This window comes from Phocaeicola sp. (assembly GCF_057861905.1).
In genome coordinates this window covers 1-55506 of record NZ_DBMACV010000008.1, presented here as the reverse complement: position 1 = coordinate 55506, position 55506 = coordinate 1, and the positions used below count along the sequence as shown (strand labels likewise).

The 55506-nt window shown below is 44.9% G+C and carries 69 protein-coding genes and 1 pseudogene (1 of these 70 only partly in view); 17 read left to right on the top strand and 53 right to left on the bottom strand.

Going from position 1 to position 55506, the window contains the following annotated elements; all coding sequences use genetic code 11:
- The 8 genes in view from ACZM60_RS02895 to ACZM60_RS02860 are tightly spaced (at most 27 nt apart) and all read right to left on the bottom strand, a layout consistent with a single transcriptional unit that may run on beyond the window.
- Positions 1-303, bottom strand: partial view of a hypothetical protein gene (locus tag ACZM60_RS02895; RefSeq protein WP_489520768.1) — the 5' portion only. 177 nt of this gene lie to the left of the window's left edge; only the first 303 of its 480 coding nucleotides appear in the window; it begins with the start codon at positions 301-303; its stop codon lies off the left edge, out of view.
- Between the two features lie 2 nt (positions 304-305).
- Positions 306-851, bottom strand: a complete 546-nt coding sequence (locus ACZM60_RS02890; RefSeq protein ID WP_489520767.1) for a hypothetical protein — start codon at positions 849-851, stop codon at positions 306-308.
- Between the two features lie 13 nt (positions 852-864).
- The gene (locus ACZM60_RS02885; RefSeq protein WP_489520766.1) at positions 865-1182 is read right to left on the bottom strand and encodes a hypothetical protein; all 318 of its coding nucleotides are present in this window, start codon (positions 1180-1182) and stop codon (positions 865-867) included.
- Positions 1151-1576: a hypothetical protein gene (locus tag ACZM60_RS02880; protein WP_484247061.1), complete on the bottom strand. Its 426-nt coding sequence runs from the start codon at positions 1574-1576 to the stop codon at positions 1151-1153. The genes ACZM60_RS02885 and ACZM60_RS02880 overlap by 32 nt, the downstream gene beginning before the upstream one ends.
- A gap of 6 nt (positions 1577-1582) precedes the next feature.
- Entirely contained in the window at positions 1583-1966 is a 384-nt protein-coding gene (locus ACZM60_RS02875) for a hypothetical protein (protein WP_489520765.1), read from the bottom strand.
- Positions 1967-1977: 11 nt separating this feature from the next.
- Positions 1978-2376 carry a D-Ala-D-Ala carboxypeptidase family metallohydrolase gene (locus ACZM60_RS02870; protein WP_484247059.1) on the bottom strand — a complete coding sequence of 133 codons (399 nt, stop codon included), beginning with the start codon at positions 2374-2376 and terminating at the stop codon, positions 1978-1980.
- A 13-nt stretch (positions 2377-2389) separates the two neighbouring features.
- Positions 2390-3616, bottom strand: coding sequence for a hypothetical protein (locus ACZM60_RS02865; RefSeq protein WP_489520764.1), 1227 nt, complete (start codon positions 3614-3616; stop codon positions 2390-2392).
- A gap of 27 nt (positions 3617-3643) precedes the next feature.
- Positions 3644-4615 (bottom strand): hypothetical protein, encoded by a 972-nt coding sequence (locus ACZM60_RS02860; protein ID WP_489520763.1) that lies wholly within the window; start codon positions 4613-4615, stop codon positions 3644-3646.
- 180 nt (positions 4616-4795) lie between these two features.
- Between ACZM60_RS02860 and ACZM60_RS02855 the strand changes: the two genes are divergently transcribed.
- From ACZM60_RS02855 to ACZM60_RS02835, 5 genes are all read left to right on the top strand, one after another.
- Positions 4796-5260: a DUF1804 family protein gene (locus ACZM60_RS02855; RefSeq protein ID WP_304212764.1), complete on the top strand. Its 465-nt coding sequence runs from the start codon at positions 4796-4798 to the stop codon at positions 5258-5260.
- A 2-nt stretch (positions 5261-5262) separates the two neighbouring features.
- Positions 5263-6795: a hypothetical protein gene (locus ACZM60_RS02850; RefSeq protein WP_489520762.1), complete on the top strand. Its 1533-nt coding sequence runs from the start codon at positions 5263-5265 to the stop codon at positions 6793-6795.
- Positions 6789-7220, top strand: a complete 432-nt coding sequence (locus tag ACZM60_RS02845) for a phage protein Gp36 family protein (protein ID WP_489520761.1) — start codon at positions 6789-6791, stop codon at positions 7218-7220. Before ACZM60_RS02850 ends, ACZM60_RS02845 begins: the two co-directional genes overlap by 7 nt.
- Positions 7221-7225: 5 nt before the next feature.
- Positions 7226-8512: a phage portal protein family protein gene (locus ACZM60_RS02840; protein WP_489520760.1), complete on the top strand. Its 1287-nt coding sequence runs from the start codon at positions 7226-7228 to the stop codon at positions 8510-8512.
- A gap of 80 nt (positions 8513-8592) precedes the next feature.
- Positions 8593-9876: a phage minor head protein gene (locus ACZM60_RS02835; protein ID WP_489520759.1), complete on the top strand. Its 1284-nt coding sequence runs from the start codon at positions 8593-8595 to the stop codon at positions 9874-9876.
- A 100-nt stretch (positions 9877-9976) separates the two neighbouring features.
- On the opposite strand, the gene ACZM60_RS02830 is transcribed toward ACZM60_RS02835, so the two are convergent.
- Positions 9977-10189, bottom strand: coding sequence for a hypothetical protein (locus ACZM60_RS02830; RefSeq protein ID WP_303913112.1), 213 nt, complete (start codon positions 10187-10189; stop codon positions 9977-9979).
- 3 nt (positions 10190-10192) lie between these two features.
- A complete protein-coding gene (locus ACZM60_RS02825; protein ID WP_489520758.1) occupies positions 10193-10912 on the bottom strand; it encodes a KilA-N domain-containing protein in 720 nt (239 codons plus the stop codon).
- 207 nt (positions 10913-11119) lie between these two features.
- Here ACZM60_RS02825 and ACZM60_RS02820 point away from each other — a divergent pair, with 207 nt between their 5' ends.
- Both ACZM60_RS02820 and ACZM60_RS02815 read left to right on the top strand, forming a co-directional pair.
- Entirely contained in the window at positions 11120-11716 is a 597-nt protein-coding gene (locus tag ACZM60_RS02820) for a phage virion morphogenesis family protein (protein WP_489520757.1), read from the top strand.
- Positions 11713-12171, top strand: coding sequence for a hypothetical protein (locus ACZM60_RS02815; RefSeq protein ID WP_481375447.1), 459 nt, complete (start codon positions 11713-11715; stop codon positions 12169-12171). The genes ACZM60_RS02820 and ACZM60_RS02815 overlap by 4 nt, the downstream gene beginning before the upstream one ends.
- Here ACZM60_RS02815 and ACZM60_RS02810 read toward each other — a convergent pair.
- The gene (locus tag ACZM60_RS02810; RefSeq protein ID WP_481375448.1) at positions 12168-12410 is read right to left on the bottom strand and encodes a hypothetical protein; all 243 of its coding nucleotides are present in this window, start codon (positions 12408-12410) and stop codon (positions 12168-12170) included. The two genes, ACZM60_RS02815 and ACZM60_RS02810, sit on opposite strands and share 4 nt — an antisense overlap.
- 164 nt (positions 12411-12574) lie before the next feature.
- Here ACZM60_RS02810 and ACZM60_RS02805 point away from each other — a divergent pair, with 164 nt between their 5' ends.
- Together ACZM60_RS02805 and ACZM60_RS02800 are read left to right on the top strand one after the other, a co-directional pair.
- Positions 12575-12988 (top strand): HU family DNA-binding protein, encoded by a 414-nt coding sequence (locus tag ACZM60_RS02805; RefSeq protein WP_489520756.1) that lies wholly within the window; start codon positions 12575-12577, stop codon positions 12986-12988.
- A 98-nt stretch (positions 12989-13086) separates the two neighbouring features.
- A complete protein-coding gene (locus tag ACZM60_RS02800; protein WP_489520755.1) occupies positions 13087-13296 on the top strand; it encodes a DUF4248 domain-containing protein in 210 nt (69 codons plus the stop codon).
- A gap of 49 nt (positions 13297-13345) precedes the next feature.
- On the opposite strand, the gene ACZM60_RS02795 is transcribed toward ACZM60_RS02800, so the two are convergent.
- From ACZM60_RS02795 to ACZM60_RS02695, 21 genes are all read right to left on the bottom strand, one after another.
- On the bottom strand, positions 13346-13555 hold the full coding sequence (locus tag ACZM60_RS02795; protein WP_489520754.1) for a hypothetical protein: 210 nt from the start codon (positions 13553-13555) through the stop codon (positions 13346-13348).
- Between the two features lie 3 nt (positions 13556-13558).
- Positions 13559-14245 carry a BRO-N domain-containing protein gene (locus tag ACZM60_RS02790; RefSeq protein WP_489520753.1) on the bottom strand — a complete coding sequence of 229 codons (687 nt, stop codon included), beginning with the start codon at positions 14243-14245 and terminating at the stop codon, positions 13559-13561.
- Positions 14246-14588: 343 nt separating this feature from the next.
- Positions 14589-14831 carry a hypothetical protein gene (locus ACZM60_RS02785; protein ID WP_489520752.1) on the bottom strand — a complete coding sequence of 81 codons (243 nt, stop codon included), beginning with the start codon at positions 14829-14831 and terminating at the stop codon, positions 14589-14591.
- Positions 14812-15021, bottom strand: a complete 210-nt coding sequence (locus tag ACZM60_RS02780; RefSeq protein WP_489520751.1) for a molecular chaperone DnaJ — start codon at positions 15019-15021, stop codon at positions 14812-14814. Before ACZM60_RS02780 ends, ACZM60_RS02785 begins: the two co-directional genes overlap by 20 nt.
- Positions 15018-15500 carry a DUF4494 domain-containing protein gene (locus tag ACZM60_RS02775; RefSeq protein WP_489520779.1) on the bottom strand — a complete coding sequence of 161 codons (483 nt, stop codon included), beginning with the start codon at positions 15498-15500 and terminating at the stop codon, positions 15018-15020. Before ACZM60_RS02775 ends, ACZM60_RS02780 begins: the two co-directional genes overlap by 4 nt.
- A complete protein-coding gene (locus tag ACZM60_RS02770) occupies positions 15494-15703 on the bottom strand; it encodes a hypothetical protein (protein WP_489520750.1) in 210 nt (69 codons plus the stop codon). Before ACZM60_RS02770 ends, ACZM60_RS02775 begins: the two co-directional genes overlap by 7 nt.
- The gene (locus ACZM60_RS02765) at positions 15688-15888 is read right to left on the bottom strand and encodes a hypothetical protein (RefSeq protein ID WP_489520749.1); all 201 of its coding nucleotides are present in this window, start codon (positions 15886-15888) and stop codon (positions 15688-15690) included. Before ACZM60_RS02765 ends, ACZM60_RS02770 begins: the two co-directional genes overlap by 16 nt.
- The gene (locus ACZM60_RS02760; protein WP_489520748.1) at positions 15888-16175 is read right to left on the bottom strand and encodes a hypothetical protein; all 288 of its coding nucleotides are present in this window, start codon (positions 16173-16175) and stop codon (positions 15888-15890) included. Before ACZM60_RS02760 ends, ACZM60_RS02765 begins: the two co-directional genes overlap by 1 nt.
- 152 nt (positions 16176-16327) lie before the next feature.
- Complete coding sequence (locus tag ACZM60_RS02755) at positions 16328-16858, bottom strand: host-nuclease inhibitor Gam family protein (RefSeq protein WP_489520747.1); 531 nt, start codon at positions 16856-16858, stop codon at positions 16328-16330.
- A gap of 196 nt (positions 16859-17054) precedes the next feature.
- Positions 17055-17219: a hypothetical protein gene (locus ACZM60_RS02750; protein WP_489520746.1), complete on the bottom strand. Its 165-nt coding sequence runs from the start codon at positions 17217-17219 to the stop codon at positions 17055-17057.
- Positions 17188-17805: a helix-turn-helix domain-containing protein gene (locus tag ACZM60_RS02745; RefSeq protein WP_489520745.1), complete on the bottom strand. Its 618-nt coding sequence runs from the start codon at positions 17803-17805 to the stop codon at positions 17188-17190. The genes ACZM60_RS02750 and ACZM60_RS02745 overlap by 32 nt, the downstream gene beginning before the upstream one ends.
- On the bottom strand, positions 17802-18248 hold the full coding sequence (locus ACZM60_RS02740; RefSeq protein WP_489520744.1) for a hypothetical protein: 447 nt from the start codon (positions 18246-18248) through the stop codon (positions 17802-17804). The genes ACZM60_RS02745 and ACZM60_RS02740 overlap by 4 nt, the downstream gene beginning before the upstream one ends.
- A gap of 16 nt (positions 18249-18264) precedes the next feature.
- Positions 18265-18930: an ATP-binding protein gene (locus ACZM60_RS02735; RefSeq protein ID WP_489520743.1), complete on the bottom strand. Its 666-nt coding sequence runs from the start codon at positions 18928-18930 to the stop codon at positions 18265-18267.
- The gene (locus tag ACZM60_RS02730) at positions 18923-19816 is read right to left on the bottom strand and encodes an AAA family ATPase (protein WP_489520742.1); all 894 of its coding nucleotides are present in this window, start codon (positions 19814-19816) and stop codon (positions 18923-18925) included. The genes ACZM60_RS02735 and ACZM60_RS02730 overlap by 8 nt, the downstream gene beginning before the upstream one ends.
- Before the next feature lie 38 nt (positions 19817-19854).
- The gene (locus ACZM60_RS02725) at positions 19855-21948 is read right to left on the bottom strand and encodes a hypothetical protein (RefSeq protein WP_489520741.1); all 2094 of its coding nucleotides are present in this window, start codon (positions 21946-21948) and stop codon (positions 19855-19857) included.
- A gap of 86 nt (positions 21949-22034) precedes the next feature.
- Complete coding sequence (locus ACZM60_RS02720) at positions 22035-22199, bottom strand: hypothetical protein (RefSeq protein ID WP_489520740.1); 165 nt, start codon at positions 22197-22199, stop codon at positions 22035-22037.
- 66 nt (positions 22200-22265) lie between these two features.
- Positions 22266-22460: a hypothetical protein gene (locus ACZM60_RS02715; RefSeq protein WP_489520739.1), complete on the bottom strand. Its 195-nt coding sequence runs from the start codon at positions 22458-22460 to the stop codon at positions 22266-22268.
- 11 nt (positions 22461-22471) lie between these two features.
- Positions 22472-22903, bottom strand: a complete 432-nt coding sequence (locus ACZM60_RS02710; RefSeq protein WP_489520738.1) for a hypothetical protein — start codon at positions 22901-22903, stop codon at positions 22472-22474.
- A 7-nt stretch (positions 22904-22910) separates the two neighbouring features.
- Entirely contained in the window at positions 22911-23126 is a 216-nt protein-coding gene (locus tag ACZM60_RS02705) for a hypothetical protein (RefSeq protein ID WP_289612122.1), read from the bottom strand.
- A gap of 405 nt (positions 23127-23531) precedes the next feature.
- The gene (locus tag ACZM60_RS02700; RefSeq protein ID WP_139255756.1) at positions 23532-23720 is read right to left on the bottom strand and encodes a hypothetical protein; all 189 of its coding nucleotides are present in this window, start codon (positions 23718-23720) and stop codon (positions 23532-23534) included.
- A gap of 4 nt (positions 23721-23724) precedes the next feature.
- Positions 23725-24390, bottom strand: a complete 666-nt coding sequence (locus tag ACZM60_RS02695) for a BRO-N domain-containing protein (RefSeq protein ID WP_489520737.1) — start codon at positions 24388-24390, stop codon at positions 23725-23727.
- Positions 24391-24528: 138 nt separating this feature from the next.
- On the opposite strand from ACZM60_RS02695, the gene ACZM60_RS02690 reads away from it, so the two are divergent.
- From ACZM60_RS02690 to treF, 4 genes are all read left to right on the top strand, one after another.
- The gene (locus ACZM60_RS02690) at positions 24529-25197 is read left to right on the top strand and encodes an XRE family transcriptional regulator (protein ID WP_489520736.1); all 669 of its coding nucleotides are present in this window, start codon (positions 24529-24531) and stop codon (positions 25195-25197) included.
- A gap of 23 nt (positions 25198-25220) precedes the next feature.
- Entirely contained in the window at positions 25221-25586 is a 366-nt protein-coding gene (locus ACZM60_RS02685) for a hypothetical protein (RefSeq protein ID WP_302559473.1), read from the top strand.
- A 42-nt stretch (positions 25587-25628) separates the two neighbouring features.
- Positions 25629-25964, top strand: coding sequence for a hypothetical protein (locus tag ACZM60_RS02680; RefSeq protein ID WP_289550398.1), 336 nt, complete (start codon positions 25629-25631; stop codon positions 25962-25964).
- 1721 nt (positions 25965-27685) lie between these two features.
- The gene (gene treF / locus ACZM60_RS02675; protein WP_489520735.1) at positions 27686-29251 is read left to right on the top strand and encodes an alpha,alpha-trehalase TreF; all 1566 of its coding nucleotides are present in this window, start codon (positions 27686-27688) and stop codon (positions 29249-29251) included.
- Positions 29252-29487: 236 nt separating this feature from the next.
- On the opposite strand, the gene ACZM60_RS02670 is transcribed toward treF, so the two are convergent.
- From ACZM60_RS02670 to ACZM60_RS02660, 3 genes are all read right to left on the bottom strand, one after another.
- Positions 29488-31356 (bottom strand): RelA/SpoT family protein, encoded by a 1869-nt coding sequence (locus ACZM60_RS02670; RefSeq protein ID WP_021971157.1) that lies wholly within the window; start codon positions 31354-31356, stop codon positions 29488-29490.
- A gap of 192 nt (positions 31357-31548) precedes the next feature.
- Positions 31549-31923 carry a PH domain-containing protein gene (locus ACZM60_RS02665; protein WP_021971156.1) on the bottom strand — a complete coding sequence of 125 codons (375 nt, stop codon included), beginning with the start codon at positions 31921-31923 and terminating at the stop codon, positions 31549-31551.
- A 184-nt stretch (positions 31924-32107) separates the two neighbouring features.
- A complete protein-coding gene (locus tag ACZM60_RS02660; RefSeq protein ID WP_489520734.1) occupies positions 32108-33379 on the bottom strand; it encodes an A1S_2505 family phage non-structural protein in 1272 nt (423 codons plus the stop codon).
- A gap of 264 nt (positions 33380-33643) precedes the next feature.
- Here ACZM60_RS02660 and thiD point away from each other — a divergent pair, with 264 nt between their 5' ends.
- Entirely contained in the window at positions 33644-34510 is an 867-nt protein-coding gene (thiD, locus tag ACZM60_RS02655) for a bifunctional hydroxymethylpyrimidine kinase/phosphomethylpyrimidine kinase (RefSeq protein ID WP_021971154.1), read from the top strand.
- A gap of 37 nt (positions 34511-34547) precedes the next feature.
- Positions 34548-35096 carry an HD domain-containing protein gene (locus tag ACZM60_RS02650; protein ID WP_489520733.1) on the top strand — a complete coding sequence of 183 codons (549 nt, stop codon included), beginning with the start codon at positions 34548-34550 and terminating at the stop codon, positions 35094-35096.
- A gap of 129 nt (positions 35097-35225) precedes the next feature.
- Here ACZM60_RS02650 and trxA (ACZM60_RS02645) read toward each other — a convergent pair whose 3' ends face one another.
- Both trxA (ACZM60_RS02645) and trxA (ACZM60_RS02640) read right to left on the bottom strand, forming a co-directional pair.
- Positions 35226-35651, bottom strand: a complete 426-nt coding sequence (trxA, locus tag ACZM60_RS02645) for a thioredoxin (protein ID WP_445323106.1) — start codon at positions 35649-35651, stop codon at positions 35226-35228.
- 25 nt (positions 35652-35676) lie between these two features.
- On the bottom strand, positions 35677-36039 hold the full coding sequence (gene trxA, locus ACZM60_RS02640; protein WP_021971151.1) for a thioredoxin: 363 nt from the start codon (positions 36037-36039) through the stop codon (positions 35677-35679).
- Between the two features lie 156 nt (positions 36040-36195).
- Here trxA (ACZM60_RS02640) and ACZM60_RS02635 point away from each other — a divergent pair, with 156 nt between their 5' ends.
- Complete coding sequence (locus ACZM60_RS02635; RefSeq protein ID WP_489520732.1) at positions 36196-37125, top strand: LysR substrate-binding domain-containing protein; 930 nt, start codon at positions 36196-36198, stop codon at positions 37123-37125.
- A gap of 651 nt (positions 37126-37776) precedes the next feature.
- Here the strand turns inward: ACZM60_RS02635 and ACZM60_RS02630 are convergent.
- Positions 37777-38166: a GtrA family protein gene (locus ACZM60_RS02630; RefSeq protein WP_021971149.1), complete on the bottom strand. Its 390-nt coding sequence runs from the start codon at positions 38164-38166 to the stop codon at positions 37777-37779.
- Between the two features lie 116 nt (positions 38167-38282).
- Complete coding sequence (gene aspS, locus ACZM60_RS02625; RefSeq protein ID WP_340318455.1) at positions 38283-40040, bottom strand: aspartate--tRNA ligase; 1758 nt, start codon at positions 40038-40040, stop codon at positions 38283-38285.
- 124 nt (positions 40041-40164) lie between these two features.
- On the opposite strand from aspS, the gene ACZM60_RS02620 reads away from it, so the two are divergent.
- A complete protein-coding gene (locus ACZM60_RS02620; RefSeq protein ID WP_489520731.1) occupies positions 40165-41553 on the top strand; it encodes an MATE family efflux transporter in 1389 nt (462 codons plus the stop codon).
- On the opposite strand, the gene ACZM60_RS02615 is transcribed toward ACZM60_RS02620, so the two are convergent.
- The 14 genes and pseudogenes from ACZM60_RS02615 to ACZM60_RS02550 form a co-directional block, all read right to left on the bottom strand.
- The gene (locus ACZM60_RS02615; protein WP_489520778.1) at positions 41498-42205 is read right to left on the bottom strand and encodes a murein L,D-transpeptidase catalytic domain family protein; all 708 of its coding nucleotides are present in this window, start codon (positions 42203-42205) and stop codon (positions 41498-41500) included. The genes ACZM60_RS02620 and ACZM60_RS02615 overlap by 56 nt on opposite strands.
- 93 nt (positions 42206-42298) lie before the next feature.
- Complete coding sequence (locus ACZM60_RS02610; RefSeq protein ID WP_021971145.1) at positions 42299-43327, bottom strand: L,D-transpeptidase; 1029 nt, start codon at positions 43325-43327, stop codon at positions 42299-42301.
- Between the two features lie 191 nt (positions 43328-43518).
- On the bottom strand, positions 43519-44289 hold the full coding sequence (gene pstB / locus ACZM60_RS02605; RefSeq protein ID WP_021971144.1) for a phosphate ABC transporter ATP-binding protein PstB: 771 nt from the start codon (positions 44287-44289) through the stop codon (positions 43519-43521).
- Positions 44277-45146 (bottom strand): phosphate ABC transporter permease PstA, encoded by an 870-nt coding sequence (pstA, locus tag ACZM60_RS02600; protein ID WP_418586956.1) that lies wholly within the window; start codon positions 45144-45146, stop codon positions 44277-44279. Before pstA ends, pstB begins: the two co-directional genes overlap by 13 nt.
- A 22-nt stretch (positions 45147-45168) precedes the next feature.
- A complete protein-coding gene (pstC, locus tag ACZM60_RS02595) occupies positions 45169-46026 on the bottom strand; it encodes a phosphate ABC transporter permease subunit PstC (RefSeq protein WP_340318452.1) in 858 nt (285 codons plus the stop codon).
- Positions 46027-46054: 28 nt separating this feature from the next.
- Positions 46055-47107: a phosphate ABC transporter substrate-binding protein PstS gene (gene pstS / locus ACZM60_RS02590; RefSeq protein WP_021970968.1), complete on the bottom strand. Its 1053-nt coding sequence runs from the start codon at positions 47105-47107 to the stop codon at positions 46055-46057.
- A gap of 64 nt (positions 47108-47171) precedes the next feature.
- A complete protein-coding gene (locus ACZM60_RS02585) occupies positions 47172-48173 on the bottom strand; it encodes a hypothetical protein (RefSeq protein WP_489520730.1) in 1002 nt (333 codons plus the stop codon).
- Positions 48174-48240: 67 nt separating this feature from the next.
- Positions 48241-48858, bottom strand: coding sequence for an IMPACT family protein (locus ACZM60_RS02580; protein ID WP_489520729.1), 618 nt, complete (start codon positions 48856-48858; stop codon positions 48241-48243).
- Positions 48859-48887: 29 nt separating this feature from the next.
- Positions 48888-49802 (bottom strand): DMT family transporter, encoded by a 915-nt coding sequence (locus ACZM60_RS02575; protein WP_418586767.1) that lies wholly within the window; start codon positions 49800-49802, stop codon positions 48888-48890.
- 257 nt (positions 49803-50059) lie between these two features.
- Complete coding sequence (locus ACZM60_RS02570; protein ID WP_021970964.1) at positions 50060-51307, bottom strand: DUF1015 domain-containing protein; 1248 nt, start codon at positions 51305-51307, stop codon at positions 50060-50062.
- Between the two features lie 104 nt (positions 51308-51411).
- Positions 51412-52335 (bottom strand): NAD(P)-dependent oxidoreductase, encoded by a 924-nt coding sequence (locus tag ACZM60_RS02565; protein ID WP_489520728.1) that lies wholly within the window; start codon positions 52333-52335, stop codon positions 51412-51414.
- A gap of 92 nt (positions 52336-52427) precedes the next feature.
- Complete coding sequence (serC, locus tag ACZM60_RS02560; RefSeq protein WP_021970962.1) at positions 52428-53498, bottom strand: 3-phosphoserine/phosphohydroxythreonine transaminase; 1071 nt, start codon at positions 53496-53498, stop codon at positions 52428-52430.
- Between the two features lie 252 nt (positions 53499-53750).
- Positions 53751-55067 carry a DEAD/DEAH box helicase gene (locus ACZM60_RS02555; RefSeq protein WP_489520727.1) on the bottom strand — a complete coding sequence of 439 codons (1317 nt, stop codon included), beginning with the start codon at positions 55065-55067 and terminating at the stop codon, positions 53751-53753.
- Between the two features lie 159 nt (positions 55068-55226).
- A pseudogene (locus tag ACZM60_RS02550) lies at positions 55227-55409 on the bottom strand (alpha/beta hydrolase); the annotation flags it as partial.
- Between the last annotated feature and the right edge of the window lie 97 nt (positions 55410-55506).

The following is a 55506-nucleotide window of genomic DNA, read 5'->3' as shown; positions in this document are numbered from 1 at the left end:
CGGACGGTTAAGTAACCTCCCCAGTACCGGGCCTCGAACAATGCCGTATGCCACTATCCTGCTGATATCCTTTCCATGCAGGAAGACAAATCGGATTCGCTGATCCAGGTTGTATTCGTCGTATTCTTCCGGAGTCACGCCGATTCGGAGATAACGTTTACTGATACGTATCAGGCTGCGTGTGGTAGGTGTCTTCATCGTGATGCGGAACGGACGTTTCCGCAGTACCGTATGAAGCGGCAGGCTGATTCCCCCGTCACTGAGGGAGATGCCTGCCAGCAGTTCTATATCCTGTGCCTTCATACTTATCCTGCTGCTGCGTCTGCGGTTGAGTCTGCGGTATCAGGCTCCACTCCGGGAGGATAGATGCGGTATCGTCTTTCCTTGCCGTCTGTCGGTTTCAGAATATCCACACGGATACCCATTGCCAGCACATTTTGCATGTTGATTCCGTTCTGGAAACCGTTACAGCTCAATCGAGCGTTGAAAACACGGAAACTATGTCCGGAATGCATGGAGATGGTCAGTACGCCACTAGCTACCTTTTTTGTAGGTGGTGTATAAGAACCGTCAGCTTCCGCTTTTCCACCGAACACATCGACCATGCTCTGCGCATTCAGTTGAATAAGGTTCATCGTAAATGCGTCACTTCCCGGATTGGTCATGATGCTATCCACCGGTCCGTCTGTTACCTGTGCGGCTATCACATCCATAAAGGTAGGTGCGTTTCCTGCCGGCTGCATCCCGTTTTCATCCAGCCAGCCCAGTGTTTTTTCCTGTCCTTCTGCACCCGCAGCCTTGAACTGGACGGCTGCTACACCATACATCAGTCCGTTGCTTGTATCTGCCATAATCTTATCGTTTTTAATGTTTGCTTAAATAGTATTTAATCAGTTGCCAGATAAGGAAAATCCCCAGCAGGGTCAGGGCTGTTCCTGTCAGCCATTCCTGCACTCCAGGACGTGTTTCCTTCACTTCATTGCTTGCAGTTTCATCGCGTATACGGTGGTCGGTTTCCGTACGCGTTACGGTTACCTGTCTTCCTGTACTGTCGGCTGTCGCCGTGACGTTCACGCCACCTTCTCCGTCTGCCTGTATGTCAATACTCAGACCGTCATTTCTGTAGCTCAGTCCGAATCCGGCAGGAAGTTTACTCAGGTTCAGCCACTGCTCCGCACTCACCGAGCAGGTCGCCGTCCTCTTCGGGACCGGCTCGAAGGTTGTTTGCTCGGTTACGCTCGTTCGGAGGCTGTCCGAGCGGACGGTTTCCAAGCTGGCCTTTCTGCTGCTGGCGCAAGAAGATAATGACAGGACAGCGGTCAGCATACTTGCAAGTATGCAGTTTTCGTAAAGCCGTTTCATGATTGATATTCCGTTCGTTTTGTTTTCGTAGTTGTTTACTTAGTTCCAATACCGTTGCACTCAGATCATCGTATAGTGTCTTGTATGTGCCTTCGGTTTCTTTCACTGCGCGGACTTGATACACCTTCCTGTCACGCCACCAGGCAATGGCTGTTGCCAACCAGCCGGCAGGAAGCAGCCAGTCCCATAGCGACTGTAGCAGGGTCCAATCCATAATGATCTACTCTTTTTTAAACAATCCCCCGATAGCCTTAATCACATCATAGAATCCGCATCCACTGAGTCCCGCTGCCAGTCCATAGATTAACACCTGCCACCAGACATAGCCGGTAAGTAGCGGAGTAAGTTGCAACAGCCAGGCAAGGATACATACCACCATGCCCACGCCGCACGAAATCAAAATCTTGGCCAGCTTGCTTGCGGAGATAGCCGGAACAACTTTCAGAATCTGTGTCACCAAGGTAGAAACCAGGGCTACGATTCCGGTAAAGCTACCCAGGTCGATAAGGAACGATGTTTCAGGTTCAGCAGCCGGAAGTACGGTCTGCGCAAAAGAAGCCAGTGTAATCAGGCACAGGCTGAAAAATAAGATAATCCGTTTCATTTTATTGTGCTTTAAAGTTTCAATGTCTGTTTCCTGTTATTCCCGTCGCGCTTGTAAGACACATGCACCCAGGAATAATTCTTTTCATCGATCAGCTGATCAAAAGGAAGATGGCCTTTAATGTACTCAAAGAGTTTCCGGTTTTCTTCTTTGCTTCCTGCCGTAATATCGGCAGCTTCTCCTTTCAGATGCTGGCTGCTTGATGTTCCTCCTACCAGCCGGTTCAGTTGCGGACAGCGGTACCCTGAATTGACTGTAATCGGTTTTCCGTACCATTCGCGGAGCGGGTCAAGCACGTTGTCGGCCAGGGCTTTCAGATTACCCGCCTCCTGAAGAGGCGGTGTATTCTTGATCCCATGAGCATCAGCGGTTGTGCTGGCACAAAGTTCACCCATTGTAAAGTGTTTCATACCTCATTCCTCCTTATGCTTCAAGTTCTTCACCGGCTGCCGGATCTTCCTGCAACTTTTCTTCCAGACCGTTTACACCTTTTTCTCCTCCTTCAGACATAGCCATAGCCATTTTAGCGGCTTCAGCTTCACGGCGTACAGTAGCCCAGTTCTTGTCTGCTTCCACTTCCTGGTCGGATGTCTGTGCGGTCGCTCCGTCGTAACTGTAGATAGCACCGATAGCCTCCATCTTCTTCGGAAGTACGATGTAGTAGTGGCGGAAGTTTACTTCGTTCTGCTGGTAGTCCGGGTTGGTCTGTGCGTCGCGGTAATACATCTTGGTGCTTCCCTGTGCACGGAACACACGCTTGGTGTAGAAACAGAAGGATGCCTGATGGTCGGTTCCCGAAGGCGAGTTCTTGAACGGAACTTTTGTGCCTTCCTTGGTGAAGTACGGACAGTTCTCGAATTCATACACCTCGAAGCCGTACATGTTGGCAATCTTTCCGGTTGTGTAGTTATAATACTGGTCGCGGAACTTCTGGTCGTCTTCCAGCAGGTCGTTCACGTGATCCGAGCAGAGTACCAACCGGCGGCCTGCTGTGGGAATCTGCAAGGCATCCAGCTTGCGTTTCAGAGCGATGATGTCCTTGCGGGTACATTTCTTACGTCCGTTGTCATCTTCGCCGGAAGTAGGCACTACCGGAGTTTTCGCTGTATTGCTGTTCGGAGCCAGTGCATGAGCCGCTTTCTTGAATTTGGCGATAGTGATGGCATCTCCGTGACGCTCAATCACGCTTCCCATCTTGTCGTAAGAGATAGCAAAGAGCTGGTCGTCCGATACGGCTGTCTTTTTGGTCTGGAACTTGTCAAGGCCTAGTGCGATATCCCCGTCCTCCAGTTCCTGTGCGGCGATGGGATACGTAGTGTTGTTAATCAGCACATCCGGATCTCCGCCCACATCTACCAGATGCACCACTTCGTTGTTCACCGCAGCCGAATAATCCGATACTCCGTCCAGCCAGGAGGCGGTCATTCCTCCGCGGAGTTGCTTCACCAGCTCGCCCGTCCACACTTCGGTATAGACACCTTCCAGGGCGGCACCTTTCGGCAGGAACTTGCCCAGTGCCATCGGAAGCACCACGCCCACAATCAGTCCCCAGAATCCTGCGCCCGGTACTCCAAGCAGAAAGAGGATAACGATACTCATCAGTACATTCACCAGTGTGCCGGTTACGAATTTTACGATTTCTTTTCTCATGTTCGTGTTTTAATTTGTGTTCAACAATCAGTTAAGTTCCGGACAGTCCACACCGTATTCAGCCTTGTACAGCCTGCGGTACTGCTGCGGATCGTTCTTTCGCATCAGTTTCAGTTCCTCTGCCGGAACTTCGCTCAGTTTCTTCCAGTCGCCTGCCGCCTGCGAAGTACTGCGGTTCAGCATCATCGACGGCTTGACCGTGCCGTGCATGGCCTCAAAGGTCAGTTTCAGGCTTTCCTGGCCTACCTTCTTTCCCAGTTCGATAAAGTGCGCTTTCTTCCCTGCTTCAATCTTTCCGGAAGTTACGGCCTCATCCACCAGCTGGGTAATACCAGCCAGACGCAAGGTGTCCAGTTCCTTTTCCAGCTTCTCCTTATCGGTACGCAGCGTCGCGTTGGCCGTCTGGTAGCCGAGCAACACATTAATCTGTTTCTGCACTTCCGGCAGTGTGGCGGTGTCCGCCAGCCCCAGCATCAGGGCGATGGTTTTCAATTGTTCGTTCATTGTCTGTAATGTTTGGTTTTCATTAAAGCTTTCCTTCAACAGCGGCAGGTCGCATCCGCCTCCTGCATCCAGCCTGAGTTCCCGTCCCTCGTAAGAGAGCCGGATGTTGTCATCGTTTCCGCCGATGTCCACCATGCTGTATTCCATCAGCTTGCAACGGGTTACGGTAGGACGGGTTTGTCCGGGTTTCAGCAAGGCAGCGTCTTCGCTTGTTTCCAGTATCTCGAAGTTGGGCGAACCCATACGTAGCGTGCCCTTTTCCCATTGCTGCTTTGCCAGACGCGATTCTTCGCGTACCTCATCAAACCAGGGTTCGCCGGTCACTTCTCCATCCGCTACGCGTATGTCCTTGATCATTCCTATTACCACGCCCCGCTGGTGCATCCAGAGCAGTACGGGATTCCGGTTAAACTGCGTCAGGTCGATGCCTTCGGTACGGATCCACGTGCCGTAGCAGTTCAGCGTTTCGTTCGATATTCTGATTCGTTTTGCCATTTTTCCGTTCGTTTGACGCAAACTTACTCTGCCTTTCCCGTCCGGGCAAAAAAGTGTGTAACGGTTGCAAGGAAGTGCGTAACCTGTACACTGTTCTCTGTAACGCTTGCATCCCTTTTTCCTGAATGCACGAAAATGGATGAACTTTGCCTTAAACGAATATTAAATACAAGGTAAAACATGGCTAAAAACGACACAAAACAGGAACTGGCACGGGTGCTCTACATGAGCGGACTTTCGCAGGAAGAGATTCTTCAGAAAGTAGAAGTGAGCCGTCAGACACTCAGCCGGTGGATCAATACCTTGGGCTGGAAAGAAATGAAGGCGGCACGCAACATTACCCGTCCGGAACTGGTAAACAAACTGCTGTCTTCCATCAATTCCCTGCTCGACAAGGCGAACGAGCCGGGCAACGAGGATATGCTGGCCAGCCTGGGAGACAAGCTGATCAAGACGGCCACGGCCATCGAGAAGCTGGAGAAGAAAGCCAGCGTGGTAGACCGCATCGACACGATGATCGACTTCGAGAACTGGCTGGCGGCCAACCGTGACAAGTATCCCCAGCTGACCAACGAACTGTTCCAGCTCGTGAACCAGCTGCACAACGATTACCTGAATGAACTCTTCGCCCAGAAAGGAGGCTAAGTATGACAGAGCAGGAAAAGAAAGAAGCCCTGAAACGATGGCAGGAACACTGCAAGCGGGTGGAACGGATGACCTCGCAGGAACGGGTGGAAACCGAAGCAGAACGCAAGCGGAACATCGCCCGTGCCCTGAAGGATTACGACTGTTTCTGCCAGCGCTACCTTTCGCACTACTGCCAGTGCCCGAATGCCCGGTTCCACAACGAGGCGGCACGCTACATCGCCGCACATCCGGAACTGCGTCTGGTCTGTAAGTGGCCGCGCGGTCATGCCAAGTCAGTACACCTGGACATCGGCATCCCGCTTTGGCTGAAGTTCCGTAGCGAGCTGCACGTTATGGTGCTGGTCGGCAAGAGTGAAGACAGCGCCGATGGTCTGCTGGGCGACCTTCAGGCAGAACTGCAATACAACCAGTACATCATCCGGGACTTTGGCGAACAGTACAACAGCGGCATGTGGCAGGAAGGCGAATTTGTCACCAAAGACCAGTGCGCCTTTTTCTCCCGAGGCCGTGGCCAGTCGCCCCGTGGTCTGCGTTTCCGGGAGATGCGTCCGGACTACATCGTGGTGGACGACCTCGACGACGATGAGATGTGCCGGAGCGAAGCCCGTGTACGGGAAATGACCAACTGGATAAAGGAAGCCCTGTTCGGCTGCTTCGGAGGCAAGGACGGGCGTTTCATCATGGTGGGTAACCTGATTTCCAAAAACTCCGTATTGCAGAAAATCATTGACACGCCGACCGTAAAGACCATTGAGGTGAACGCCATCGATCGCAACGGGAATCCTGCCTGGCCGGAGTTCTACACCATCGAGAAACTGCGCGACCGCGAACAGTTCATGGGCTACCGCTCGTTTCAGAAGGAATACATGAATAATCCCATCACCGAGGGAGCCGTGTTTCAGGAACGGTGGATACGCTGGCGACCGATGCTGAAACTGAAATACTACGAGCAGATAGTGCTCTACATCGACCCTTCGTGGAAATCATCCGGAAAGAACGACTACAAGGCTGCCGCCATGATAGGTCGTCCCAGGCGTGGATTGAAAACCGCCTCCCACCGGGAACTGCATCTGCTGCGTGCCTTCTGCCGCCAGTGCAGCGTGGGCGAAATGGTGCGCTGGCTCTACGATGTCTACGAGTCACTGCCTGAGGATGCGGCGGTCAGTATCTACATGGAAGCCAACTTCATGCAGGACACCATCCTCGACGAGTTCCAGCGTGAAGGCGACGCACGGGGCTACCAGCTTCCCATCATGCCGGACAAACGGAAGAAGCCCGACAAGTTCGCCCGTGTGGAGGCTATTAGCCCACTATGGGAACGTGGCTACTTCTTTTATAACGAGAAGCTGAAAGAAGACCCCGACATGCGGGCCGGAATCGACCAAACACTGGCTTTCGAACAGGGAAGCCGTGCACACGATGACTTCCCCGATGCCAGTGAGGGAGCAATTTATAAATTACAGAAACAAACCCGTGAGGCTTCGTTCACACCCCGACTGGGCGTGCGGCGACCTCCTAAAAACTCATGGTAATTATGTTTATCACCGAACAAGACTACATACAGGTCAGCACCGACGCGCTGAGAATTATCCAGCAGGCTACGGACGACAATCGTCTGCTGGCCGAACGCCGTGCCATGGACCGGATTGCAAGCTATCTGGACGGACGCTATGACATGCAGACGGCCTTCACCGCCGAAGGCGAAGCAAGGAACCTCGACCTCGTGGGACTGGTGGCCGACCTGGCACTCTATTTCATGGTGCTCAGTCTGCCGCAGAAGATGGGATATGAAATCCGGAAGGAACAGTTTGAAAACGCTGTCGCATATCTGGAGAAGGTACAGGCTGGAAAGGCGGTCATGAACCTTCCCGAACTGCAACCCACGGGCGAAGAAGGAGAACAAACCGGCGCCGGTATACGCTACGGCTCCGACAAACGTAACAACTATATCTGGTAACGATTATGACAAAGAAACCGAAAATAGAATATCTCAACCGGATGAATGCCGCCGAAAGACGGCGCATCAAGGAAATGAGCGTCAAGCTCCAGCTGCTCACGGAAGCATTGACACGGCGTGACCTGGCCGACTGGCGGCGTGCATGGCAGATGGCTATCAACGTAGACAACCCAAACCGTACCCGTCTGCTGAATCTTTATACCGATGTGGATGCCGACCTGCACCTGACCGGATGCGTGCAACAGCGCATGGGATTCGTACTGAACAAGAGTTTCAAGCTCTGCGACGCGAAGGGTGTGGAGAATCCGGAACTGACGGAACTGCTGGAAGCTCCCTGGTTTAAGGAATTCATGCGAATGGCACTGGAAAGCAATTACTACGGTCATTCACTTATTGAACTGGGCGACGTGGTGGAAGTGGACGGACGGATGGCCTACAACCGGGTAAGCCTGATTCCGCGTACCCACGTCATTCCCGAATACGGTGTCATCATCACCCACGAAAACGACACCTGGCAGGTGGGCTACGACTACCGGAACAGCGAGATGAAAGACTGGTGCATCGAAGCCGGAGGCACGCATAATCTGGGTCTGTATCTGAAATGCGCCCAGCAGACTATTCCTAAAAAGAACATGTGTTCGTTCTGGGATATGTTCGGAGAAATATTCGGTATGCCGCTGCGAGTGGCGACTACCACCAGCCGCGACCCGAAGGAATACGACCGTATTGAACGGATGTTGCGTGACATGGGAGCAGCCGCTTACGGCTTGTTCCCCGAAGGAACTACCGTCGACCTGAAGGAAAGCACCCGTGCCGATGCGTTCAATGTGTACGACAAACGCATCGATCGCTGTAACTCGGAAATATCGAAAGGAATCCTTACCGTCACGATGACCATGGAAGACGGGGCCAGCCTTTCGCAGAGCGAGGTGCACCGCAAGATGCTGGAAAACCTGATTCAGAAGGATGCCGACCTCATCCGTGACCTGGTGAACTGGCAGCTCATCCCTCGCATGATCCGTCACGGATTCCCGCTGAAAGGTTTCCGCTTCGCGTGGGATGAGTCGGTAGACTATACCCCCGAACAGCAGGTGGCCTACGAGCGTCTGCTGCTGGAGCATTACGAAGTGGAGCCAAAATACTTTGTAGACAAATACAACATCCCGTTGAAACGGAAGAAGGACACATCCTCCGTAGCGGTTCCGGAAGTGAAGAAAACGGCACAACAGAAGTCCGGAAAGGAAGAGCAGAAGCTGGTATTGCCGGAAGGGGAACACCCTTTTTTCGACTAAGCCCCGAGGATTATAAGGGGCTGCATCAGCGGTACGCCGACATCCTGAAACTGGCGACTGAGGAAGAAACGGAAGACGAAATGGAGTTTCCCACCGTAGAAGCCGGATGGATGCTGCTCATGGGATGGCTTTATCAGCAGGCAGAAGTATCGCCCGAAAGCCTGACTGCCGAAGAGGTGCAGCGTTTCATCCGTACCCATTCCGATGTACTGGACGAAGCGGTAGACACCGCTCTGAAGGAAGTCCCGCTGGACGACATATCGGTGCAACGTCTGAAGGAATCGAACTACGTGTTCAGCGGCATCAAGACCTTCCACGAACTGAACGAGGCTTTCCCCTCCCTGCTGGATGATGAAGGAAACCGCAAGCCGTTTAATCAGTTCTTAAATGAGGTTCAAAAGGTACATGACACCTACAACGTGCAGTACCTGCGTACGGAATACAACTTCGCCCAAACGTCCGCCCTGATGGCTGCGCGGTGGAAGAAATTCGAGCAGGACGGCGACCGATATAACCTCCAGTACCGCACCGTGGGCGACAAGCGGGTACGTCGTACTCACCGGATGCTGCATAACATCACCCTTCCGATAACCAGCCCGTTCTGGGACAAATATTTCCCGCCCAACGGATGGGGATGCCGATGCACCGTGGTGCAGGTACGCAAGGACAAATACCCCGTGAGCAACGAGCAGGAAGCCATGAACCTGGGCAGTCAGGCCACCGCCGGAAAGTATCAGGAAATGTTCATGTTCAACCCCGGCAAGCGGATGACCACCTTCCCGGCATACAACGGCTACACCTTGCGCAAATGCAACCAGTGCGAAGTACGTCCAGACAAGATGAAGCTGGCAGCCGACATTCCGGACAATGAGGTATGCCGGGCGTGCAGGTTGCTTCAGGAAAGCATCAGCCACTATACGGTTGTTCCCACCAAAGCCGGAAAACTCCGCATTCATGACGGACACGGAAAGCATGAGCGTGAAGAGAACATCCGTATCGGAACCTACCTTGCCGAAAAGCACGGCTACGAAATAGACTTGCTGGACAATCCGCAAGGCAGAAAGAGCGCAGACAGCTACAACCGCACCTTGGACATGGAGCAGGAATACAAGATGGCTTCCACCCCGTCCGTGAATGCCATCGACCGCCTGATACGTGACGGACGGAAACAAGCTGACAACATTGTGCTATGGCTGGATACTGATATACCGTTGGGTAATTTACGTGATGCGATTACAAGTAGGATTAGAAGAGCTGATAACGTACAATCATTAACAATTATCCGTAATGGTAAAGATGTAACATATAATCGTGAGGATATATTGAAAAATAATTGGGAAATAAAACAGGCAGATTTCAAATAAAGAAACCTGCCTGAGTCGGGGCGCACGGCCTTTCGGCTTAGCACCAATGCAAATATACGATTAATTATTTAAATATCAAACCGTAATGACAATTATTCCATTATACCTGATGTGTTTCCTGCAATGCCTCAAGCAGTGCGCGTACCATAAGAATGTTGTCGGCATCAGTACTGTCGGGACAGCCGCGGTTCGTAACGTCGGTGTAATACACACAGGAATCGAGCAGGATGGCCTGCAAGGCTGTGGCAAGTTCCTTCGGAGTATTGTCCTGTACAACGCTTTCAAGTGGGGTCATGTCGTATTTCGTTTTCATGGCTTAGTCCTCCTTTCCGTTAAGTTCCACAATGTCCTGCGGCTCGAAGTCGAATACCGTCTGACTGTAGTCGATGCCTTTCTTGCGGATGCGCCAGTCGGGGAAGGTGATGCCCTTGTTCTTGTTTTCCTTGGCCGTGTCGATGATGGACTGGAGTACGGAGTTGCTCACACTGTTTCCGTTCAGCACGTCCTTCACGTGATGGAGCGTAACGTTGTGCCGTTTTGCAATCTCTTTCAGGTTTGCCAGCGAAGTGTATCTGCGCAGGATAGCCTCCAGCTTGCGGAACCCCTCACGGTGTTTCGGGGCAGGAAGAATACGGGTGTTGACCAGCGTGCCAACATTGCGTCCGGTGAGGAACTTGATGAACCCATCTATAACAGCTATCCCGAAATGTGGATTAAGCCACATGGCAAATCTTATTGCCACATGATAATCAGTACACCAAGTACCTTGCTCATTTGCGTGTCCTCCTTGTTTCTTTATGATGAAGCTGTCATCTTCCGTTCGCCATATATGGCGAACGAGGTTCTCTTCTTCAAGAGCTGCCAAAAACTCCTTTGCCTCTGTTGTACGAAGCCATCTGTCCGGAGCTTTGTTCGCTCCATACGGCTTAGCCATCTGGGTGAGGTTTACCATGCAGTTGTTGATACCTTGGCGGGACACCGCCACTTCGTTTCCCTCAATGTTGAGGATTTCAATCAAATTCTTATTAGAGGTCATATTGATAAGAATTGTGATATAAAAGAAAAGCCCCCCGTAGGTGTGACCTCCACATACGCAGGGCGGATGCAGCCGGTTGTTTCCGCACGGCCACCATAGAGGGCTATTCTAAAATATCCTGTTCAAAATAAAGTCTTATAGATTTATTTGCCCAAGAATGGTATGTGAGGTCACCGGCAAAAGTACAACAAATTTTGAAACTACCAAATGAATGAAAGCAAAAAAATAACAAACGACCTCCAGCGACGCATCAACCTACTGGTAAGGGAGACGCTGAAGGATATACGGACGGAAGCATTGGAAGAGTTCGACCGGAACTTTGAGCGCGAAGCCTTCTTCAACCAGAAGTGGGCACGCCGCAAGTTTAACGACGACAAGAGCCGGGGGCTGCTCGTCCGTACCGGGAACCTGCGACGTAGCATCACGGGACGCATCACCAGCCGCGACAGCGTGGTGATTGAAACCACCGAACCGTATGCCCGGATACACAACGAAGGAGGCACCATCACCGTAACACGGAAGATGAAGGCTTATTTCTGGTACCGCTATCAGACCGTGACCGGTGGAAAGGCTGCCGACGGATTCAGCAACAACCTGCAACGAAAGAAAAACGGCGCACCGCGCAATAACAAACGAAACCGTGCCCTTACCGCCGAAGCGGAGTTCTACCGCGCCATGGCCATGAAAAAGGCAGGCAGCAAAATCACCATACCCCGACGGCAGTTCATCGGCAACCATCCCGACCTGGAAAAACTGCTGAAAGAAATCTTTTACAATAACGCTAAAAACTTTGACACACTATGAGAAGAATGCTTTATCTCGGCCTGACCGAAGCTCTGAAAGAACTGAAAGACGACGGCGGACAGCCGCTTATCCGACACATAGACCTGTGGAACGAGCAGGTGGAATTCATCGAGCAGGAAGACCCGTTCGACACCCCGGCGGTGTTTATCGAATTCCGGCCCGTACAGTGGCGCACGCTGGGAGGAACCACCCAGCAGGCAGACGTTCCGTTCCGGCTGCATGTGGTTACGAAATGGAAAGGGAGCGCAAGGAACGGGAGTATGTTTCAGGAGGAATCGCTGGAGCGCTTCGATTTGCTGGACAAGATTGATGCGCACCTGTTCAACTTCTTTCTGTCTGCCCGGAATGAATCTGTCTGCATGACCCGACGCACGGGCAGCAGCACCAACCATAACCACGAGGAGCTGGTGGAAGACATCAGCGATTTCACCTGTCAGGTCACACAGACCTATTAGAAAAGCGTCAGCTGCCGTTCTGCCTGGGCGATGCGTTCCGTCACGCGCGGATCGGCGCTGGCATTGATGATGTTATAGAAAGTTTTTTCGCAGATGCGGTACTTCGGCCAGATGTAACGACGAAGGATTTCCCGGTTCGAAAGCCCGCTCCGTGCATGCTCATCATAAATGCGTACTATTTCCTGCACGCGGAAAGCATAGCTCATTCCCACTATTTTCTGACGGCTGTTCTTTACCATATCATCCTGCTGACTTTATCGCAAAAGTACAAAAAAAAGCGGACATTATCCCATTCACGCACATAATAACTGCTATTACGACAGTATGGCCTTGTACTGCCGTAGATTTGTACTGTCATGACAAGTTAACCACATTTTTACAAACATTTAAAAAAGACAGACACATGGCAATCAATTATTCTATTGCGGCATACAAGAAACCTGGAGATTTGGAAGGCGAAGCTAAATTCTACGCCAAGGCACAAGCAAGCGGAACTGTTGACATCAACGAACTTGCTGACGATATCGCCTATAGTACTACTCTGACGGACGGTGACGTGCTGAACGTGATCCGTGCGCTGATCAAGCAGATTAACCGTCATATCGCCAAAGGGGAAATTGTGAAACTGGAGAATCTGGGTACTTTTCAGGCGCAGATACGCAGTAACGGAGCAGATGTCCCAGACGAATTCAACGAAAGCTACATCCGTCAGGTACACCTTCAGTTCCGACCGGGACTGGGCTTGCAAAGCACGCTGGCGCTGGAGAACCTTCAGTTTAAGAAGGTGAAATCGTACAAGAAGCTGGAAGGCGAATAATTTACCGCCGGAAAAATGATTCATTACCCCGCGGAAACAGGACGTTTACCGCGGGGTAATTTTTGCAGTAAAAAAAATTATTTGTATCTTTACCTATTATGAAAGCGATATACCTTACAGACCTGGCTCAGCAATATTTTCCTAAATCCAGTGCCCGGAGTGCCGTAGCGCAGCTTCGCCGCTGGATAGTGTTGAACGAAGACTTACAGCAACGGCTTTCCGAACTACATTTCCATAAGGGGCAGCGAAGCCTGACTCCCTTGCAGCACGAAGCGATATGTCATTTCCTTGGAGAACCGGGCGAATAATATACAGCAATCCCCGGCATCGGTTTTCGGTGTCGGGGATTGCTGTATATTATCGGCTGATGCACTTGCGAAGGTTTTCCAGAAGGAAACGCACGTTCGACACATCGGTTTGGTCTTGCTGTGCAGGACTTCCATAATCAGTGTCAAGTAATCTCATGACTGCGGTAAACAGTATATTATCCAGCGAATCTACTGTTTCTTCAAAATCTGCTATCTTCAGATACTGTTCCCATTGTTCATAATTGAATTTCGTTGCCATAGGTCAGTCCTCCTTGAATTCTAACTCCAGTTGTTTTACGTTGTTCATTTTACGGCTGGCACTAAGCAGAAGCATTGCTCCGCGTGTCATTACAAACCATCCGGGATTGTTTGCCCCCAAAAGAAGAATTTTCTTTGCTAATGTTTGCTTAGCGTTAAGCTTCTTGGCAGCTTGTGTACTTTCGGTACGGCTTCCCATTGCCGCATGCAGGTCGTTCATGCTGTACCACGTTTCATTATCTATGGTTACGCAACGTACTGGGCTGTTATTGAACATACGTGTTTCGTAGGGAATATCTCGCGCGTCGATGAAATCTGTTTTCGGTTTGTACATACCGTAATATCCTTTCTTGCGGATGGACGGAAGTACTTCGGATGTAACCCATTTACGGAATGCTTTTGCTTCTGGCTTGCGTGATTGGAATATTAATGTGTATAAACCGGATTCATTGACAATATTAGTTATTCGTTGTCTGTTTAATGCATCGGTTAGGTAAGTACTATTTACCTCATCTTCGTCTAAAGACTTAATTGCCATTCTGTGATTAGTCAGTTCTAACACATCGCAAACGTCTTTTGCCACAAACCAAGGTTCATCGTTGATTATCTGTACACGGATAGGTGTACTACTTTGATTGAAGCTGAACACTTCTACCAGCCCCGTAGTCTGGTTTTCGTTTTGTTTTACCATAATGTAGATAATTTAATGAGCATTTGTGCGGATAAAAAAAGAACGGCATCCGCTTAACCCGTCGCTCAAAGTCTATCTACATAGGACTCGCACACGTTATTACAACGTATGCACGGGTACAGATGCCGCCGTATTATAGACGGTTTGCATACAGGCATAAAAAATGCCCGATGCGGTACTATCGGACAGAACTCGCTGTCCTATGTAGATATGTTATAAACTTTGAGCACCGCAAATATGCAAATTCTTTTTTATTATCCAAGCACGCTTGCCCGATTTTTTTCGGAATATCCCGAATTTTGTTCCCGGATTGGCTTATCAGGCCACACCGGGATAGTGGTTATTAAAGGTCTATAATTTCAATCTTCAAATCACGCTCCAGCTCACACATCATGTCGATAGTGTCATTGTTTTCCACATCGAAGCAGATGCCCAGGTATTCGGGGCTCTGCTTCGAACGCTGCACCTTCAAGTCGCATGGGCGGCTGTGCTTGATCCAAACGAACATGAACTGACTGATTATGCTGTAATGAATCTTTGCAGCCACCCTGCGAGGCTTGAACAGATCAAGGTTCTGGTTCTGCATAGGGTTCAATCTGTTTGATTACTGTTCCGCTGAGCCAGATACGTCCGCTGCCCTGGCATTGCGGACACACTTTCTGTTCGGGGTACTGATGCTGCAAATCTTTTTCTGCATACACGGTCACTGTGCCGGTTCCTCCGCACTGGCGGCAGAGGCATACGCGGCGATGGATATAGTTTTTTTCTGTTTTCATCTTCTGTCTGCATTTTCAAATTCGGGTTTCACATCGGGTTCCGCTTCGTAAGGATACACGTCCATAATGGCGGTTTCCTGTACGGAGGCTATCACGTAGTCGGCCAAAGTGCCTTTCATACCTTCATCCAGCTTCTTGATGGCATCGCGAAGGTCGGAAGCCTGTACCAGTACCTTGAAGGCGGTACGCTTTTCTGCTCCGCTCTTTTCGTCGAGTGTGATAAACCAAAGTTTGCACTTATACCAGATACAGGCAGACTCCTCTTCGCTTGGGAACAGTTCGTTGTAGTTTGCTTTAGCAACTCCAGCCACTTCGAACTCGCCGCTGATAAACGGTGTCATTTCTTCGATAATACGGCTTTCGGCTTCTGTGAAGCTGAGAGCGTCTACCAGATAGGGTTCTGTTACTTTTTTCTGCATTCCGTTTTCCATTGTTTTCTCATAACGGATTTTGCATGTAAACCAATTGTGCATCATAATTCTTCTATTTTTGTTGATTGTTTAAATATTACGTTAGTGTGATCTCTTCTCGAATCGTCCATACATTCAAGTCCTTTCCCGTAGCAGCTTATGGCGTGCTCAAAAAACCAGCATCCGTTGCAAGGGTCTTCCGGGGCTTTCACCTCGACTACTTCGAGCGCATGTCCGTTCCAGGTGAACGTTTCTCCTAATTCGTGCTCCATGAGTCTTTTATTTTTTTGATTAGTTCATCCCATCCTTTCCGTGCCATTCGTGGTTCCATCCAGCAGAGCCAGCCAAGTATTCCGAATATTCTTCCTGTAAAATTCAGAATGAATCCAAGGATAACCAGCGGCCCTATAATGACAGAAAAGGCTGTGAAAAGAATGATTTGTGTACGTTTATTCATTATTCGATGTAATAAGATGTTATTACCAGATTGCTTCGCATTATTATGAGAGATAACCGGTTATCGTCTTCTCCGAGCAATACACGGACAGAAGCCCGGCGTGCGTGTTCCTCATCTTTCAGATTCTCTATACACCCTTCCATAATCATTTTCAGGCGAAGGTATTCATCACGGGTTGGTTCCAGCTCTCTGTCCTGAGTTACACGGGTCATGTACTCGTGCAGCTTTTTCATCCAGCGCGGCCATTTGTCGCGCCGGATGTTTGTCTTAAAAGTAAGTTCAGCCATAATTCTTTTTCTTCCATCCATTAAGTTGATAAACCTTATCCCGTGCTGCCTCTTTGGAACGGCATTCCGCAATGGGAGTGCCTATACACGTAGAATCCGTGTATTCATTACGATACACAATCCAAAGATTACCGCGACGGAGATAACTGTACTTAGACCGTTTGGACCGCATCGCTTTCCTTTTTTGGTTCCACATAGAAAGATTCGTCCTGCACTACCTCTACGCCGATGTTCGCAAACTGTTCAGCAACTTCCGGAACGTCACGATCTGCCAGCAGCTTATCCTTTGCCAGTTCCTCCGTAGTGCGAATGTATTGCGGAAGGAACTCTTTACATAAGTTTGTTACGGCTGCCCAGGTGAAGCCTTTCCGGTTCTTCAGTCTCGGATTACCTGTTCGGAATCCGATAATGCCATGTGCCGATTCCAGACTTTTCTTTTTGCTGAACAGCGTATCCTTGTTTTCGGTGGCGTAGGTCTGCATCACCTCAAAGGTACGGTCTTTCGTTTCATTCAGCTCGGCCAGCTGGTCGGCGTACTTCTCACGAATCTTCGTCATTTCCTGGTCCATCTTTGCTGTGAGTGACTGGGCCTTTGCGTCGGCCATGGCGAATTCGGCAAATGCCTGTTCGTACTGTTCGCGGCTTACTCCGCTGATTACTGTTTTCTTTGTTCTTTTTGCCATCTTAATTAAGTTTTAATTGTTATTTAAATTCTGTATAGCATAAGCGTATTTTTGCATCTGGATTAAGGGCTTTTGCCAACCGTCTTACGTCATTGAGATTATCTGTCCTCCAGCAAGTACGGAGAATCTTGACCGGCCTGCCGGGTAAGGAAACTATGATCCTCCATACGATATATTTCTTTCTATTATTCATCCCTCATGTCCTCCATTGCTGCATATCATATTCCATCTTCAGGGCTTCGTCCGCCTGCTGTCCGCAGAAGTTTTCCAATTCCCGCAGAATGAGTACCTGATCGGCGAAGTCAAACTGCTGCATGCGGTTCATAATGTCATTCTGGATTTGTTCGATTGTCTGTTCCATTTTCCTCCTGCCTTTCTGCTACCGTTATGCGGTGCTCTTTTACAACTTTACTTTTATCAATTTCCTTTTTTGAATAGAATATCCGCTGTCCGTCCTTATAGCCAGTCAGAAATCCTCTGTCTGCCCATCGCTTTATGGTAGTCTTTCCGCAGCCGATGTATCTGCACGCATCAGCCTGCGACATCAGGTCCTCCGGATCGGCTTCCGAAACCAGTTTGCGGCTTATACGATTAATCTGTGATTTAAGTCCAAGCTTTCTCTCTACACGCTCCAGACGTTTCAATAAATTATTGTATTCCTTGCGTGATAGCGTAATATTTTCATCCTGCTCCTCTTCCGGTTCATCTTCCAGATCCGGACAGATAGAACTGAGACCGATCTTTCCTGCGAGGAACTGGGCTGCATCCCGTGCGGCATAAAACAGAGTTTCGTTCCGTTCGTCTTCCGGAACGTTGCGCACATACTGATTGAATACCCATGTCTCGCTGCGCTTCATTTCCAGGACTTCCACCTGTATTCGGCTCGCTGCGTCTGTATAAGCCTTCAAGTGCTCTATTGCCCGATTTATTTCTGATTGTTTTCTCATTTCTCCTCCTTTCTTGCCATTGCCTCAAACTGTCGTTTCACTTCTTTTAGTTCTGCCAGCGACATTTCCGTCAGGTTCTTGCGGAATTTGCTGCGTGTGCGGCAGAACTGGTTTATCTTCGCTTTGTTCATTTCAAAATCCTCCGGTGTTTCGTTCGTATAGTTACGGTTCAGGCAGGAAATACGAAACGAAAGGGAGAATATCTGTTTCACTAGGGCACGCGCCTCCTTGCGAACGCGGTCGGCTGACTCCTTGTTGAAGCGGCTAAGAAGCAGTGCGGCTTCTTCTTTGGTTAGCCCTGCAGTGCTGTCGGTGCGGCCAGAAGTAAACTGGCTGATAAACCCGTGACGGTCTTCTTCACTGAACCCCATCTTGTGAAACTGGGCTTGCAGTGCCTTGATCTGCTGCGGGGTTATAAGGCGTTCTTTCATTGTTACTTTCATGATTGTATGTGTTAGATTATTCTTCTCCGTGATATTGCCGGGCTTTCTCCGGCACGATGTCATAGTAACCGACTGGGCCGATAAACCGGCCCTTTGAAAAGGCTCTGAAACCTTCCACGTAGATCTTCAGTGAAGCATCATACATGACTCCTTTCGCAGCGCGTCCGTTGGGAAGTTGTCCTTCTGCATGGCTGATAAAAATGAGCAGCTTTCGCTTGTGTCTTTCCTTGAACTCGATGTACTGTCGGTAAGTCATTCGGGTGTACTGGAAAGAGTCGATTACCACGATATCGGGGCTTTTCTGTCGGCAAAGTCGGATGCTGAGTTCATCCATATCCTCGTTATCGATAAGCAGGAACTTCTTGTTGACTTCCATCATTCCTGTACGCCTGATGGCATCCTGCATAGTGCGACAAGCACCTTCCTCCATGCTGTCGTAAGCCACACGGCCAAAACGGCACAAATACTTGCAGAGCTGGAGGGCAAAACTGGTCTTTCCGCTTCCGGAGTTTCCCCAGATGATCCATACTCCCCGTCGTTCAGGAGTACCGAATGCATTATACCAGGGACCATCAAACTGCATTACATCGAATTTCATGGACAGAAGCTCACGGACACCTTTTGCGTTGCGGTCGAAAGTAAACTTCTTGCGTGGGGGCGGTGTAGTTTCCTCTCTATTCATTGTTGCCTCCTTTCTTCAGGCGGGCTTCAATCATTCTCTTCTGTCGGTGAATGCATCGTTTCACGCGGCGAAGGTCGTTATCGCTTCGCTTGGCATCCTTCAGCACCTCTTCTATATCGGCACGGTCGGTCAAGTTGTTAGCCTGACAGATGGCGTATATGTCATTCTGTTCTGTGGGAGATACATCGAAGAAACGGCGTCCGATTCGGCTGTTTATTTCCTTGTAACCTTTCTTGTTGTAGCGAAGACCGGCTTCCATACGGCGCTTGATGTAATCCGTACTGAGAAACACGATACCTGAGTGACCTTCCAGGCGGTTGTAAATGCTGATGAAATAGTTGAACACGCTGTCAGTAAGCTTGTCGCCTTCATCGAACACTAGCAGCGGGTTCCCAAGGAAAGAAATCATGCTGATAGCGTTCTCCAGCATGTCACGAAGGTTGGTCGTGTCGGTAGGTGCACCTACCTGCTTGGCTATCTCACGCACAAAGTCGCTCCGGCGCATATCTTCCGAACAGAGGATGTAGAACACATTGCGGTGCGTACGGCGGTACTCGATGGCTGCGGTAGTCTTTCCGCATCCGGCATCGCCCACAACCCATGTCACGTTCTTGTATGCCTGTGCGTCGGTCAGCGCATAAGTAATTTCCTTGAAAGTCTTTCCCTCGTGCAGCGTCCAGGAATCAAACGCAAATCCAATCTGAACCGCGATACGTGTAAACATGTCATCACTGATCAAGTCATATTTTCCGTTGCATAACTGGCTGACGGTGGCAGAGCTGACATTTTGCAGACTCTCTGCCGCGCGATTGCGTGTCGGGTAATTTTCACAATAAGCAATCAGTGCGCTACGTACCTGTTCTTTCATTTCTGTAGTCAGTTTCATTGTTTTAATAGGTATTTAAACATTGTTCAATCAAATAGTTAGAATTTTCCCAAGCTGTTCAGCTCATCGAACGTGCTGTTCGAAACTTTTTTTGTCCAGTCACCGGCTGATGCGAAAGTCAGCGGTTCGTCTGCCAGTACAGGCTCTTCCGGAATGTCCGTGTCGGGCATCTGTACCGGAGCTTCCAGTGTGCCTTTCTTCATTTCCTCACGGTATCCGTCAAGCTGCTTTTCGCTCACCGCAACCGGACGCGGAATGCGGAGCTGGGTGTATGCCTCGCCCATGGCTTCTTCCATAAACAGATCCTCTTGTGCGATGTGCATGGCTGCACGTGTGCGGCGGTTGGCATCCAGCTGCGCAAACAGATAAGCGTTTTCCTCGTCGGTTCGTTCCTGAGTGGCACGGTGAATGGTGACTTTCGGTGTGGCGATGGCTGCATACTTGGCTCCCGTGTCAGTCACCGCCCAAAGTTCGATGCGGGTCATGTCTTCCGGATCATATCGGTAGAGGAACTGACGGCCCACGTTCTGAAGGTGGAAGTTCATATCCACCAGCCCGTCGTCTCCATACACCATGTAGCTGTATTCCTGCTTGTTCATGCGGAAGTTGAAACCCTCCTTGGTGTATAGCACCGGAGCCTGAGAGAACAACATGAAGATTTCGTGTGCTTCGTAATCATCCAGCGGTTGGGCTTTCGGATTCTCAATGGCGGTGTACATTTCCAAACGGGTCATTCCGGTTGGGCTGGTAGGATGCTGCATCGAGTTCCATTCTTCGCGACAGTCGGCATACTGCTGTTTCAGTTCCTCCAGCGTGGGCAGTTTATCAATGTTAGCCATTACCATGTCAACATTGGCACGGCTGGAAAGCTTCTTTGCCGTAATGTTCTGACCGGTGAAATTGTATAGTTTGTGAAGTACCTGCTGCTGGAACCGTCCGAAAGCGGACTCGATGGATTTTGACTGGCCGTTGTGCGGCATCGTGGTTTTGTGAAGATGACAGAGTTTCTTGAAGAATCCCTGCGAAGCCAGCTTCTTGTGTCCTCCCTGGTTATCGGTCACTATCTCGTAAGGCTTTACCTTCCATGTCTGGAGTGCCATACGGTATGCCATGTACTGGTTGTAGAAGTTTTCGCCGTCACCGATAAAGTAGCCGAGGAACAGTTCCGTGCAGGCATCCATCACTTCGTACACATCCGTGGTGCGTGCCACCCATCGTTTCTGCCGTTCATCATAAGCACGGTAGTAAAGGTTTATCTTCGTTCCGTCTGAGTACCACAGCGAGTTCGGCATGGACGGCATTACCGTGTCGAAGGTTGGCATATACTTGTTCTTAAATTCCCTTTCGCCATTTACCGCGGCATACCACCACACCATCACCGCCGGATCATTCAAGTAACTGTGCATCGTGGTAGGACTCTTGATGGTCTTCAGCCCGCGAAGCACCGCCTGACGGTTGTATTCCTCAAAGAGCTGCATATCTGTGTAGACAGGGAACTTGCTCCGGCGGAGCTTCAGCAAAAGAGCACCTTCAGCCTTTCCGATGCGGCGTGCGGCACTGTTGCCCAGGTTACCGCTCACCAGCACCCCGTATCCCTCACGCTTGTAGGCATTGAATTTTTCGCGCAGACGTGCCGGATTTTTGGGCAGGGTGTGATTCGTTATTTCGCGAAGACGCTCACAGCAAATCAGCACACTGTTCCATGTTTCCGCACGGCGGGCAAAACCACCTTTGGCATGTTCCACACTGCGTGCCTTTTCCGTACGCACCATTTCGTTCATCACCTGAGCGTTTAGGATGTATTCCATCTGTCTGGATAACTCGATGCTCGGCTCAAACTCCTTGAAGAATCGTACCGCATCGGCATCGAACCGAATCTGTGTGTTGATGTACTTTTCCTGCTCACGCTGTTTCATTTCCTCGTATGCGTTTTTGAATGTGTCATCGTATGCTGCACGGAGCCGTTCCGGCATGGAGCGGTAAGCGATCAAAGCTTCGCGTCCGTTTCCTCCACGCTGCAATATGTTCAGTTTACCTTCACGAACATACTTGTCGTAAGTGGGCTTACTGATAATCCCCCCACGTATAAGCTCCGTAAAGCTGACGCATAATGTGTTTCCGTACATTTCCATGATTAATTCGTTAAGATTATAGTCCGGCTCCGGGGCTTGAACCCGGACGGCAGCCGCTCGGTGAAGTTCTGCAAGCCGTGTGTGCGTTACTGGTTACGTGATTCTCTGTCCATGCGCCTTGCCGCTGGGATAAGTGCCAGGCAGAGGCAGATTGTAACTATCAGGTTCATTGTGCCGTCCAGCAGGCAATTCAGGATGGCGGCTGCAAGTATCAGCAGCAGGTTACGTGTAGTAGTATTGATTCGTTTCATGATTCTATGGTTTTGAGTTAGGGGCCATCCCTATTCTCGCGAACCGGAATGGCAATGATTCATCACTTATGCAGTTGGTTGAAATTTTTCTCTTTTCTTAATTTCTTCGAACAGTTGCGCCTGCATCTTTATTAGCATACAAAACTCTTCGTCTTGAACAGCCTCGCGAAATCCTCTATCACCTTTCACTAAGTCTATCAGTTCGCATACATGTTCAAGCTGGGATTCAATGTTCTTAAAGGAGTACTTTGTAAGATTCATACAGATTTTTTTTAAAGGTTAATAACTTCCGCATACGGATTTTCCAGTTTCTTCAGCTCGTATAGTTCCGCTCCGTGATTCAGGGCATACGAGCGGATAAGTCTTGCCGTAGGGCTGTTGGTAACGTATGACAGAGCTGAAAAAACAGAACGAGTTGTAACTTTCAGTTTTGAGGATATTTCTTTCTGAAGTTCACCGCTTGCTTTTATTCTTCTGATTCCGTCAAATTCCTCTTTGCTTCTTTTTGATGACTTTTCATATACACCAATTCTAACCAGATAATTAGCCACGGTACTACTTGATTTAATTTGATTTAAACCATATTTCTTTGCCTCCTGATTATATTTTCTTTGAATTTCTGTAAATTCTATAAGAGGATTTGATAAGTAGATATTCTTCAGAATATTTATCCCTTGTGTTGATAATTTACCGTTATATCCCATTTTTATTCTAATTTTCTGACTGATTTTCATCTTTCTCTATTACCTCTCGAAGCGTTCTTGCGCCTTTCAATACACCGCCCATTTCAAGAGCAGCCTTACGTATCATGTTCGCCACATTACTTCGGGTTCTAAACTTCAGTGCGTCACGTACTGTTACTTCACTTACGCTGAACTTTTCAGCTAACTTTCGGCGTTCGCCGTACATCATTAATATTTCTGCCATTTCGTTATTGTTTTTGTTGTTATTATTCGGTTAAAAGTCCGTCCCTATTCTCACGAACCGGAATGGTTTTGCTACATTTGTAGCGATGCTAAACAAACTAACTTTATTTTGATTATGAGTACTGTATATGTTTATGAGTCTTTTTACTCTGTCGTAGTTGAGTCTAACAGGCATGATACCTGTCTTAATGAATCCAATCGGATTAAATCGCTTGCAAAAGCTTTTAATGCATCCATTGTGAAGGAAGCTAAATCTGCAAGGAAAGGAGATGTGCTCTCCCGAAATATCATGATCAGTTTTAAAGCCCATTCTCATGAAACCATTATTTTTAGAGAAGCACTGGACATTATAATCGGTAGTATCAACATCTGGAATCCGGGATTGAAAGCATATATCTATGACAGTTCAGTGGAGCGGACAGATGCATCTTTCGGCCTCACTGACTAAATTCCACATCTCCTCTATGCTGTTGTCGCATAATGTAACCAAATCCGGGTGTTCTTTCCGACATTCGGATTTGGCTGTTTGTGCGTGTGCTATCATCTCGTCCAATATCCTCTCCAGCTCTTTATAATCAATCTTATGCTCTTTCATAGCTTCATTCCTCCCACGTGATGCAAAGTTGTTCGTAAGCTGGTTTCTTCTCCGGATAGGTGCGACCTTCCTGTCGGTTTTTCTTTGCCAGAACCTGGATGCACTTTGCAACCGGATAACTCATTGAGGTTCCGGCATACACCTTCTGCACATGCCCCAGCGTGACACGCTGCTTCTCGGCTGTAAGGCAAAGCTCCGCACGGCTGATGTAGGGCTTCACGTTTTCTTTCCACTGGCCGAAATACGGACGGAACTTGGGAAGCGGAAGACGTTTCGTGCTTTCCGGACGCTCGCCGCTTACCGAGTAGCTTCCGGTGCGTCGAATGCTGGGAAGCACTGTGCCGGTCACCCAGTTGACAAACCTGTCGGCTTCCGGCTTGTTGCTTCGGAAAGCTAGTTTGTAAACGGCTGCTTCATTAATCACTTTCAAGGTTTGAAGACCACCACCTTGATAATTTCCGCAGGGGGTGGTGAGATTTACCATCCCCTGCCATTCTTCGGGAATGTTGTCTAACGTGTGGCCACTCCAAGTAATATTTAAAGCCATTGCTACATCTTTGGCAACGAACCAAGGTTCATCATTGATTACTTGTGTCCTTACGTTCACATTTTCGTTTTCATTGTAGAATACTTGCAGACCTGTTGTCTGCTGAATGTTCGCTTTATCCATAATTTGCGTTTTTAAAGATTATTTTCTACCTTTAGAGCGTCTTTCGGTTTCGTAAGACTCTGCGAATATCGAAATATCTTTCGAATTAAGCAAATGTTATTCGAATTATTTTTTCGATTTAATCTAAAAATAATAGGTATGAACGAAACTATTTTCGACAGAATCTCTACTATCGTAGAAAAATTTGGCAATGGGAAAAATACAGTATTCGCCTCATTAATAGGAGTTAGCGAAGCTAATGTAAGGAATTACAAAAACGGAGTAATGCCTAAAGCTGACTTTCTGGAAAAAATCGCAAGAAGTTTCGATATAAATATAAATTGGCTCCTTACAGGCGAAGGCAACATGCTCAGTTCTGAGTCTGAAAAGGAAGAAAAACTGCCATCCGTAAACCAAACATACGAAGGCGCACCCTACTTTAATGTGGATTTTATCGGAGGATTTGATGTAATCGTGAATGACCAGACGCGGAATCCTGACTTCTACATTAATTATCCTCCCTACAACCAGGAAGGAGTGGTGTGGTGTAACCTAACCGGTCACTCCATGGAGCCAGAGATAAGCAATGGTGACATTATCGCACTTCGTGAAGTAACGACACCTATCCAGTATCTCCCAGCCGGAGAAATATACGGCATCGTTACAGAAGAATACCGCACAGTAAAGAGAATACGGTTAAGCCAAAAAGAAGGTTTTGTCCGGCTCATCCCTTCGAACAAAAGCGAAGAGTTCTGCGAGCAGGAAATCCCTATCAGCATGATCCTTAAAGTATATGCTGTTCTGGGAAGTATCAGGAAGTTCTTTTAACGCAAACAAATACCATAAGTAAAATGAAAAAACTATTATTAATTCTGGCAATGATTTTGCCAATGTTTATTACAAGCTGTTCTGATGATGAAGAAGCTACAGTTCTGACAGGTACAACATGGGAATCGACTGAAGAATACGGTGGAATTGTGTATTTAAGGTGGACTCTTACTTTTCAAGAAAGTACATTCTCCATTACGATGGATGAAGATGCTGATGCAGATGGCGTTTTCGATAAGAAAGATTCCGCATCAGGTTCTTATTCAGTAGACGGCAATAATGTTTCGCTGAATGCAGAAGGCTTGACAATGAGTGGAACATTCAGTGATAATGTGATGCACCTGGATTCCGGTGAAGAAGGTGGCGAATTCGTTTATTATAAGAAATAACGCTTTATTGGTATTTAAAAGGCGATTAAAACAATAATAATTATGGGAACGTTCATAAAAGAGATTGTCTATAATCAAGCTTTTATAGACCAGACATCCCGTCGTAAAGGAGATGAAAGGAACAGGGAGTTCTGGCAGAAAATGGAAAGCCTTCATATTAGCTACCCCGATTGTGATATTCTTATCGAAGCGTACGCTAAGGAGCACTTTTCTACCGGGATTGCAGAAGACCTTAAAATTACTTGCAGTTCTCCGGATGTTCAGGATTTGGCGAATCGCATATACAACACTGATTATTATGTCGTTCCTCTAAAGCTATCGGAACTGGGATGTGCGGAAAAAGACGAGGTGATTGCTCATATCTTGCAAAACGGCTGATACAATCAGTCAAGTATAAATGCATGTCTATGTAATCACTCACAGATACATTCTCCTGTATTACAGGAGTTATCATCGTGTTGAAATGGGGGGCTTTTACAATTAGATTCCCCTTTTCATCCACAAAATCAAAAGAAACAATCAATTTTCCTGCCATACTCCTAAAAATAGCTCCCGGACTTTCACCGGGAGCGTTCACCTTAAACCAAATACCTATAAAAACGCAAATTCCAAAAAAGTATTGGGGCAGAACCCGGACTCGAACCGGAATCTGAAGCAGCTTACCCGGGAGCTCTTCCGCACTATCCTGATTATGCTATTCTGCATCATTTCTACACGCACACACACGTTTTCACAGTAAAAATACGCATTATCATCCAAATAATCACTATAAATCAACAACTTACATTAATTTTACCGCATAATCAATTCGAAAATATATAATACTATCTATATCAAAATATATACTAAAACACACTAATTGCACACATAGAAAGTAATCTCCCACCAAATACACGCCTTAAAACCAGTTAAAAAGGTATGCCCAACTTTTTATTTTGTGCATAGAATGAATAAAAAAGGGTATGCCCAACTAGTATGCCCAACCCCTTTTTTAACATTTAAGAAAGAGATTCTAACACCGCTTGTTTTTCCCGTATAAATGGGTACTTAAACAGATTTCTAAACGCCTAAACAGACATAAATAAAGACCGAAATAAGCCTTTACAGCCTATTCCAGCCCCGTTTAGGTGATATTTATAGGGTGATGTAACAAAAACGTATTTAAAGCCCGCGTTTAGGCCGTTTAGATGTAAAGCCGATGTAAAGTAATGTCACATTTCGTTTTGTGTTTCCATGAAAGCCCATTTTCGTTTAACTTGCTGATAAACAAAACACAACAATATTTTTGCCGCCGTTCTATCTTACACAATTCGTTCTGATGCCCGTAAAATGTGATTTTTATCCTAAAAGGATATATAAATCTAAAAGTCATTTCATCCACCTATTTTGTGTATACATTCAAACAACACTTAAATACGACTTAAATAGCAGATAATTCTTTTTGATACAACATAGTATCTGTATAAGTTAATTATAATTCATTCTTGCATTAAACTCTGCTTTATTGGCATCTTTGTATGAATTACCAATATTTTGAATGGCAAACCACACAAAGGCAATTCTCTAAACTCATACAATATTCTATAAAGAATAATAGTAATGAAGAAATAATCATTATGAACTATTTTTCAATCTGCTTCATTGTACTTGTTATCTTGCAGCCAGGTAAACCATTTTACGGCTTAGCAATATCCATAAAAGCATAGTTTCCACACTATTCAAAATATAATGCTACCACAGACAATTTAAGGTGAGTAAAAGAAAAAGCCTCCCAGATACCTTGACTATTAATAAATAATTGTACCTTTAACCAAGGTATACAACTAACAGAAATTTGAATATAACTATATGTCAGAAATATCTAATATAAAAATATAAACATTATGCATATGAAAAACAACACCTACTACATACATCTATAAAAAGCAAAAAAGGAATAATACACAATTACTCTTTCGTCACCTAAAATAAAGAAAACTGAATCAACAACAAAAAGAAAAGCAAACACTATTTCTTTATATCTAAATACAAAAAATATGACAATATCGTATATCAAAAGCCTAAGCATAATCATAACAATTTTAATCGCATCAGCTTGCATGCCCTCTACAACAAGCACCCAAAATGAGAATCAAATAGAAACTCCACGCGAACTCTACGGAGCTCTTTTCACGGATGTATTGAATAACGATTCACTCTTCGGCAAACATAAACTTTTTGGAGACTCCAAAGATTTTATGGACTGCACTCCCAAAAGAGAAATGAGTGATATTTTATCCGACTATAAGAAACTTTCAAATAAAAACAGCACCTCATGTCTGAAGCAATTTCTTTTAGAGAATTTCGATATACCTTCCACCCATAATACTCCCCAATTTTCCGATAGCAGTGACATCAATACTCATATTAAAACATTATGGAAAGTTCTGCGCCGTAGTGCCAATAATCAGAAATTCAATGGAACACTATTGCCATTACAGCATGATTATATTGTTCCAGGGGGACGATTTAGAGAAATCTATTATTGGGATAGTTACTTTACGATGTTAGGTTTATTTGCCGACGGAGAAATAGAACTGGTTGAAAACATGATAAATAACTTTGCCGACATGATAACCCATATCGGATTTATACCCAATGGAAACAGAAGCTACTACGCAAGCCGTTCACAGCCTCCTTTCTTCTCCTATATGGTGGAAGCCTTCGCTGAATATAAATCATCAGATTCTATATATGTTACATATCTTAATGCCTTACAGGCTGAATATAATTTCTGGATGAAAGGCAACCAACAATTATCAACATCAAATAAATTTCAAAATCATTGCGTAAGAATGCACGATGGAGAAATACTAAACCGCTATTATGATTCATCCGATACTCCACGCGAGGAAATGTATCGAAATGACGTGGAAACAGCAAAACAATTAAAAGAGATCAATCCTAATTTCAACGAAAAAGAACTTTTTAGGAATCTTCGTTCCGGAGCAGAATCGGGATGGGACTTTTCAAGCAGATGGCTCAAAGATTATGATAATCTTTATTCCATTCATACAACTGATATTATTCCTATAGACCTTAACTGCCTAATGTATCATTTGGAATGCACTCTCTCTAAATGTTATGCTGTCTATGGCGATAAAGAAAAAGCAAAACTTTATACACAAAAATCCGAGAACAGAAAAAATGCTATAATCAAATATCTATGGAATAAAGAAGCTAATTATTTTATGGATTATGATATAATTCAAAACAATTTCACCAACAACTTTTCACTGGCCGGAATTTTTCCGCTCTTCGCAAGAATAGCTCAAAAAGAACAGGCAGAAAAGGTTGCCAAAGAGATACAAACCCGTTTCTTGAAAGATGGAGGTGTAGTTATTACATTATACCATACCGGACAACAATGGGATTATCCAAACGGCTGGGCTCCTCTCCAGTGGATTACGTATAAAGGATTAAAAAATTACTCATACGACAAGTTAGCCGATGAAATAAAGAAACGCTGGACTCAAATGGTAGAATATGTATATTCTGAAACAGGCAAATTACTTGAGAAATATGATGTCATAAATGTCAGCACTACTGGTGGAGGTGAATATCCTAACCAGGATGGTTTCGGATGGACAAACGGTGTCTATAGAGCGTTCTGTACATCAAAATAAGCCACATTTTTCATCACTATAAAAATATTTTCTGCAAATATGAGTACAAAATTACCAACAATAAATTCCGTATTCATATTTGCAGAAATATAATCCGATGACTTTAAATATCCGGACAAAAGAAATGTAAAAGTATTTTTTCAGTAAGCCTACGATAAACACACTCTTTGAAATTACATCAAATATTTCTGACAGCATCATGAATTTATTGATTAATTTCAAATCAGACCGTACAATTACTCAATATTTACTCTGAATACCTCATCTACGTTCTGAATACGGGAAATCATATCTATCGCTGTCTGTAATTCTTCTGCCGAATGTACAGCAAAGTCAATGGAAGTTTCCACAATACGGTCGATGGTCACTGTGGTCAATTTGGAGATAGACAAGCTCTGCTGCTCCGTCACACATGCCACAACATCGCTCAACAAATGATACCGGTCTACTCCACGAATACGGATTCGCACCGGATACAGTAACTTTTCATTTTCCTCGAAATTAACGGCAACGATAGAATCCCCGTATTCTGATGCCAGCCGGATTGCTGTCGGACAATTACGCTTATGCAATGTGATATGTCCGTCGGTATCTTTAAATCCAATAACCTCATCACCCGGCAATGGATGGCAACAGGTACACCGCTTATACGGAATGGTAGAACGATTTACCAAGTAATTACGCAAATTACGTTTTGCCTTGTATGTCAGCACATAATTTATCCAGTCCGCATCTGGTACAGCATCTTCCGAAGTACCTATTTCTACGCAATCCCCACGGTGTAGCACCGTTTTCACAGACGACAACTTACCGTTTATACGGGCATAGAGGGCATGAAGTCCTACCTTACTGTGTATTTCAAAAGCAAAATCCAGAGCAATTGCCCCTTTGGGCAGGATAATCCCCCTACCCTGAGGTGTGAAAACCATGATATCATCGTTGTAGAAAGACGCAGTCACACCGTCCATATAATCAATCTCACTACTATTGGCTACATCTTGCAACAACAACTTAAATTTCTCCAGCCATGCCTTCACATTATCCTCCGTCCGTTCTGCCGTACAGCCAAGACGAGAATTACGAACCATCCTCTCCGAAGAAATATGCATTTCCTCCCATCCGCCCTGTGCATTCAGCAGCTTGACATGGAAACTCTGATAACCATTTTCCTTGGGGGCATTGATATAATTAGACACACTTCCCGGACGCTCCTTAAAGTTATCGGTAAGCACGGCATAAATATGAAGACTCTCTTTCTTTTCTTCATGCAGATTAGGAGCATCATAAATAATACGTATATAATGTTTACCGTCTACATGATTGAAATCGCATCCTTTCGACTGCATTTTCCGCCAGATACTATAAGGCATGCGGTTCCGAAGTTCTGTACGCGCCTGAATACCGTTCTCCTTCAACAACGCCTCGATTTTAGCTATAAATTCATTGATATGCACAAGTTCCGCCGCCTCTTCCTTTTGCTGTAACAACTGAAGATGTCTATATTCTCGCGGACATCGGTAATTGAATGAAAGATTTTCCAACTCCGTTTTCACATGATACAATCCCAGTCTATTTGCCAAAGGAGCATAGAAATAATCCGTTTCCCCGGCAATCTTCATCTGTTTATCAGGACTCATGCTATCCAGTGTCCGCATATTATGAAGCCGGTCGGCCAGCTTGATCAGTATCGCACGCACATCATACTGTACGGAAGCCAGAATCTGCCGAAAATTGTCGACTTGTTTAGAACGCTCATACCGCTCTTTCTTCTGTTTGGTTACCACACCTACAAGAAAAGCCACGTCATCTCCAAAACGTTGACGGATATCTTCGATGGTATAAGGAGTATCTTCCACTACGTCATGTAAGAAAGCGGCAATTATCGGATTGGTTCCCAGTTCAAGTTCTTCAGCCACAATACGAGCCACCGCAATAGGGTGGATGATATAAGGTTCACCGGTCTTGCGTTTCTGGTTCTTATGTGCTTCGGCAGCCAAAGCGTATGCTGCACGAATGCGTTTCATATCTTCGGCCGATACCCTTGATTCCAAGAAATGAAACAACTGGCTGACACTTTCATTAATATGAGCAATATAGTCGTCCATAATTTGTATGTATTGTGTATTTTTTCGATTATCCCATACAAAATTACTTTTTTATTTTGTTTTTTTTATAATATATCAAGGAATTTTACCTCGATTATTTCAGCGTAATCTGGTTGTCCTGTCCAACTTATATCCCAAAGCTAAACTCTGCAACTTGTTTTCTGTCAGGCTTAATAGAAATCACAACTGACGTTACAGCACATATTGTGCCAATACCCGTTGTATCTCAATAATGTTCGAATCCCTGCCAAAGTTCTGTTCCAAAGGTTCTTCACTTCCCCTTATCCAGATTTTCATCTCTGCATCCATATCAAATGTTCCGGCTGTTTCTACCGAAAAACGTTCGATGGAACGATATGGCACAGACAGATATTCTCTTTTTTTACCTGTCACTCCCTGAATATCCTGAATAATCAGACGTTTATTGGTAAATACCCATTTATCCCTGATCAGCTTATAAGCTCTTTCAATATGCTCTCCGTCGCAAAGCAGCGCTCCGAATTCTTTTTGTAAACCGGCAATATCCATTTCGGATACATTGCCGAAAATTGCGTTCATTATTCCCATAGTTGATTTTATTGCTGTTATTTTAAATCTTATTCCGTCGGAAAGATAAACGAAAAATAGCAGATTAACCAATAATTATGCTGAAAAGCCGTTTTGTTTTTGTACAAATTCTAATTTTTTTTGTACAAAAAATAAAAAAACGTGCCGACGTTTTTGAGGGTTTCTCTGCATGCATTATCCGTCATTACTTCATCAGTACATCATAAAAGGTCTTGGGAAGGATGATGTTCGGCACGTCGAGTGCATCGGCAAACAACGGAGCGATTTCTCTGTCCTTAAATCCCGCTATTCCACAACCGATTCGGGTTACCCAAAACTTGTATTCCGGATGTGCTTTGGCGTATGCTATAAAATCTTTTACATAGGGACGGATGGTTTCTACTCCTCCCTGCATGGTAGGTATGGCGTAACATTGTCCGGTCATTCCAACGCCTGTCCCCCACTTTGCTCCAAATCTTTCGTAGGCCAGCCGGGCAGCTCCTCCACCGTGATGCCCTGCCAGATTGGAACCAAAGACAAATATCTCACCCGGTTTCAGCGAAGAAATACGGTCGGGCGTACACTCTCTGGTTTTCACCGGCGTATGTCCGGCTATATATTTCGCATAACATGAAGCATAAGCCCCTTCAGCCAGCCGCTTCAGCAGGCTGAGAAATTCTTCAGGCAACAGAGCAAGTACCTTGTCTGCTATAGATGAGGGAATTTCCTGATAGTATGCTTCAGCCACTGCCCCCGTGATGCAGGCCAGTGTATCGCTGTCGCCTCCTATGGAAACCGCCAGCCGAACGGCACTCTCCATGTCCTTGCTTTCGAGAAAAGCAATCAGTGCCTGCGGAACCGTGCCCTGACAACTCGAATCCCAACGGTAGGTCTGATGCAAATGCTCCCAGCTTTCATTCAGGTTGTAACCGAACCGTTTTTCAATATATTGTTTGATTTCTTCTTTCCCACTGCCGGTACGTGCCAGATAGACCGCTGCCGCTACTGCCTGCGCACCCTTTATTCCTTCGGGATGATTGTGCGTAATGGAAGCCGAGATACCGGCTACTCTCTCGGTTTCTTCCAACGTATCGAACAGCCAGCCTATGGATGAAACTCGCATGGCTGAGCCGTTTCCCCAAGAGTTGTAAGGACACCGACGTACTGCCGGCTTTCCGGTTATGTCGTCTGTCAGGCTTTGAGGATGAAAGAGCCACAGACGGAACTTGCCTCCGTAACCACCCATCGGACAAGGATAGGAGTTTGCTATTTTTACCATACATTCTTCCAGCAACTGATGTGGGTAAGCCGTATCACCTGCTGCCTTGCACTTCATCGCCCAATCGGCTACCGCCATGGTCATGACGGTATCGTCTGTATAATTACTGGAAGGAGAAAACATCTGAAAACCGTAATCGTGGGTATTGTGGAACTCGTATACGGAACCAACAACATCACCAAGAACTGCACCTAACATAGCATGATATTTTAAAGATCATACAAATGTAAAGAAATTTTCTTCCATTCCGACAAATAATACGTACTATTTGTCATAAAACATGCCAAAGAAATGCATTTCCACCATTTTTAATTATTTAAATTTATGTTAATGTGACATTCCAAGTACCTATCAAAACCCGATATTTCTTTACTTTGCATGCAAACTAAAGAGAACTTAAACGAGGTCCGACAGCCTGTCATACCCAGACAGCTTTCGGGTATAATTATTAGATTTAAAAGAATGGACTTAACCAACAAGCTTTACAAGGTTTTTCTGATTGCCGGAAGTGAACCGCTGGGTACAGCGGGCATGCAGGCCGACATCAAATCGGTTTCGGCATGTGGAGGCTACGCTGCCGGTGCCATTACATGCATCGTCGATGAAGACACAATCAAGGTAAAAAGCATACACACGATTCCCCCTAAAATGGTAACCGATCAGGCGTATTCGTTTCTGGAGGATGTAGGCGCCGATTGTATCAAGACGGGCATGCTTTATTCCAAGGAACTGGTAGTAGCTATCGGAGAAGTAATAGAAAAACAAACCATACCTATTGTGATAGACCCTGTCATGGTATCGTCAGCCGGTGACAAGTTATTGCAGGACGACGCGATTCAGGCCTATAAGGATCATCTTTTCCCCCACTCTACCATCATTACGCCCAACCGGAGAGAGGCGGATTTGCTATTGGGAAAGAGCCTGACAAAGGATAACATGAAGGAATATATCCCCGAGCTGAGCAAATGGGGAAACTGCGTTATCGTCAAATCCATCGAAGACGGAGATTATTTGATTGACGTGTACTACAATCCCGCCAACAAGTGCTTCAAGGTGTACAAGAAGGCACGCATACAGACCAAGAACGTAAATGGTACAGGTGACACGTTTGCTTCTTCTATAGCCACTTATCTGGCAAGAGGATATGACATGAACACGGCTGTCGACAAAGCGGAAAACTTTATCTACAACGCTATTCTCTATGGCTCTAATGTCAAGTTCGGCTCTGGATATGGTCCTGTTTATCCGTTTTACGAGAATTTAAGCAATTTCCTGAAAGAAGATATCCAGTATGCAGCAGCCATACAAGTAGAGCAGTACACAATTTAACGAGAAAATATATTGTTAACTATATTTACCATAGAATATGAATACTGATACAACGAAACCAGACACGATGCAGACAAGACTGAACGAACTGGCAAAACGGACTATGTGTTACGATGAAGGCGACCCCAAACGTATACAGCACCTCATAAAAGTACATTACTTTGCCCGACTGATTGGAATGTCCGAACAACTTGCTCCCGAGGTGTTGTTCATTCTTGAAGCGGCTGCCATCGTACACGACATCGGAATCCATATCTGCGAAAAGAAATATGGTACATGCGACGGTAAACATCAAGAACTCGAAGGTCCGGCCGTTGCTAAAAATATTTTGTCAGAAACTGGAGGCTTCACCCCAAAGCAGACAGAACGTATCTGCTGGCTGGTAGGACATCACCACACATACCATGATATTACGGCAATAGACCACCAGATTCTGGTAGAAGCGGATTTTCTGGTAAATATTTATGAAGACAATCTTCCGCTCGAAGCTATTAGAAAAGTTAGACAAACAATATTTAAGACAGCTTCAGGCATAGAACTGCTCGATAAGATGTTTTTACAGACATATTCTCCTTCAGGCAACTAACCAAAGAGATCCCTCTGCTACCGACCTTGAGTTCATGATGAAGAGGCGGGAGCAGAGGGATCACCTTTCTGTCAATTTATCCCCAATATAGTTATTACGCACCGGTAAGTATCCGGTATGTCGCTTTCATTATTTCAAAAGGACTTCATTAATCCCTTTTTCCAAAACTTCCTCCGGCAAGGCACCTTGCGAGGCCTGAGGCTTTCCATCCATAGGAATGAAAACAAGTGTGGGCAAACTGGTTATACCGAAAGCAGCAGCAAGTTCACGTTCCTTATCCGTATCAACCTTGTATACTACAATCTTGTCTTTATATTTTTCTGCCAGTTTCTCCAGTACAGGCGACAGTCTGCGGCAAGGGCCGCACCAGTCGGCATAAAAATCGACAATTGCCGGCTTCGTTCCTTTATATACCCACTTATCCGGATTTTTTTCATAATCGTAAACCTTCTCGATGAATTCCGATTTTGTGACATGAACCACCTGCCCGTTCTCTCCGTAAGCCATGCATCCGATCATAAAAACGGACACCAATAACAAAAATATCTTTTTCATGTAAAATTCACTTTTAATGTAATATTTATTTACCCTCCAGCAAAACATTCTGAATGGCTTCCACCAATGTCTTCTTAGGCAATGCTCCCTGCGCCATCTGCGGTGCACCTGTCATCGGAACAAAAAGTAAAGTAGGCACAGTTCTGATTCTGAAAAGAGCAGCCAGCTCCTCTTCTTCATCCACATTTACTTTATATACATCCACCCGGCCGGCATATTCTTCAGCTATTTCCTCCAGCACGGGAGCCAGCATCTTGCACGGACCGCACCAAGTCGCATAAAAATCAATTATTGCCGGGCGTTCACCCAGAAACTTCCATTCAGGATTTGCTTCATAGTTTGCCACTTTTGCCAAGAAATCGGCCTTTGTAAGATTTACAGCTTTCATATTCAATCAATGTTTAAAGTTTATATTTCATTTACGGAACAAATGCTGTTATGTTTTATGAACATGAGGTATTTGTTACTGATGCAAAAATACAATGCACAAGAAAGGTTTACAACAGCTTTTTTCTATCTTTGCATAGATAAAATCTATAGAACTATGACTTTACAGCAAATGGAATATATTGTGGCACTGGACAAGTATCGTCACTTTGTACTGGCTGCCGAGGCTTGTGGGGTAACTCAACCTACACTGAGTGCCATGATACAAAAGTTGGAAGAAGAGCTGGATGTCAAAATTTTCAGCCGTGACCGGAAAAACATCACCCCTACCAGCATTGGAGAAAAAATCATCCGACAGGCAAAAATCACACTGAATGAAACTCAGAAAATCAAAGAAGTGGTAGCCGACGAAAGCAGCAACATGAACGGAAACCTGCGTATCGGTATTCTTCCTACCATTGCACCCTATCTTGTTCCCGATTTTATTTACTATTTCCGGAAGTCTTATCCCAACGTAAATCTGTTTATCGACGAAAAGGAAAACAGGTCACTGATACAGGATCTCAGGTTCGGCAACCTTGATATTGCGATAACGACACCCCCCGAAGCTCACGCCAACATTCTGGAAATTCCGGTGTATGTAGAAAAGTTTGTCGCTTACTTTTCGGAAACATGCAGCAAGGCACGGCAAATGATTGTGAACGGCAATCTTCCTCCGGAACAGATGTGGATTCTGAAAGAAGGTCACTGTATTCCCAATGGAGGCATCAATTTATGCGAAAACAAGGACATCGGCAATCATATCTATGAAGCCGGAAGTATTGATACGCTTATCAAAATTGTGGACAGAAACGGTGGGTATACAATCATTCCCGAACTACATATCAGCACGTTAAATGAGAAGCAAAAGGAAAATATTCAGACATTGAACGTAAATCCGCCGGCACAGCGAACGGTTTCTATCCTAATAAAAGATGACTTTATCAGAGAGCGGATTGTGAATGCCGTGCTCGACACCATAAAAGCCATTATCCCGTCGCACATGATGGATGAACGTTTCAAAACGCTTGCAATCAAACTCAGATAAACCGTCGGCTGATTGCGTACTGGCTTTTGTCACATTTTTTCATACGAACCGGCAGTTGACTGAGAATTTACACTTGGTCATAGACTGACAGAAAAAGGTAAACGGATGTCAGCAAAAACAGATATTTGCTTACTCCCTACCTTTGCACCGGATAACGAATAAGTTTGTTCTGTTAATAGGCCTACGGTTGAATGTAATAAATTGCATACTTCATTGCATCCGTTTCTTAAATTTCTATTTTTGTTTAACAAATAAGGAAGTAATTTATGCGCAGATGTCTGCAAAAAGACCACGAGATTTTTGGATAAACATAAAGACATTTTTTTAAAACATCATTATGTTTTCTGAAAAACGCCATGAGAGCAGACAAAAATGCTCAAAAACGACAGAATATTTTCTAAAAGAGATTTTCAGGACACCAAGTTCAATTAAACAGAAAGCTCATAAATCCGAAAGAATACAAGACAATGCAACATTCAGACCTCCCCTTAAACTTACAATAAGACTGTCAGACGACAAGAATAGACGCTTCATGTTTTTTACCAAGCCGATAAGAATCCGTTTTTTCCGAGCGCACCTGTTCCACTCCGCAATATACACATTCTCGGCAAGGCAAATTTTCAAAATGTCATTTTGATTAAAAGGAAAAGATTATCTGAAAGTAATCCACTTGTTACTCATGAAGTTGATTCCTCCGTAAACAAACAGTCCGAGGAACTGAGCAAGATACTCATTGCATCCACAAATTTCTACAAGGAAAAGAAGAAACAAGAATTGTGCACCATATGCCACAGCAAAAGCACAGGAAAAGAACAAGATTTCATGCCAGATAGTATTTTTCTTCCGGTCGGCTTCAAACGGAAAAATCCAATATTTACACCATATAAAGTTATGAATCTGCGCCACTACATAAGCCACTACATTGGCTATCATGTAATGTTCGCCCTCTATATGCATCAATAATCCCACGATCAATGCAGTAATCAGGGCATTCAGCGTTCCCACAATGGCAAAACGCATAATACGGACAGACTCTCTCATTAAAGGTAATTTGGAAAAGGCATAAAAAGATTTCGAGACAAAGCAAGTATAGTCTTCCCGACTATCTGCCTTGCCCGAAATAATTATATCTTTTAAATAACAACGTTGTCAGATATTCAGTCTTTAATCTCTACTTTCAGATTAAGTTCGTCAAGCTGCTTCTGGTCGAGGTAACCCGGTGCATCCAGCATGACATCGCGTCCGGAGTTGTTCTTCGGGAAAGCGATACAGTCGCGGATTGAATCGAGTCCGGCAAACAATGAAACCCAACGGTCAAGACCATAAGCCAGACCTCCGTGAGGAGGTGCACCAAACTTGAAGGCGTTCATCAGGAAGCCAAACTGTTCCTGAGCTTTTTCGGGAGTAAATCCTAAAATTTCGAACATCTTAGCCTGAAGCTGTGAATCGTGGATACGGATAGATCCACCACCTACTTCAACGCCATTGACTACCATATCGTATGCATCGGCACGAACGGCTGCCGGATCAGTATCAAGCAATGGAATATCTTCGTCCTTCGGATGAGTGAACGGATGGTGCATTGCCATCAGTCGGCCTTCTTCTTCGCTCCATTCGAACATCGGGAAGTCTACTACCCACAAGCAAGCAAACTGGTTCTTGTCGCGCAGTCCCAGTTGGTTACCCATTTCCAGACGAAGTTCGCACAACTGCTTGCGAGTCTTCATGGCGTCATCGCCGCTCAAAATCAGAATCAGGTCACCCGGTTTGGCACCGAAAGCTTCTTTCATCTGCTGAAGCACTTCCTGGCTATAGAACTTATCGACGCTCGACTTCACATTACCGTCGGCTTCCACACGTGCGTAAACCAGTCCCTTTGCACCAATCTGCGGACGTTTCACGAACTCTGTCAACTGATCGAGCTGCTTACGTGTATAGTGTGCAGCACCTTCGGCACAGATACCACCAATATAAGCTGCATTGTCGAATACAGAGAAGCCATAGCCTTTCAGGATATCCATCAGTTCGACAAACTTCATGCCGAAACGCAAATCGGGTTTATCGCTACCATAGTACTTCATGGCATCGGCCCACGGCATACGGATAAACGGTTCTGTCAGTTCCACACCGCGCAGTTCCTTGAACAGATGCTTAGCCATACCCTCGAACATCTGAATGATGTCTTCCTGTTCAACGAAACTCATTTCACAGTCAATCTGGGTAAATTCCGGCTGACGGTCGGCACGAAGGTCTTCATCGCGGAAACATTTTACAATCTGGAAGTAACGGTCGAAACCAGAAACCATCAGCAACTGCTTCAATGTCTGCGGTGACTGCGGCAGTGCGTAGAATTGTCCCGGATTCATACGAGAAGGAACAACGAAATCGCGTGCGCCTTCCGGAGTAGAACCAATTAACATCGGAGTTTCAACTTCAAGGAATCCCTTGCTGTCGAGATAACGGCGTACCTCCATCGTCATACGATGACGCAGTTCCAGATTCTTGCGGACTGCTGTACGACGCAGGTCAAGGTAACGATATTTCATACGGAGATCATCTCCGCCGTCAGTATTGTCTTCGATAGTAAATGGAGGAGTCAGTGCTGTATTCAGGATATTCAGCTCTGAAACGATGATTTCAATTTCTCCGGTCGGGAGATTGCTGTTCTTACTTGAACGTTCGCTGACTTGTCCTTTTACCTGTATCACAAACTCACGTCCTAAATGATTGGCACGGTCACACAGTTCTGCATTCACATCTGTATTGAACACCAACTGAGTAATGCCATAACGGTCACGGAGATCGACAAATGTCATTCCGCCCATTTTACGTGTACGCTGCACCCATCCGGCAAGTGTCACGTTTTTACCCGCATCGGCAAGTCTTAACTCGCCGCATGTATTCGTTCTGAACATATTTTTTCTATTTATGGACACTTATAATTTGTGACAAAGGTAGCACATGTTTTTGATTTATGCAATAAATTTGCGTCTGCAAACAAGGGAAAGGTTTTGACAGACCTTACAAATGACCTGTAAAATGAGCTTACATTATAATAAAACAAACGACTTGACCCAAGGCGGTATTACGGGAACAATGTTGCGCTTTGCAGTTCCAATGATTCTGGGCAACCTGCTGCAACAATGCTATAACATAGCCGATACATTCATCGTGGGACATTATCTGGGAGCGGATGCGCTGGCAGCTGTAGGATCGGCCTATACACTCATGGTATTTATCACATCGGTATTCATCGGGCTATGTATGGGCAGTGGTGCCGTATTCTCACTGCAATATGGGGCAAAGGATTACGAAGGCATGAAACGGAGTCTGGTTTCCTCACTCGTTCTGACGGGAGGCATCACACTGATTCTGAACGTCGCCGTGCTGGCGGGTATTCATCCTATCATCCGCCTGTTACAAACACCTGCTGAAATAGAGGGACTGATGTTCGACTATCTGTTCATTATCTTTTTAGGTATAGTGAGTACTTTCATCTACAATTATTACGCCTACCTGCTGCGTGCCTTGGGCAACTCTATTGTGCCGCTTTATTTTCTGGCTGTTTCCGTGGTACTGAATATAGTACTCGACCTGATTTTTATTCTGGTATGTCACTGGGGTGTGTCGGGAGCAGCAGCGGCTACCGTCATATCGCAGACCGTAGCAGCCGCCGGACTTTGCGTTTATGCTTTGTACCGTTTCCCGATTTTCAGGCTGAAACTGACTCATATCCGGCTACACAGACAGTCGATAAAGGAAATAGCCACTTATTCATCGCTGACATGTATGCAGCAGTCGGTGATGAACTTCGGGATTCTGATGGTGCAGGGACTGGTAAACAGTTTCGGAACAAGTGTAATGGCGGCTTTTGCCGTTGCTGTAAAAATAGATTCGTTTGCTTATATGCCGGTACAGGATTTCGGGAATGCATTCTCTACATTCGTTGCGCAGAATTTCGGAGCTGGACAACAGAAACGTATCCGGCAAGGAATCCGTAGCGCCTTCAGCGTTACAACTGGATTCTGTCTGCTGATCTCGGCTATTGTATTTATCTTCGCACGTCCACTGATGCAGCTTTTTATCGATGGAAGCGAGAATGAGATAATCAGTATCGGTGTAGAATATCTGCGGGTAGAGGGCAGCTTCTATGTGGGGATAGGCTATCTGTTCCTTTTATACGGATTTTATCGGGCTATACGTATGCCCGGCATGTCGGTCGTACTTACTGTTTTCTCCTTAGGGACACGAGTCCTGCTGGCATATGCACTGGCAGCAATACCGGCAATAGGCGTACACGGCATCTGGTGGTCTATCCCTGTCGGGTGGGCACTGGCCGACGCTTATGGCGTATGGTATTACCGGAAAGCGGTCAAGCGCGGTCTTTGGAATTCAAGATATGACTCTGTGCAAGATACTCGGGAGTAGCGGCATAGATGTACATCACGCTCCCGCCTTTGATGGTATCAATCAGCGGACGTGAAATTTTCTGCGGAACAGCAGGACATCCGAAGCTCCTTCCCAGTCTGCCTCCCGTACGGATAACTGAAGGATCGGCATAGGCAGCTCCGTGTACAACGATGGCACGTTCGCGGGCGCGGTCGTTTATTCCTTTTTCCAGTCCATCCAGAATCAGCGAATAGCCGTTCTTGCCCTGATAGGTAGATGCTGTAAGGTAAAATCCTAACGAACTTTTGTAGGAACCGTATTCGTTGGAAAAAGAAGTAGCATATACTCCTCCGCTGTTCTTGCCATGTGCAACGACCGATGAAAACAGCATTTTCTTTTCCTTCATATCGAATACATACAGACGCTTTTCGGTAGAAGGTTTGGAAAAATCGATTAAGGTAAGTATATCTCGTTTACGCTGCGCAATCCGGTAATATCCTGTCACCGCCTGACGGAAAGCTGTATAATTAACCGTACCCTCCAGTTGCATATCCCGGAACAGTTCGGCACATACATCGGGCTTTGCCACATGTTTAACTTCCGATACGGCAGACGCTCCCTCACCTACTCTGGTAAAGGAATATAAAAAAGATGCAAACAGAAAAAATACAGATAACGAAATACGCAGCATAATCTTCTTGAACAATAACGGCTGCAAAGTTACTCATTTTATCTGTAACTATTTATTATCAGATAGTTAAAAGCAACATGTTTTATCATTTATTCACTCTATAACAATAATCAGCGTAGCTTCGGAAGGCATTGTATCGAATACGAACTTGGCATGCGAGGTAGCATTGCGTACACACATGTGTGAACGAGGCGTCGTACCCAGCGACCAACTGTATTCGATCATGGCTGTACGAGGAACATTGACAGGCACTCCGTGTATATATGCGCCGTTGGTAAACCGTGATGCATAAGGAGCATACCCTCCGGTAGCCGATCCTCCGTCTTTCAAAAAGACCATCTTTGCTTTCTTTTCCTGCAACAGAAACATTCCCAACGGGGTTTCCTGAGCATACGGCGGACGATGCACTCCCGTTGTAGCCGGATTCATACTCCGAATGGCCCATTCACCTTCGGAAATCCGCTCTAAGGTCGCAATATTCTGGTCGCCCCGATCCACAAAAATGACATGATGAAAGACTGCACTGTCGGGCAATACACGAATATAACGTGGAGGAACAAGATATTCGGTATCTTCTACCACAGGAGTTATACGCAGGAAACTGCCTGTCTTTCCCCGGAGATAAGCCAGCGAACCATCCCGACCGTAACGTTCGGGAACGGAAGAGTCGGTTGTAAGATAAAGAGGAACCGACTGATATCGTTCTACACCAAGTGTATCGGCTACACGTCCGTACGCATTGCGGATATAACGTCGTACCAAAGGTGCTTCGCTGTTGAAGTTCTTATAATTTCTCAGCACGACCCATTGTGACGTATCACGATGCATGTTTTCAATAAAAGCAAGACATTTGCGAATCGTTTCCCATTTGAAACTGCGTACCGTATCGCCGTAAGGATAAGTATCTTCGAGCGTATACTGATCATAAAGCAAATCTTTTGTCAGATGAATATCGGCAGCGACAAGAAGTTTCGGAGTACGATCTGCCGTATCAGGAAAGACAAGGGTATCGGAAGGCAATTCTGTATATTCCGACAAACGGGGCACATCGGTTTGTTGTTCTCCGCAAGCATACAATAACAAGCAGGCAGCCAACAGCAATATAGAGAAGCCCTTTTCCATAGCAAAGTGGTTAATGTTCATTGTAAAAGTAATAAAAAAAATTCAAAAGAAAGAATCTTTTATCTAATAAACAAGCCACATTGTGAATTTGTTGTAATCTCTAAAAAAAACAATCCGGAGCAAACGAGAATAAGCTGAATGCTTTCTCTCGTTTACTCCGGATAATATCGAAGTATATATACACGTTCTGTTTATCCCATCTTTCCTGTCAGGTAGGCACGTGTACGTTCATCTGTCGGATTATCGAACATCTTGTCTGTACGGTCATACTCTATCAGCTCACCCATATACATAAACATTGAGTAGTCGGATATACGCATAGCCTGCGACATGTTATGAGTCACAATCAAGATAGTCACATCTTTCTTCAAATCATCCATCAGTTCCTCTATGTACTTGGTAGCAATAGGGTCCAGAGCCGAAGTCGGTTCATCCATCAGCAACACATCTGGCTTCAGGGCAAGTGAACGTGCAATACACAGACGCTGCTGCTGACCTCCCGAAAGGAAGGTTCCACGCTTCGTCAGTGAATCTTTCACTTCATCCCATAAGGCAACGCTACGTAAGTTTCGCTCTACGATTTCATCTTTTTCCGATTTTGAAAGACGGATACCGTTCAGCAAATAGCCTGCCAGCACATTATCGTAGATATTCATCGTAGGGAACGGGTTAGGACGCTGGAACACCATACCGATACGGCGGCGTTCTTCCATCGGTTGCATCTGAAGGACATTCTCACCATTTAACAGAATTTCTCCTGTTACACGAATGTTTTTATAAAGTTCGTGCATACGGTTCACAGCACGCAGCAAGGTACTTTTTCCGCAACCGGAAGGTCCCATGATAGCCGTAATGGTATTTTTCTGAATGTCTGCCGACACATGCTTCACAGCCATCGTACTGGATGTATACGAAATACAGACATCCTTTATTTGTAATATCGGGTCTTTTATATTTTCCATTTCTTTGCGATTCGTTTTGCTAATAAGTTCAGACATAATACAAAGGTGAGCAGGAACAACGAAGCTCCCCAGATAAGGCTCTGCAAGTTGGGATCATTGAAGAATTCCCAGATAAGCAAGGGAACTGCCGACATCGGTTTGGTCATGTTCCAGCTTACTGCGGCACCACCCAGTGCAGTAAACATCAGCGGAGCAGTTTCACCTACTACACGCGATATTGCCAGCAAAATACCTGTAAAGATACTACCCAGAGCCGAAGGTAACATTACTTGCAACATAACACGCCAGTAACTTCCTCCCAGCGCCAGTCCGGCTTCCTTTAATGTATCCGGAAGGACTTTCATGGTTTCTTCCGTTGAACGGATAATGAGCGGCAGCATCATGATAAACAATGCTACGCTTCCGGCTATGGCCGAATATCCTTTCATGGGCACCACCACCCAGATATATGTAATAATACCGATGATGATAGAAGGAGTACCCTGAAGTAAGTCGGTAAGATAGCTTACAATAATTGCGAACCAGTTCTTGCGGTATTCAGACAGACAGATTCCGCAGAATACACCAATAGGAATGGCAACTACAGCTGCGAGCAACAGCATCAGGAAAGTACCGACAATGCCGTTGGCAATACCTCCGGGAATATCCTGCCCGGCGGAAACAGCCTGCATTGCCTTATATGCATTAGGAGTTGCTTCGGTAATAAATGACCAGCCAAGCTGTTTCCATCCTTTTACCAGTACTTCTCCCAGAATGGCCAGCAAAGGAATTGCCGTAAGTCCCGAAAGCACACAGACCAGAACATAAAGCAACCGATTCTTGAATATACGGATTCGAATGTTATTATCACGTACCATTTATACAAATTCTGTTTATTGATTATACATGTCTTGCCTTACGTATCAATATTTTTCCAATCATATTGATAACGGCTGTTATGAGGAACAATAACAATCCGATGGCAATCAGTGACGAAAGTTTCAGTCCGTCGGCTTCACCAAACTGATTGGCAATAATGCTGGCCATCGTATTACCCGTAGTACGCAGAGTTTCGGGCATCTGATTAGTGTTTCCTATCAGCATCGTAACGGTCATGGTTTCACCCAATGCACGACCTATCGCCAGAATATAGGCTGAGAAGATACCCGATCCGGCCATTGGGAAAATAACCCTGCGGATAACTTCTGCACGAGTGGCTCCCATGGCGTATGCTCCTTCTTTCAAATCGGAAGGAACCATCTTAATGAATTCCGAGCTCAGAGAAGCTGCATAAGGCACAATCATTATGGCAAGTACAAAGGCTGCGGTCAAGATTCCCGAACCTTGCGGAGAGAGATTCAGATGCATGAATACATTACGCAATACATAAAATCCCCACAAGCCATAAATGATAGAAGGAATACCTGCCAGCAAGTCGGTAACAGTACCCAGTACCGCCGCAATTTTCTTTCCTCGGAAATACTCACCAGTAAATAAAGCGACCGGCAAAGAAAACGGGATACACATCAATAAAGCAAGAATTGTAGTAAGTAATGTTCCGGTAATGAACGGAAGAGCACCGTAACTTTCTTTTCCTGCCGTTGTTACCCAATCGTCTGAAAAGATAAAGTTCCAGAAGCCAAAATGCTCGAATGCTCCGGAGGCATCGACAGTGAGGGAATATACAATTCCCCCACCGATGATAGGAATAATAACAGCCGACAGAATAAGTAAAACTCTAAAAATTTTGTCTTGCATAAAATATCAGCTTTGCAATGATTATCTATTACTTTAAAATCGGCTGACCCTGATATGTCACAGTCTTAAGATTTGCCAGACTCTGTTCGATGGCTTTCTTAGGCAGCGGAGCATAGTGCACTGTAGCAGTAGTCTGCTGTACGCTGTCACTTAACATGTACTGCATCAAGTCTACTGTTGCCTTTGCCTGAGCTTCCGAACGGTCTGAATAGTTCTGTTCCTTATAAATCAGCAACCATGTGAAACAACTGATAGGATAAGCTCCGGCCGCATCGGCGTTAGTAATAGAGCAACGGGTATCTTGAGGAATATCACCTGCAGCAGCCGAAATGCTTTCGGTAGACGGAGAAACTAATTCACCACGCTGATTCTTGACTGCGGCATAAGGAATTTTCTGTGCAAAAGCATATTCGGAACCAATGTATCCCAAAGAATATGGAGTCTGTGCAATGATACCTGCTACACCCGGATTACCTTTGGCTGCCTGTCCTACAGGGAAGTCAACAGTTTTTCCTGCTCCATAGGTATTCTTCCAGCTTTCGCTGACTTTAGACAAATAATCGGTAAATACAAATGTAGTACCACTACCGTCTGAACGATATGCAAGAATAATTTTCTTAGCCGGCAATTTTACATCCGGATTCAATTCCTGCAAACGTGCATCGTTCCAGTCTGTAATTTTACCTGCATAGATATCGGCTATGATATCACCAGACAAGTTCAATTTTACTACATCCGGCAAGTTATAGGCCAGTACGACAGCTCCCATACATGTCGGGATGTGAACTACCGGATCCATTTCTTTCATTTCAGCATCACTCAGGAACGCATCACTTCCGGCAAAGTCGACAATACCATCTTTCAGGTTACGAACACCTCCACCACTACCGATGCCACCGTAAGATACTTTATTGTTGTGTGTTGCACTATATCCTTCAAAGCTCATGTTATAGAAAGGCAATGGGAATGTAGCTCCCGCACCTGTTAATTCAACGGAATCTGTTGATGACTTCTGTCCACCACATGCAGTAACAGCCAAGGCCATTATACCTGCTACCAAAGACAAATAATGTTTTTTCATTGTTTATTAATTTAATAAATTGATTTTTCTTATATTGGATTTTCTCTTTTTCTTTAGATTCACATTAAAGTGAGAAGGAAGCATTCAGATAAGCATAATAAGAATCGGGGGGACTTCCCGACTTGGGCGACCATATACGGAAGTTCGGAGCCAGCTTAATGTATTTTCCAATCCGGAATTCTGCGCCGACCATTCCTGCCATACCATCCCCCTCTTCATTCCATTTATCCTTTGATGTCAGGTAATCCCAACGCCCAAAAAGTCCTATTTTCTTAGTCAGATTAATGGTTGTATATGCAGAGATACCGCTCTGATCGCATCCGTCGGTATACCCTGTATTCGTCTGATAATTATATTCAGCAGCCAGTGAAAAAAATTTATTTTTGAATCCTATGAAAGAAGCCAGATTCGTAATGCCTTTATCTGTTTTTTCGGCAGCTTCGTTGAAAGAACCATACAAGCGGATAAACAGATTTTTTACGGGCGTCAATGTCAGACCGGCACCATACTGTAGTCCATCTTTTACCTGCACCTGCTTATATCCTTCACCGTTTGCCAGAATAACATCTGCCGAAATATAACGATTAAAATCATAGGCAACAGAAACAGCAAGATCGGCACTGCTTCCAAACTTGTATTCATCTTGGAAAGATTTCATTACATAACGTTTCTCCCAGAAACTTTCCTGAAACTTGAACTGGGTAGTCGAAATAAGACCGGCATTCAATGTCCATTTTCCACGTTCCCATGACAGCATCGCATTCTTTACGAAACCTATACGATGATGATCGTCTACATCTTTGGACTGTCCGAAATCGGCAACGACTTTTACTTGCAATTCTTTCGACAAGTCGTACTGGTATCCCAGATAAGCGCGGTCAAGATTGAAACCACGGTCATCGTTTACATGACCGAATCCGGAATGAACATCGGAAAAGATTGTAATGATAGCCTTACCCTTGGGAGCTTCTTCTTTACCTTTGTCCTCTGCATGCATCGGTACAACTGCATATCCCAGCAAGCCTGCAACAATGGCACACCGTTTCTTTAAATTCTTTTTATTCACTATACATCTGCTTTTTATTTCGAGAGCAAAGGTATAAGTAACAAGTAACTTGGTTATGTCATAAATATTACAAAACTGTTACATCCTCATCGGGAAAACGAAGTGTTTCTACTTTTTCCAAACGAGCACGCAGGCGGGGCATCAGCGATTTACGTATACGCAGGCGCATAATGCAATCCATGTCGTACGACTGTTCTAATATCTCGGGCGCCTCTTCTTTTACGATACGCATCACATCATTCATAAATGGATATTCAAAGATAATCTTTACATCCTGATCTACTGTCTTTTCTATTATCGTAGCCTCGGCAATAGCTTGCGCCGCTGCGGTACGGTATGCCACAATCAGACCGCTCGTACCCAGCTTAATACCTCCAAAATAACGTACTACGATAATCAAAATATCGGTCAGCTCATTCGAATTGATTTGTCCGAGAATCGGTTTACCTGCAGTACCAGACGGCTCGCCATTGTCGTTGGCACGGAACTCTTTCCGTTCTGCTCCCAACATATAAGCATAGCACACGTGACGTGCATCGTAATATTTCTTCTGATACTCTTCCAGATGTGCTTTCACCTCGGTCAGCGTGCGCACAGGAATGGCTATCGCAATAAACTTACTTCTTTTTTCGGTATAAACAGCTTCTGACTGTCCTTCTATGGTTTTATATGTATCTTCCAACACGATTCGGATTTATCTAATTTTGAAATATACTATTTATTACTTCGCAGTATGTGTACCCGGATTGTATTCATCAGCGATTTTCCGATTATAATCAGCGTAACAGCTGTCAGTACCAGAATAATCCCCAAGATAATACGTGGAGTCAGACGTTCTCCAAATACCAGTACCCCAAAAAACAATGCTGTAATCGGTTCCAACGCTCCCAATATAGCTGCTGGCGTAGATCCGATATAATGGATAGATTTAGTCATGGCAATCAGTGAAATCACTGTTGGAAACAAAGCCAAAGCTATAGGATTTACCCATAATGCAGGAGTCGTAATAATATCAAGTTGCGTACAAAACTTAAGACGCACAACAAACACACTCAAGCCAAATAATAATGCATAGAAAGTCAACTTGGATGTCGGCATGTCTTTCAATGAAGAACGATTTACTCCAATAATATAAACAGCATAAGTCAGCGATGAAGCAAAGACCAGCAAAACACCTACCAGATTTAATGTTTTACCACCTTCTCCTTTGTACAACAAGGAAATTCCGAGAAAAGCCAAGGCTATGGAAAGAGCGGTTATAACAGAAACCTTTTCCTTAAAGCACACAGCCATAATAATGGCTACCAGCACAGGATAGACAAAAAGTATGGTAGAAGCTATTCCTGCGTCCATATAATTATAGCTCAAAAATAATGTAAGCGACGAAAAGGCAAAGAGCATTCCCATTACAAACAGTGGCAATATTTCGGAACGATGTAAGACAAACGACTGCTTCTGCATTTTCATCAACAAAGCAAGCATTACTACCCCCAGACCGTAACGATAAAACAAGACTGAATCGGCACTAATACCATCGGAATACAGCGGTAAAGTAAACAGAGGATTAAGACCGTAACTGGCAGCAGCTACAGCACCGTAAACAAAACCTTTGAATGTATTACTAACCATGTAAATGTCTATTTTTCAAAACCGGCAGCAAAGGTACACAATCTTAAGCAAAAACATCCGGCCAAACAAGAAAAAGGTCAGGATATTTTCGCTAAAATGTCCTGACCTTTCACAATATCAGACTCAACCTTTGCCAGAAAGGACTTCCCTTTCCGGCATACAAACCATATTTATGCTACAGCACCCACCAGTGCTCTTTTACGGTTTGAAGAGAAATCTTACAAAAGGAAGGGAATCTGATATATTTTGTCAAACTATCATTTCAATTTATGTATAACTAATCCAGATCGAAGTTTAGGTTCGAACCAGGTAGTTTTAGGAGGCATAATATTGCCTGTATCGGCAATATCCATCAGTTGCTTCATGGAAACCGGATAAAGAGCCAATGCCATTTTCATTTCACCACTATCTACCCGCTTCTTCAATTCACCAAGTCCCCGGATACCTCCGACAAAATCAATACGTTTATCTGAACGCAAATCCTTTATACCTAAAATTTCATCCAAAATCAAATTCGATGAAATGGTAACATCCAAAACTCCAATCGGGTCATTATCATCGTATGTATCAGGCTTTGCCGTCAGGCTGTACCACTTGCCGTCAAGATACAAGGAGAAATTATGAAGTGCAGCAGGCTTATATACTTCCGAACCTTTATCCACTACATCGAAATGTTTCCTCAAGGCTTCCAAGAATTGTGCGGAAGTTAATCCGTTCAAATCTTTCACCACGCGATTATAATCGATAATGGTAAGCTGGCTTGCCGGGAAACAAACAGCCATGAAATAATTATATTCTTCATCACCCCGATGGTTAGGATTCTCCTTCGCTTTCTCCGCTCCAACCAAAGCAGCTGCAGCACTACGATGATGACCATCAGCTATGTATAAAGAGGGCATCGCGGCAAAAGCTTTCGTAATAGCAGCTATATCCTCATCCTGATCGATCACCCAAAAGGTATGTCCAAAGCCATCATCGGGAGCAACAAAATCGTAGACCGGTTTCTTAGCTGTATATTTAGCAACAATTGCATCCAGCACCGCATTATCCGGATAAGCAAAAAAGACCGGCTCAATATTAGCATCGTTCACGCGTACATGCTTCATACGATCTTCCTCCTTGTCCCGGCGTGTCAGTTCATGTTTTTTAATTACGCCATTCAGATAATCGGGAACATAGGCTCCAACTACCAGGCCATATTGTGTTTTACCATTCATGGTCTGTGCATAGATATAGTAACAGTCTTTCTTATCCTGCACCAGCCATCCCTTATCCTGAAACATCTGAAAGTTCTGCACAGCTTTATCGTACACACACGGATCATGCTCGTCAGTTCCTTCCGGAAAATCAATTTCAGGCTTGATAATATGATAAAGTGATTTTTCATTCCCGGCAGCCTCAGCACGAGCCTCAGCCGAGTTCAACACATCGTAAGGACGGGAAGCAACCTGCTCTACCATTTCCTGAGGTGGACGAATCCCCCTAAACGGTTTAACTACTGCCATAATGTTTGAAGTTTCTTAAAAAATAATACAAAGTTCTGAGGCATATAGAAAACATACAAGCATTTGACACACCGTCATTTTCATCTATGCATCATTGATTTTTCTCACTTTTTATTTACGCGATACTTCTCGCATCCATCTTTCAGGAATCCGACAATCTGACGTGCAGCAGCAATACCAGCATTAATATTAGCTTCAGCAGTCTGAGCACCCATCTTCTTAGGAGTTGAGAAATAGCGTCCTGGAAATCTGGCAGAAAATTCTTCGTGACGAACCGGCATAATATCAGTCACATATTTCAAATCCGGACGATCATTCATCAAGCGAATCAAATCATCTTCATTAATAACTTCTTTACGGGCAGTATTGACCAGCAAACCATTTTTCGGCATACGGTTTACCAGATCATAATTAATTGAATTTTTCGTTTCAGCAGTAGCCGGAATATGTAAAGAAACTACATTACATTGCGTATACAATTCTTCGGCAGAATCTACAGGTTTAATGCCATCGGCTAACATTGCTTCTTTCGGGCAATATGCATCATAAGCATAGATTTCCATGCCGATACCTTTTGCTATACGAGCAACATTACGGCCTACATTGCCATAAGCATGTATACCCAACTTTTTACCTTTCAATTCTGTACCAGCCTTTCCATCATAGAAATTACGTACAGCCATAATCATCAAGCCAAAAGCCAGTTCAGCCACAGCATTGGAATTTTGTCCCGGCGTATTCATAACACAAACGCCATGAGCTGTAGCAGCCTCCAGATCAACATTATCGTAACCAGCACCTGCACGAACGACAATCTTCAGTTCAGGAGCAGCATCTAATACTTCCCTATCAATAATATCACTACGAATAATAATGGCATTGACATCTTTTACAGCCTCAAGGAGCTGAGCTTTTTCAGTATATTTTTCAAGCAAAGCCAATTCATAACCAGCTGCTTCAACTTCCTTACGGATACCGTCGACAGCTATTTTTGCAAACGGTTTTTCTGTTGCTACTAAAACTTTCATAACTATCAGATTTAATATAATAAAAATGGCACACAGTCCCGCACACCGTCTATCCGTGCAGGTCTGTGTGCCTTCTATAACAAACTTGTTAATTAATGCATTTTTTCAAATTCCTGCATGCAGTCAATCAATGCCTGAACACTCTCTATCGGCAAAGCATTGTAGCAAGAAGCACGGAATCCACCAACAGAACGATGACCTTTAATACCCACCATTCCCTTTTCTGTCGCAAATTTCAAGAAATCAGCTTCCAGATCTTTATACTCATCAGCCATAACGAAGCAGATGTTCATATACGAACGGTCTTCTTTGACTGTAACAGTACCACGGAACAATTTATTGCGATCAATTTCGGCATACAGCATATCGGCACGCTGTTTAGCCCGACGCTGCATTTCTTCCACTCCACCCTGAGCTTTCAGCCAGCGCAAAGTCTGCAAAGCTGCATAAATAGGAACGACAGGAGGAGTATTAAACATTGAACCTTTATCTACATGAGTCTGATAATTCAGCATGGTAGGAATATAGCGAGAAACCTTGCCCAAAGCATCATTCTTTACGATAACAAACGTAACACCTGCCGGAGCCAGATTTTTCTGTGCGCCACCATAAATACATATATATTTTGAAACATCCACCGGACGGGAGAATATATCGGATGACATATCAGCTACCATCGGAACATCTACATCCGGATCGGCATGGAGTTCAGTACCATAAATCGTATTATTGGTCGTGATATGGAAATAATCCACGTCAGCCGGTACAGTATAATTCTTCGGGATATAGGTATATCCATCTTTTTCGGAAGAAGCAACTTCGACAGTTTCTCCGAATGCCTTTGCCTCTTTCAATGCTTTTTTCGCCCATGTACCAGTATTGAGATATGCAGCCTTCTTTTCAAGGAAATTATAGGGAACCATACAGAACTCCATGCTTGCTCCTCCACCCAGGAAAAGTACTGAATATCCTTCAGGAATATTCAAAAGTTCTTTAAACAAGGCAACAGCCTCGTCTACCACCGGCTGAAAGTCTTTAGCGCGGTGACTGATTTCCATCAACGAAAGTCCCGAACCATTATAGTCAAGAATAGCCTGAGCTGTTTTTTCGATCACTTCGCGAGGCAATATCGAAGGTCCCGCATTAAAATTATGTTTTTTCATTTGGAAGTTTGTTTTGGTTAAACATTGATTCGTTCTTACATTTGCGAATATAGCTATTATTTTTAGACTTCCAAAGGATTTCGTAATATTTTTATACCTATAAAAGCCTTTTTATAACAAATTACACAAAACAAACCGTTTTAATTTACATATTGACACATGAGATAGGCTCTATGACTTTCCGTCTGAACTATAGCCATAGCATTTTGAGAGATTTTTTATATAATCGCAGGTAACACTATCACAAAGTTATCATTTAGCCAGTTCTATCAAAGCTTTTACCCCCTTAATCTTTTCATTTTGCACGAGTTTTAACACTTGTTTGTATTTAGAGCGTAAAACCGCAGCAAAAGCATAATGATCTTTTACATCTACACGACCTATGTCCTCCTTTCCTAAATTTCCTTTCTTAGACAGGAAGCCGACAATATCGATTTTATTTATTTTATCTTTTTTCCCTTTACCTATATATAAGGTAACAAAATCGGGCTGCACCGGTTTAGGAGTAATAGCCGGTAATATATATTCCTCAGGATCTTCCTTTATATAAGAAGGCAATTGCTCTTCAGCGTAAAGTATGACATAAGCACTACCATTGGCCTCCCATCGGGCAGTACGTCCATTGCGGTGTACAAATCCATCTTCTGCAACAGGAAGATGATAGTGAATAACATTTTTTATATCCGGGATATCCAGTCCACGGGCAGCCAGATCGGTTGAGATGAAAATATGGCAACTGCCATTTCGGAACTTGTATAGCGCACGCTCTCTATCATCTTGTTCCATTCCTCCATGGAAAGTTTCACAATACACTTTCATGGAATGTAAATAATTTCCTACCCGTTCAACACTCTCACGATGATTGCAAAAGACCAATGTGGATTGATTACCTAAACAGCATAATAATCTATAAAGAGTTTCCAGCTTATCTTTTACCGGAGAGATCACTTTATACAAACGTAAGCGTTCAGAAACGCCTCCATCCGGATTGAGAAAGTTCAGCTTTATTGTACGGTTCAACCCCGTAAAACGAGGTATTTCCTCAGTATCGGTAGCAGAAAGCAGAAAACGTCGACGCAAATTAGGTAATTTACCTATTACTGCTGCCATCTCTTCCTGAAAACCAAACTCAAGACATTTATCGAATTCGTCAATCACCAGCAGATTAACGACAGTAGCATCAAAGTTCAGCTTTTCAAGATGATCATTCATACGACCCGGAGTTCCTACTATTACCGATGGACGAATTCCTTTCATTGTACGATGTTCATCCATAGCCGGTCGCCCTCCATAACAACTCATAATAGTAAATCCCGTATTCATCGACTTGAACACCTGCTCTATCTGTAATGCCAACTCTCGAGAAGGAACCAATATTACAGCCTGTACTCCTTCTACCTCAGACTTTAATGATGAAACAAGAGGCAACAAATAGGCCAATGTCTTACCTGACCCTGTTGGGGATAAAAGAATCAAATCACACCCTTCACGGTAAGTATCAATGGCCACTTGCTGCATGGCATTCAATTGTTCTATTTTTAAATTTGCAAGTATAGTCTGTATATTCATAAAAGCAGGATTTTAATTAAGTTATACGCAAATATAAATAGAACTCATGATATTCTCAGCATTTCAGTCAAAGAAATAAAGCAGGGGCAGACTGCAAGATGAAGTAAAAACGTTTATCCTTAATACAGAAAAATAGCCGTCTGCCCCGAATGGTATTCCTTATTTTAAATATTCAAAAAAGAATCGTTCTATCTTGTCGTAAGGAATAACCCCTGCCTGATTATCGTACAAATCGACATGACTTGCTCCAGGAATAATCATCAACTCCTTGTTGTCACCTTTCAATTTTTTGAAAGCATCTTCACTAAAATATCTGGAATGCGCTTTTTCTCCGTGAATTAAGTACATGACAAAAATTTGAATACATCGAATTTGGGTGTGTATGTCGGTCGGAAAAGCACGTTTGAGATTTCCTCAAGACCATACTTGACCAATGACT

Bases quoted from the DNA above. Each gene is read 5' to 3' on its own strand.
- ACZM60_RS02890 (WP_489520767.1), bottom strand. From the start codon at position 851: ATGGCAGATACAAGCAACGGACTGATGTATGGTGTAGCAGCCGTCCAG.
- ACZM60_RS02880 (WP_484247061.1), bottom strand. From the start codon at position 1,576: ATGGATTGGACCCTGCTACAGTCGCTATGGGACTGGCTGCTTCCTGCC.
- ACZM60_RS02875 (WP_489520765.1), bottom strand. From the start codon at position 1,966: ATGAAACGGATTATCTTATTTTTCAGCCTGTGCCTGATTACACTGGCT.
- ACZM60_RS02870 (WP_484247059.1), bottom strand. From the start codon at position 2,376: ATGAAACACTTTACAATGGGTGAACTTTGTGCCAGCACAACCGCTGAT.
- ACZM60_RS02865 (WP_489520764.1), bottom strand. From the start codon at position 3,616: ATGAGAAAAGAAATCGTAAAATTCGTAACCGGCACACTGGTGAATGTA.
- ACZM60_RS02860 (WP_489520763.1), bottom strand. From the start codon at position 4,615: ATGGCAAAACGAATCAGAATATCGAACGAAACGCTGAACTGCTACGGC.
- ACZM60_RS02855 (WP_304212764.1), top strand. From the start codon at position 4,796: ATGGCTAAAAACGACACAAAACAGGAACTGGCACGGGTGCTCTACATG.
- ACZM60_RS02850 (WP_489520762.1), top strand. From the start codon at position 5,263: ATGACAGAGCAGGAAAAGAAAGAAGCCCTGAAACGATGGCAGGAACAC.
- ACZM60_RS02845 (WP_489520761.1), top strand. From the start codon at position 6,789: ATGGTAATTATGTTTATCACCGAACAAGACTACATACAGGTCAGCACC.
- ACZM60_RS02840 (WP_489520760.1), top strand. From the start codon at position 7,226: ATGACAAAGAAACCGAAAATAGAATATCTCAACCGGATGAATGCCGCC.
- ACZM60_RS02835 (WP_489520759.1), top strand. From the start codon at position 8,593: ATGGAGTTTCCCACCGTAGAAGCCGGATGGATGCTGCTCATGGGATGG.
- ACZM60_RS02830 (WP_303913112.1), bottom strand. From the start codon at position 10,189: ATGAAAACGAAATACGACATGACCCCACTTGAAAGCGTTGTACAGGAC.
- ACZM60_RS02825 (WP_489520758.1), bottom strand. From the start codon at position 10,912: ATGACCTCTAATAAGAATTTGATTGAAATCCTCAACATTGAGGGAAAC.
- ACZM60_RS02820 (WP_489520757.1), top strand. From the start codon at position 11,120: ATGAATGAAAGCAAAAAAATAACAAACGACCTCCAGCGACGCATCAAC.
- ACZM60_RS02815 (WP_481375447.1), top strand. From the start codon at position 11,713: ATGAGAAGAATGCTTTATCTCGGCCTGACCGAAGCTCTGAAAGAACTG.
- ACZM60_RS02810 (WP_481375448.1), bottom strand. From the start codon at position 12,410: ATGGTAAAGAACAGCCGTCAGAAAATAGTGGGAATGAGCTATGCTTTC.
- ACZM60_RS02805 (WP_489520756.1), top strand. From the start codon at position 12,575: ATGGCAATCAATTATTCTATTGCGGCATACAAGAAACCTGGAGATTTG.
- ACZM60_RS02800 (WP_489520755.1), top strand. From the start codon at position 13,087: ATGAAAGCGATATACCTTACAGACCTGGCTCAGCAATATTTTCCTAAA.
- ACZM60_RS02795 (WP_489520754.1), bottom strand. From the start codon at position 13,555: ATGGCAACGAAATTCAATTATGAACAATGGGAACAGTATCTGAAGATA.
- ACZM60_RS02790 (WP_489520753.1), bottom strand. From the start codon at position 14,245: ATGGTAAAACAAAACGAAAACCAGACTACGGGGCTGGTAGAAGTGTTC.
- ACZM60_RS02785 (WP_489520752.1), bottom strand. From the start codon at position 14,831: ATGCAGAACCAGAACCTTGATCTGTTCAAGCCTCGCAGGGTGGCTGCA.
- ACZM60_RS02780 (WP_489520751.1), bottom strand. From the start codon at position 15,021: ATGAAAACAGAAAAAAACTATATCCATCGCCGCGTATGCCTCTGCCGC.
- ACZM60_RS02770 (WP_489520750.1), bottom strand. From the start codon at position 15,703: ATGGAGCACGAATTAGGAGAAACGTTCACCTGGAACGGACATGCGCTC.
- ACZM60_RS02765 (WP_489520749.1), bottom strand. From the start codon at position 15,888: ATGAATAAACGTACACAAATCATTCTTTTCACAGCCTTTTCTGTCATT.
- ACZM60_RS02760 (WP_489520748.1), bottom strand. From the start codon at position 16,175: ATGGCTGAACTTACTTTTAAGACAAACATCCGGCGCGACAAATGGCCG.
- ACZM60_RS02755 (WP_489520747.1), bottom strand. From the start codon at position 16,858: ATGGCAAAAAGAACAAAGAAAACAGTAATCAGCGGAGTAAGCCGCGAA.
- ACZM60_RS02750 (WP_489520746.1), bottom strand. From the start codon at position 17,219: ATGGAACAGACAATCGAACAAATCCAGAATGACATTATGAACCGCATG.
- ACZM60_RS02745 (WP_489520745.1), bottom strand. From the start codon at position 17,805: ATGAGAAAACAATCAGAAATAAATCGGGCAATAGAGCACTTGAAGGCT.
- ACZM60_RS02740 (WP_489520744.1), bottom strand. From the start codon at position 18,248: ATGAAAGTAACAATGAAAGAACGCCTTATAACCCCGCAGCAGATCAAG.
- ACZM60_RS02735 (WP_489520743.1), bottom strand. From the start codon at position 18,930: ATGAATAGAGAGGAAACTACACCGCCCCCACGCAAGAAGTTTACTTTC.
- ACZM60_RS02730 (WP_489520742.1), bottom strand. From the start codon at position 19,816: ATGAAACTGACTACAGAAATGAAAGAACAGGTACGTAGCGCACTGATT.
- ACZM60_RS02725 (WP_489520741.1), bottom strand. From the start codon at position 21,948: ATGGAAATGTACGGAAACACATTATGCGTCAGCTTTACGGAGCTTATA.
- ACZM60_RS02720 (WP_489520740.1), bottom strand. From the start codon at position 22,199: ATGAAACGAATCAATACTACTACACGTAACCTGCTGCTGATACTTGCA.
- ACZM60_RS02715 (WP_489520739.1), bottom strand. From the start codon at position 22,460: ATGAATCTTACAAAGTACTCCTTTAAGAACATTGAATCCCAGCTTGAA.
- ACZM60_RS02710 (WP_489520738.1), bottom strand. From the start codon at position 22,903: ATGGGATATAACGGTAAATTATCAACACAAGGGATAAATATTCTGAAG.
- ACZM60_RS02705 (WP_289612122.1), bottom strand. From the start codon at position 23,126: ATGGCAGAAATATTAATGATGTACGGCGAACGCCGAAAGTTAGCTGAA.
- ACZM60_RS02700 (WP_139255756.1), bottom strand. From the start codon at position 23,720: ATGAAAGAGCATAAGATTGATTATAAAGAGCTGGAGAGGATATTGGAC.
- ACZM60_RS02695 (WP_489520737.1), bottom strand. From the start codon at position 24,390: ATGGATAAAGCGAACATTCAGCAGACAACAGGTCTGCAAGTATTCTAC.
- ACZM60_RS02690 (WP_489520736.1), top strand. From the start codon at position 24,529: ATGAACGAAACTATTTTCGACAGAATCTCTACTATCGTAGAAAAATTT.
- ACZM60_RS02685 (WP_302559473.1), top strand. From the start codon at position 25,221: ATGAAAAAACTATTATTAATTCTGGCAATGATTTTGCCAATGTTTATT.
- ACZM60_RS02680 (WP_289550398.1), top strand. From the start codon at position 25,629: ATGGGAACGTTCATAAAAGAGATTGTCTATAATCAAGCTTTTATAGAC.
- treF (WP_489520735.1), top strand. From the start codon at position 27,686: ATGCCCTCTACAACAAGCACCCAAAATGAGAATCAAATAGAAACTCCA.
- ACZM60_RS02670 (WP_021971157.1), bottom strand. From the start codon at position 31,356: ATGGACGACTATATTGCTCATATTAATGAAAGTGTCAGCCAGTTGTTT.
- ACZM60_RS02665 (WP_021971156.1), bottom strand. From the start codon at position 31,923: ATGGGAATAATGAACGCAATTTTCGGCAATGTATCCGAAATGGATATT.
- ACZM60_RS02660 (WP_489520734.1), bottom strand. From the start codon at position 33,379: ATGTTAGGTGCAGTTCTTGGTGATGTTGTTGGTTCCGTATACGAGTTC.
- thiD (WP_021971154.1), top strand. From the start codon at position 33,644: ATGGACTTAACCAACAAGCTTTACAAGGTTTTTCTGATTGCCGGAAGT.
- ACZM60_RS02650 (WP_489520733.1), top strand. From the start codon at position 34,548: ATGAATACTGATACAACGAAACCAGACACGATGCAGACAAGACTGAAC.
- trxA (WP_445323106.1), bottom strand. From the start codon at position 35,651: ATGAAAAAGATATTTTTGTTATTGGTGTCCGTTTTTATGATCGGATGC.
- trxA (WP_021971151.1), bottom strand. From the start codon at position 36,039: ATGAAAGCTGTAAATCTTACAAAGGCCGATTTCTTGGCAAAAGTGGCA.
- ACZM60_RS02635 (WP_489520732.1), top strand. From the start codon at position 36,196: ATGACTTTACAGCAAATGGAATATATTGTGGCACTGGACAAGTATCGT.
- ACZM60_RS02630 (WP_021971149.1), bottom strand. From the start codon at position 38,166: ATGAGAGAGTCTGTCCGTATTATGCGTTTTGCCATTGTGGGAACGCTG.
- aspS (WP_340318455.1), bottom strand. From the start codon at position 40,040: ATGTTCAGAACGAATACATGCGGCGAGTTAAGACTTGCCGATGCGGGT.
- ACZM60_RS02620 (WP_489520731.1), top strand. From the start codon at position 40,165: ATGAGCTTACATTATAATAAAACAAACGACTTGACCCAAGGCGGTATT.
- ACZM60_RS02615 (WP_489520778.1), bottom strand. From the start codon at position 42,205: ATGCTGCGTATTTCGTTATCTGTATTTTTTCTGTTTGCATCTTTTTTA.
- ACZM60_RS02610 (WP_021971145.1), bottom strand. From the start codon at position 43,327: ATGGAAAAGGGCTTCTCTATATTGCTGTTGGCTGCCTGCTTGTTATTG.
- pstB (WP_021971144.1), bottom strand. From the start codon at position 44,289: ATGGAAAATATAAAAGACCCGATATTACAAATAAAGGATGTCTGTATT.
- pstA (WP_418586956.1), bottom strand. From the start codon at position 45,146: ATGGTACGTGATAATAACATTCGAATCCGTATATTCAAGAATCGGTTG.
- pstC (WP_340318452.1), bottom strand. From the start codon at position 46,026: ATGCAAGACAAAATTTTTAGAGTTTTACTTATTCTGTCGGCTGTTATT.
- pstS (WP_021970968.1), bottom strand. From the start codon at position 47,107: ATGAAAAAACATTATTTGTCTTTGGTAGCAGGTATAATGGCCTTGGCT.
- ACZM60_RS02575 (WP_418586767.1), bottom strand. From the start codon at position 49,802: ATGGTTAGTAATACATTCAAAGGTTTTGTTTACGGTGCTGTAGCTGCT.
- ACZM60_RS02570 (WP_021970964.1), bottom strand. From the start codon at position 51,307: ATGGCAGTAGTTAAACCGTTTAGGGGGATTCGTCCACCTCAGGAAATG.
- ACZM60_RS02565 (WP_489520728.1), bottom strand. From the start codon at position 52,335: ATGAAAGTTTTAGTAGCAACAGAAAAACCGTTTGCAAAAATAGCTGTC.
- serC (WP_021970962.1), bottom strand. From the start codon at position 53,498: ATGAAAAAACATAATTTTAATGCGGGACCTTCGATATTGCCTCGCGAA.
- ACZM60_RS02555 (WP_489520727.1), bottom strand. From the start codon at position 55,067: ATGAATATACAGACTATACTTGCAAATTTAAAAATAGAACAATTGAAT.